The following is a 57,447-nucleotide window of genomic DNA, read 5'->3' as shown; positions in this document are numbered from 1 at the left end:
GGCACGACCTGCGGCAGCATGAACAGGAAGCGGTACGCGCCCATGCCCGGCCGCCGGTAACGGGCCAGCAGGCCCGCCGACAGCAGCCCGAGCACGATCGGCACGAGGGCGAAGAACACCACCAGCACCAGGGCGTTGAACACCGACCGGCGCAGGATCGGGTCCTGGAGGATCTCCGCGTAGTTGCCGAGCCCGACCCATTCGCCGAGCGTGACACCGTCCCACTCGAACAGCGACAGATACGCCGTGTGCAGGGCGGGCAGCACCGCGAAGGCGACGTAGAAGGCGAACGCGGGCAGTACGTACACGTACCCGCGCCACCGCCTGCGTGCCTCCCGGCTGCGGACGGGCGGCCTACTCCCCATGATGGTCCTCCCACTCGTCCTGCAGAGAGTCGAGGTAGTCGGCCGGCTTCACGCGGTCCGCGATGAGCTTCTGGACGCCGGAGCGCAGCCGGTCGAGCATCGCGGGCGCGGCGAAGTCGGGGAACGTCGTGATGCCGTCGTCGGCGACGGCCCGCTCGTGCCCCTCCGCGATGTCCGCGAGCACGCCCGTCGGCTTCTTCACGGCGTCGGGGTTGGGCGGCATGAAGCCGTTGTCGCTGATGATCTGACCCGCCTCGGGCGTGGTCAGGAAGTCGAGGAACGCGCCTGCCGCCTCGGGGTGTTCGGTCTTGGCGGACACGGCGTACGACACGCTGAACCCCGAGGCCACCGTGGGGGAGCCGGGCTGTTCGCCGGGCATCGGGAAGAACCCGACGTTGTCCCCCATGACGGTGGCGAGCTGTCCGGCCGCCCAGTTGCCGTTGATCAAAAAGACGCTGTCACCCTTGGTGAACTGGGCGGTCGAGTCGACCTGCGCGGTGCCGTTCGCGGACTCGTTGTAGTACCCCTCGCGGCCCCAGTCGATCACGAGTTCGGTGGCCTCGACCGCCGCCGGGTTCTCTATCGTGGCGCCCTTCTTGCCGTTGACCCAGTCCCAGTACTCGTCCGTGGGCATCAGCTGGTTGAGCAGGGCGGCCCACAGATGCAGTCCGCCCGAGTCGAGCGCGCCGACCCCGAGCGGGGTGAGGTCCGCTTCCTTGGCGGCGGCGAGTTGCTTCTCGAACTCGGCCAGTGTCTTCGGGGGAGCGTCGATCCCGGCCTTCTCGGCCAGCTCCTTGTTGTAGTAGATGCCGGTCATGGACAGGCCCGCCGGGACCCCGAACAGGGCCCGCCCGCCGGTCGCCGCGCTCGTCTGCCCCGCCGTGAGCTGGTCGAGGCTGACCGGGGGAATGGCCTTGTCCCAGCCGTACGCCTCCCGGTAGGGCGCCAGGTCGAGGATGTGGCCGTCCGCCGCGAGGTCGGTCATGCCCACCGCGTACTGGGCGATGTCGGGGGCGGTGTCCGAGGTCATGGTCAGCTTCAGGTTCTGCACGTAGTCCGAGAACGTCTTGTACTGCGGCTCGACGGCGATGTCCGGGTGGCCCTTCTCGAACGCGGCGATCAGCGCGTCGACCATCAACGGGGCGTCGGCGAACTGGAGACGCAAAGTGACGTCCCCGTTCGGCACCGCGGTGGACGACGGCACGCCGGTGGGGCCCGGCACCACCGTCGCGCTGCCCGGCGTGAGCGCGTCGCACGCCGCGAGCGGGAGCACGAGGGCGACGGCGCAGAGCGTCGCGGCGAGGCGGCGGCCCACCCGGTGTGTGCTGTCCATCATCGGCCTCCTGGCGTTGCCTCGTCGGTCGGATCGGTACGTCAGTCCCTCGGGCAGCGGTCCCGGTACCGCTTCAGCAGCTCGTCGTTGCGATGCCGGGCGTCGCCGTCCGTGTTCTGACTGACGATCAACGGTGGTTCCTGCCCGTGGTGTTCGACGAGCAGTTCGGCCGCCCGGCAGGTCAGCGCGTTGACGAGCGCCGCTCCCAGCACCGTCGACAGGGCTCCCACGGCCAGGCCGCCCAGCGGCACCACCGTGTCACCGGGGCTGCCGTGGGTGTCGATGACGATGTCGGCGACATCGAGCAGCCGCCGGCCGCCGGTGTGCCGCGACTCGGCCGCCAGGGAGTGCGCCCGGCTGGTGACGGCGACGACCGTCGCCCCCGACTCCCGTGCGCCGACCGCGAATTCGACGGGCACCGCGTTGATCCCGGAGTTGGAGATCACGACCACCACTTCCCCCGGCCTGATGTCGGCCGTACTCAGGACGGCCGCCGCGTAGCCGCTGACGCGTTCGGCCGCGCCGGCGTGACGGGGGGCGACGGGGGAGAGCGCCGGGTCGGCGATGACGTTGACCGGTGCGAGCCCGCCGGCCCGCTGCAGCGGTTCGACGGCGACGAGTTGCGAGTGGCCGCTGCCGAAGTAGTGGACGACTCCGCCCGCCGCGACGCTGTCCGCGACGGCCCGGGCGGCACGCTCGATCGCGGGCCGCTCGGCGGTGGCCAGCGCGGTGAGGTTCTCCTGGAGAGCGGCGAAGTAGACGAGGTCGGCGTTCATCGTGTCGAGGCCACCCGAGGTGTCGAACGGAGCCGCTGATGGTGGCTGTGGACCGTACCAGAGCGGTCCGGGGTTGCCCAGCCCCGCGACCGGGACGCCTTCTTTCCGGTCTAATTCCTTGACCGCCCCCGAGTGGCGCGGCTAGCTTCGAGAGTTCTGTGGTACGTACCACGACCGGTCCGCCGTCCATTGCACCGCCGACCCGTCAGGAGTGGTGGACGATGACACCTCCCGAGGAAGCGGGCGCGGGAACCCCGGCCGCCCGGCAACTCCTGCGGCGTCTCCTGGGGGACCGGGCCGCGGAGTTCACCGCCGAGGTCGTCCCCGGGGGCGCCGGACCCGACTGGTACGAGGTCGATGCAGGGCCGGGCGCGGTCGCCCTGCGCGGGTCCAGCGGCGTCGCGGTCGCCTCGGCGCTGCGCTGGTACCTGCGCAGCGTCTGCGGGACGCAGATCACCTGGGACGCCCCCGTGCCCCGCCTCCCCGACCGGCTGCCGCACACCGGCACGACACCCCGCACGACCTCACCCCACCAGCACCGCTACCACTTCAACGTCTGCACCTTCGGCTACACCACCGCGTACTGGGACTGGACGCGCTGGGAGCGCCACATCGACTGGATGGCCCTGCACGGCGTGAGCACCCCGCTGGCGATGACCGGCCTGGAAGCGGCCTGGCAGCAGGCCCTCCTGAGTACCGGCCTCGACGACGGCACCGCCCGCGGCTTCCTCGGCGGACCGGCCTACCTGCCGTGGAACTGGCTCGCCTCCCTCGACGGCTGGTCCGGCCCGCTCCCGCAGAGCTGGATCGACGCACACCTAGACCTCGGCCGCCGCATCCTCGACCGGGAACGCGCCCTGGGCATGCGGCCGATCCTCCAGGGCTTCTCCGGGCACGTTCCGCGGGAGCTGATCGCGAGCCGGGGTGCCCGGTCGACGACGCTTCCGTGGTGGGACTTCGAGGTCGGCATGCTGGACCCGCGCGACCCGCTCTTCGAGGAGTTCGGCACCACCCTGCTGACCGAGCAGACCCGGCTGTTCGGCACCGACCACCTCTACGCCGCCGACCCGTTCATCGAGACGACACCCCCGGTGACCGACCCCGCCGGCCTCGCCCAGGTCGCACGGGCGGTGCACGGCGTGCTGACCGCGGTGGACGAGCGGGCCACCTGGGTGCTCCAGGCCTGGCCCTTCTCCTACCGGGCCCGCTACTGGACACCGGAGCGGACCGCGGCCTTCCTGGACGCCATCCCCGACGACGGAATGCTCATCCTGGACCTGTGGGCCGAGCACCGGCCCGTCTGGCGGCGCACCGACGGCTACCGCAAGAAGCCCTGGGTGTGGTGCATGCTCCACAGCCTCGGCGGCCGACCCGGGCTCTACGGAAAACTGGACGAGATCGCCACCGGCCCCGCCGGCGCGCACGCCGACGCACGCGGCGGCTCACTGTCGGGGATCGGCGCGAGCATGGAGGCCTTCGGCAGCGACCCGGTCCTGTACGAGCTGCTGGCCGACGTCGCCTGGCAGGGCGCCGTCGACGACGTACAGGCATGGCTGGAGACGTGGACGCGGGCCCGGTACGGGCGGTCGACTCCCGGATTGCTGCGGGCCTGGGACCTGCTGCACGACAGCGTCTACGCGTCCGACGGACCCGGCCCGCCCGGCTCGGTGATCATCGGCCGGCCCACACTCGAAGGCGATCTGCGGCACGAACTGCCGGTCCACCTCGCCGACCCGCCGTCGCCCGACGTACCACCGGCCCTGGCAGAGGCCTGGGAACTGCTGGCCGACGAGGCGACACCGCAGGACAGCGCGGGACCGCTCGGCCGGGACCTGTGCGACGTCACCGCCCAGGTGCTCACCCACGCGGCCTGCGAGCGGCAGTGGCGGGCGGCGGACGCGGCCCTCGCACGGGACACCGAAGCCTTCCACCGGGCCGCCCGCGCACTGCTCACCACCATCGAGGACCTGGACGTCCTGCTCGCCACCCGCCCCGAACACCGGCTCGACACCTGGCTGGCGGACGCCCGTGGCTGGGCCACCACCCCGGCCGAGGCCGACCTGTACGAGACCGACGCGCGCCGCCTGCTCACCCTGTGGGGCCACACCCACAGCAAGCTGCACGACTACTCGGGCCGCCACTGGGCCGGCCTGGTCGGCACGTTCCATCTGCCCCGCTGGCGCAGCTGGTACGAGCACATCGCGCGGGCACTGGAGACCGGAAACCCTTACCGGGCCGAGGAGTTCGAGGCGTCCCTGCTCGCCCAGGAGGAGCGGTGGGTGACCGCCCGCAGCGGCACGACCGCACCGGAGGCGGACACCGTCCCGACGACCCTTGACGCGGTGCGTACTCTGATGCCCCGCTACCGCGTCCTTCGAGGACGGCCGAGATAGCGGACAGGCGCGAACCGCGGAGTGAATGTGACGGTCGAGGACAGGCGCTCAGACGACGGCCCGGCGACGGATCCCCACGACGAGGACTCCCGCACGACGGGCCCGACGGAGTCCTTCGAGACGGACTCCTTCAAGCACGAGGCGCTGCGACGACGGCTCCAGGCCGACATCGCCCGGATGCGCCCCGACGAGGCGCTGCCCACCGAACGGCGGCTCGCCGAGCGGTACGACGTCAGCCGGGCGACCGCCCGCCGCGCGCTCCAGGCCCTCCGCGAGGACGGCCTCATCCGCAGTGTGCGGGGGGTCGGAACGTTCGTCTCCCACCCCCACGTCACCAAGACGTCCGCACTCACCTCGTTCTCCGAGGACCTGCGCTCGCGCGGCTACCGGCCCAGCGCCGAACTCCTCGCCGCGGAGCTGGTGGAGGCCGACCTGCACCATGCCACGGCCCTCGGCGTCGACCCCGGCACCACCCTCCACCGCATCGAACGCCTGCGCCTCGGCGACGGCTTCCCCATCTGCCTGGAGACCGTCCACCTCTCCGCCGAGCGCTTCCCCGACCTCGACGAGTCACTGCTCAAGGGCTCGCTCTCGGAAGCCCTGCAGAACACCCAGGGCGTCCGGGTCGTACGGGCCACCCAGCAGATCCGCGCGGTCAACGTCACCGGCCGCCAGGCCCGGCTGCTCGGCGTCAAGGAGGGCTCCGCCGCCCTGCTCGTCCGCCGCACGGCGTTCGACGGGACCGGCCACGTCGTCGAGTACGGCGAATCGCTGTGCCGGGGCGACCTGTACGAGTTCTCGCTGGTGGTGACCAAGTAGCGGCCGTCGCACCGCAGGGTGCGGCGGCGCTCTGTGCCCGGTGGGGCGGTGCGCTCTGCCGTCGGCGAATCTGCTGAGGGCCGAGATTCCTTCCGTGCCGTGGGCGGCGGACCGAGGGTGGAGGAACCGCGGCACACCGGGCCGCGCCACCACCAGGAGGAGCGATGGCACTCAGCAGCACCGGATTCCACCCAGGGCCGCGGGCCGAGGAGGGGGACACCCCGCCGTCACGGTTCGACGACCATCTCGCCGCCCAGCTCCTCAACCAGCGCATCATCTTCCTCGGCACCCAGGTCGACGAGGTCTCCGCGAACCGGATCTGCGCGCAACTGCTCCTGCTGTCCGCCGAGGATCCCCGCACCGACATCGGCCTCTACGTCAACAGCCCCGGCGGCTCCGTCCACGCGGGCCTCGCGATCTACGACACCATGCGGCTCATCCCGAACGACGTGTCGACCCTCGCCATGGGATTCGCCGCGAGCATGGGGCAGTTCCTGCTCACCGTGGGCACCCCCGGCAAGCGCTACTCGCTCCCGAACGCGCGGATCATGATGCACCAGCCCTCGGCGGGCATCGGCGGCACCACCGCCGACATCGCCATCCAGGCCGAGAACCTCCAGTTCACCAAGGAGACCATCGAGCGCATCACCGCCGAACACACCGGCCAGAGCGTGGAGACGATCTCCCGCGACGGAGACCGCGACCGCTGGTTCACGGCCGAACAGGCCAGGGAATACGGCATGGTCGACCGGGTCGTCGAGGCGCTCGACGACGTCCGCCCGGCCTCCTCGAAGCGACGGATGGGACTCTGACATGGACCGGCACACGACGCGCATGGGCTCGTACACCATCCCGAACGTCGTAGAGCGCACCCCGCAGGGCGAGCGCGCCTACGACATCTACAGCAAGCTGCTCTCCGAGCGGATCATCTTCCTCGGCACCGAGATCGACGACGGCGTGGCCAACGTCGTCATCGCGCAGCTGCTCCACCTGGAGTCGGCGGCCCCCGAGCAGGAGATCGCGATCTACCTCAACTCACCTGGTGGCTCCTTCACTTCACTCATGGCGATCTACGACACCATGAGCTTCGTCGGCGCGCCCATCTCGACGTTCTGCGTCGGCCAGGCCGCCTCGACCGCGGCCGTGCTCCTCGCGGGCGGGGACCCCGGCCGGCGCTTCATCCTGGAGCACGCGCGGGTCCTGCTCGGCCAGCCGGCGAGCGGCGGCGCGCAGGGCACCGTCTCCGACCTGGGCCTCCGGGCCAAGGAGATGATCCGGATCCGCTCCCAGGTCGAGGAGGTCCTGTCCCTGCACACCCACCACTCCGTGGAGACCCTGCGCGCCGACATGGACCGCGACAAGGTCTTCACGGCGCGGGAGGCCGTGGCGTACGGACTCGCCGACGAGGTGCTGAGCCGGCGGCTGTCCGCGGTCGCCGCCTGAGGAGTCGTACGCCCGCCCCGGGTGTCAGGCGGCGAGACGGACCTCGCCGTACCGGGAGGTCGCCTCCGTCCGGCGGGGCGCCGTACGCGACCTGAGGGGCCGGGGCGGCTCCTGGCGCACGAGGCGGCGGTGCGACAGGGCGAGCAGATCGGCGAGGCCGAGCCCGAGCGCGTGCGCGGCGGCAGCCAGGACCTCGGACGAGGCCTCCTTGCGCCCGCGCTCCAGCTCGGAGAGGTACGGCATCGAGATACGGGCCGCCTCGGCGACCTCCTTGAGCGTCCGCTCCTGCGCGAGCCGCTCCCGCCGCAGGACCTCACCCACGACGTCCCGCCACAACGGCTCCCTCGGTGTCGGTCCGGCCGGCTCCGAGGGCTCCGACGGCTCGGCCGGAACGGGGCGCAGGGGAATGGCGCGGGCTCGGTTCGACGCGTGGCTGCTCACCCCTCCACCCTAGGAAGTCCGGCCCGTTTCGGGGACCCCGGCGCGTTCCGCCCTCGGCGAATCACCGCCTGCCCGCCCTCAGTGCAGATGCGGTTCGTCCCGGTGCACCGGACCGTGCGCGGCTTCGCAGTGCGCGTCGTCGGCGGGGCCGCCGGTGCGGACGTCCAGGACCTCCTCGGGGGCGTGGTCGACCTGGAGGGTGGTGTGGCCGACCTCGTAGTCGCACTGCAGGATCTTCTCCAGGTCCCGGCGCACGGTGTGGCAGTCCGCGACCGGTTCGACCAGGACGTGCGCGGACAGGGCGGGCGTCCCCGACGTGATGGTCCACACGTGCAGGTCGTGCACCTCGGCGACCGAGGAGTGGGCGGCCAGCCGGTCCCCGATGGCGTCCGGGTCGAGATGTGCGGGCGCCGCCTCCAGGAAGATCCGCCCCGACTCCCGTACGAGTGCGTAGCCGGCCTTGAACATGAGGGCCACCACGACCAGCGTGGCGATGCCGTCGGCGCGTGCGAAGCCGGTCAGCAGGACCACGAGGCCGGCGATCGCGGTACCGACGAACGCGAACAGGTCGTTGAGGATGTGCTGGTAGGCGCCCTCGACGTTGAGCGAGGTGCGGTTGGCCTTCGAGATGCACCAGGCCGCCGCCACGTTCACCGCGATGCCCGCGAGCGCCGTGTAGAACATCAGCCCGCCCTCCACCGCGGGCGGATCGAACAGCCGCCGCACCGCCTCGTACGCGAGCCAGGCGCCGAGCAGCAGCAGCGTCAGTCCGTTGGCCTGGGCGGAGAGGATCTCGGCCCGCTTCAGGCCGTACGTGAAACCGCCGCGGGCCGGACGCTCGGCGAGCCGCATCGCGATCAGGGCCAGCACGATGGACACGGCGTCGGTGAGCATGTGCGCGGCGTCGGAGATGAGGGCGAGCGACTGGGCGACTACGCCGATGACGACCTCGACCGCCATGAACGTCGCGATCAGCGTCAGCGCGATCGCGAGCCAGCGGCGGTCCGCGTCCACGGTGACACCGTGCGAGTGCCCGGCGTGCCCGCCCGACCCGTGCTCGTGGCCGTGGTGCGCGCTCATGGGAGTCCCCCTCGTTGCGGTGTCCGACGGGTGTCCGACACCCGCAGTGAAGCGCACCTCGCGGAGATCGGCAAAGGCTGCATCGGTGACCGTTGTCATCATCGTTAGTACGCCGCTGACCTGCGGTGATGTGGAGCGGGCAGGGGACTGCCGGGTGGCCGGGGTCAGGCGCCGAAGAGCTGTGTCCAGTACGTGCCCGCCGCGCCGCCGCCCGCGAAACCGACACCCAGGTGGGTGAAGGCGGGCTTGAGGATGTTGGCGCGGTGGCCGGGGCTGTCCATCCAGCCCCGCACGACCTCGGCGGGGGAGCGCTGGCCGCAGGCGATGTTCTCGCCGATGGTGCGACGGGCGCTGCCCGCGGCGGCTGCCCGGTCCCAGGGTTCGCTGCCGTCGGGGGCCGTGTGGGAGTAGAAGGCGCGCGCCACCATGTCCGCGCTGTGCGCCTGCGCCGCGCGGGTGAGCGGGGGGTCCTCGGCCAGTGGTGGCAGATCGGCCGCGGCCCGTTCGGCGTTGGTGAGCGCGAGGACCTCGGCGGCGGTGCGCGCCAGCCCGGCCGGGGTCAAGGGGGTCGCCCACAGCGCCGTCCAGTAGAGCGTGCCGGAGCGCCTGTCGGGCACGCAGGCCACCCCGGTCTCGGTGAAGGCCGGGTCCCGGACCGTTCGCCGGGTCCGCTCGCCCGAGAGGCAGTACTCCACGAACTCCGCCGCGTCGCGCGGCCCGGAGACGAGGTGTTCGCCGACCGCCAGATACGCGTAGCCCGTGGCGGTCACGCGCTGGTGCACGGACAGCCCGTCCGCGCCCTCCGCCCCGAGACGCCCGCGCGCCGCCATGTCCGCGGCGTGCGCCCGCGCCGCGGCGGTCAGCCGCGCGTCGAGCACGACGGCCGGCGAGCCGACGGCGGCACGGGCGGAGTTCACGAGCGCCAGGAACCGGCCCGTCCCGGTCCCGGGGTCGCTTGCCATGGGGCCGCCGGTTCCCGGATCGGTGGCGGTTCTCGTGCTGAGGCGTAGGTCCGGGGCGGCCGGACTCGGGGCGGTGTCCTCGGTCACCTCCACGCCGAAGTCCCGTGCGATCCCGGCCAGTCCGTCGGCATACCCCTGGCCCAGGGCGCGCAGCTTCCAGGTGGTGCCGCGGCGGTAGATCTCCGCGAGCAGCAGCACGGTCTCCCGCTGCGGACGCGCCGGCGTGAACCGGGCCAGGAGCCGCCCGCCGGGGCCGGTGACCCGCAAGGTCGGCGCGGGCAGCCGTCCCAGCTCGGCCCCGGGCTCGGCGGGACTGACGACCACGGTGACCCGGCTCGCCCCGGCCCGCAGCGCGGCCGGATCGACCGTGAGGGTCTGCCCGCTCAGCCGCGCGCCGGGGGCGGCCGGCTGGTTGTAGAACACGAAGTCGCCGTCCCCGCGCACCTTGCCGCTGTCGTCGGTGACGAGCGCCGACACGTCGAACGGCCCGGGCACCCCGAGGGTCAGGACACCGCCGGGCAGGGGCAGATTGCCGCCGGGTACCAAGTCGTCCATCGCGCCGCCTGTCCGGGTGCCGGATCACTGTGCGCGCCCCGTGGGGCGTCGACAGGACAACGCCCCACGGCTGCGCGCGGGTTCCCGGCCCCTGACACCGGGTGACCGGGGTCAGGGGCCGGGAACCGGTCAGTCGAGGGCGACGTCGGGAGCGATGTCCTCGTACCGCTCCACGGACGCCTGGCCGCGAGTCGCCGCGGCCTTGGCCGGCTTGCCGCAGAAGGCGGACTCCAGGGTCCGGGCCATGGTGTTGAGCACGGTCCCGTTGTTGGAGGTGTTGGCGAGCGCCGTGACACTGCGCTTGCCGTCCTTCGATGTGAAGGAGTACGTGTAGTAGCCCTGCACGGTGCCCGTGTGGCCGTACACCGAGACCCCGCACGACAGGTCACGCCGGCGCAGGCCGAGTCCGTAGCCCTGGGTGCTGTTGACGGGCGTCCACTGCTGCATCTGGTCGAGCTGCGCGGCGGAGGTCAGCCTGCCGCGCAGGACGGCCGAGAAGAAGGTGTTCAGGTCCCGGGTGCTGGAGATGACCGCGCCCGCGCTCTGCGCCCACGACACGGTCTGCTCGGTGGAGTCGACGAGGGTTCCGTCGGCCACGTCGGGCGGCAGGTAACCCTTGGCGTGCCGGCCGGCGATCGCCGTGGACGGGTGCACGTACGAGGTGTCCTTCAGGCCGAGCGGCTTGATGATGCGGCTCTGGTACGCGGACCGCACGGACTTCCCGGTGAGCTTCTCGATGAGCATGCCCCCCACCACGAAGTTGGTGTTCGAGTACGAGTAGGCGGCCCCCGGCGCGTTGCCCAGGGGCTGCTTGAGGGACAGGTCCACCAGCTCCTGGTAGCTGAACACCTTGTTGCGTACGGCCTCGAAGCCCGGGACCGTGTCGGCGAACATGTCGTTGGTGTAGTCGTACAGCCCGCTGCGGTGGCTCAGCACATGGCGCACCGTGATGCCGTCGTCGGGCAGCAGGCCCGGGAGATACGTGTTGACCGAGGTGTCCAGGGAGAGCACGCCCTCGTCGACGAGCTGCAGCAGGACGACGGCCGTGAAGCTCTTGGTGACGCTGCCGACGCGGAAGCGGTCGGCGTTGTCGATGACCCGTCCGGTGGTCCGGTCCGCGACGCCCTCGGCGACCTTGTGGACCGTGCCGTTGTCGTCGATCCGCGCCATGGCGCCGGGCGCCCCCTGCGTCAGCGCCGTCCGCAGCACCTCGCGCAGCCCCGCCACGTCGGGCGCCGCCAGGTCTTCCGTCGCCGCCGGGCTCGCGCTCATGGCGCGGTCGTCGGTGTCGGCGGGTGCCGCGGTCGCCTCGTGCGCCGGAACCGCCAGCACGGACAGCAGCACCGCCCCCAGTGCCGCCGTGCTCCTCGCCGTACCCCTGCCCATCATTCTTGCCGCCATCTGTGTGGTTCTCCCCGCGATCGGTCGTGATCTGTCGTGATCGGTCGTGCGCTGCGTGGTCGTTCGCAGAGCGGAACATGCGAGTACGGCACCGTGGATCACGGTGCCGTCATCATCTCTACGCGCGGAACCCACCCGCGGGTTGCATCGTAGAGAGTGAATTCTTGCCGATCAGCGCGACGCCCGTGCCAGCAGGCCGGACAGCAGGGCTTCCAGCGACTCGCGCAGGGTCGTCGTGAAGTCGACGCGCAGGACCGCCAGTTCGGGGTCGGACTCATACACCTCGAGCACGGCCGCCGACGGATTCGAGTGCGGCCAGGCGGCCGTGGTCATCAGGAGCGCCCCGGCGGTGAACCGTACGGCGTCCCGCTCGTCCAGTTCGGGTACGTGCACCCGGACCCGGTGCGCCAGGGCGAACGCGTGGGCGATGGAGGCGCGCTTGTAGTCGGCGGCGACCCGCGTCGACACGTTCCGCTCCAGGACGGCCGCCTGAGCGCTGATCAGGTCGCACAGCACGGGGCGTTCGGCGAGGGCGTGCGCCATGGCCGCGGCGACCCGGTCCGTGCGCTCGGAGACGGGGGCGGCGGCGTCGACGGCCGCGGGGAGCGCGGTGTCGAGGTGCTCGATCAGCTCCTGCGAGGCGGTGGAGAGCAGCTCCAGCAGGACGGCCTCGCGTGACTCGAAGTAGCGCAGCACGTTCGACTTCGCGAGCCCCACCCGGCGGCTCAGTTCGTTCAGGCTCACCTGTGCCACCGGCATCTCCCCCAGCATCGCGACCGCGGTGTCGAGGATCGCCCTGCGGCGAACGGCGCGCTGCTCCTCGCTGCGGGCGCGCTGGAAGGTGTCTGCCATGGCCGCAGTCTACCGACCGGGGGTCTGTTGCCGTACGGCCGGCAGACCCCCGGTCTCTTGTTATCGAACCGCCGGTCTGCTAGTTTCCAGCGCAACAGACCGCCGGTCTTTTGGTCTCCGGCGGGCCGCGCGTCCAGAAGGAGCAACCGTGTCCATGTCCTACGTCCTCCCTGATCGGACGGGCAGCACCGCCGTCGTGACCGGCGCCAACAGCGGCACGGGCAAAGAGGCCGCACGGCGTCTCGCGGAGGCCGGAGCGCGCGTGGTGCTGGCCGTGCGCACCGTCGGCAAGGGGGAGCGGGCGCGCGCCGAGATCCTCGCCCGGCATCCGCACGCGCAGCTGGAGGTGCGCCGCGTGGACCTCGCCGACCTGGCCTCCGTCGCAGCGTTCGCCGACGGGGTCCTCGCCGACGGCGTTCCGCTCGACCTGCTCGTGAACAACGCGGGAGTGATGGCCCCGCCCACCCGGCTGACCACCGCGGACGGCTTCGAGCTGCAGCTGGGCAGCAACTACCTCGGCCCGTTCGCCCTCACCCTGCGCCTGCTGCCCGCCCTGCTCGCCGCACCGGCGCCGCGCGTGACGACCATGAGCAGCGGTATGGCGAACCTCGGCCGCATCCACTTCGACGACCTCCAGTGGGAGAGCCGCCGCTACAGCCCCAACCTGTCGTACGCCCAGTCCAAACTCGCGGACCTGATGATGGCCGTCCACCTGGCGGACCTCGCCGCCGAGCGCGGCTGGAACCTCCTCAGCACGGCCGCCCACCCGGGCTACACCACGACCAACCTCCAGACCGCGGGCGCCACGCTCGGCCGTGACAGGCCCGAGCGCACGTTGCTGCTCCGGCTCGGCCTCCTCCTGCCCAGGCAGCAGGTCGAGGAGGGCACGGAACCGCTCCTGTACGCGGCCACCAGCCCCGAGGCGACGGCCGGCGGCTACTACGGGCCCGGCGACAGGTTCGGCCTGGTCGGCCCCACCACCGCCACCCGGGTCACCCGCCGCGCCCGGGACACGGACGCGAACCGCAGGCTGTGGGCCGTGTCCGAACGCCTCACCGGCGTAGCCCTCCCCGCGGCCGTCGCCTGAACGGCCCCGTCCTACGGGGGCGGCGTCCGGCGCGGCGCCGGCCGGGTGCCAGACTGACCTCATGGACGAGCGCGAATTCAGCAGGTCAGGACAGCACGCATCGGTCGTCGGACTCGGCACGTGGCAACTCGGTGCCGACTGGGGGGACGTGGACGACAAGGACGCTCTGGCGGTCCTGGAGGCCGCCGCGGAGTCGGGGGTGACGTTCTTCGACACGGCGGACGTGTACGGGGACGGGCGCAGCGAGGAGACCATCGCCGCGTTCCTGAGTGGCCGGCCGGACCTGCACGTGCTGGTCGCGACGAAGATGGGCCGCCGGGTCGACCAGCTCCCGGAGAACTACGTTCTTGACAACTTCCGTGCCTGGAACGACCGTTCGCGCCGCAACCTCGGCGTCGACCGGATCGACCTGGTGCAGCTGCACTGCCCGCCGACGGCGGTGTATTCGTCGGACGAGGTGTTCGACGCGCTCGACACGCTGGTCGAGGAGGAGCGTGTCGCGGCGTACGGCGTGAGTGTGGAGACCGTCGACGAGGCCCTGACGGCGATCGCCCGGCCGGGTGTGGCCAGTGTGCAGATCATCCTCAACCCCTTCCGGATGAAGCCGCTGCAGCAGGTGCTGCCGGCGGCGCGGGAGGCGGGGGTCGGCATCATCGCCCGCGTGCCGCTCGCCTCCGGGCTGCTGTCCGGCAAGTACACGAAGGACACGGTCTTCGCGGCGAACGACCACCGGACGTTCAACCGGCACGGTGAGGCGTTCGACCAGGGCGAGACCTTCTCGGGGGTCGACTACGCCACCGGTGTGGAGGCGGCGGCGGAGTTCTCCGCGCTGGCGCCGGAGGGGGTCACCCCGGCGCAGCTCGCGCTGGCGTGGATCGTGCAGCAGCCGGGCGTGACGTCGGTCATCCCCGGCGCGCGCACGCCGGAACAGGCCCGGGCGAACGCGGCGGCGGGCAAGCTCGCGCCGCTTCCGGCGGAGACGCTGTCGGCGATCTCGGACCTGTACGACCGCCGCATCAGGCCCCAGGTCGAATCCCGCTGGTAGCGGGGGCGCTTCAGGCGGGGCCGGGGCCGGGGATTCCGTACCTGGCTGCGGGCCGGTGGTGGCCGGTTGCGCAGTTCCCCGCGCCCCTGGGGGGTGGGGCCGCCGGGCTCGTGTTCGGGTGCGGGTCCGCTGTGGTTGGCCGCGCAGTTCCCGGCGCCCCTTTGAAGCACGGGGCGCGGGGAACTGCGCGGCCGGTTGCGATCGGAGCCAGTCAGGCCGCCCGTTCGCGGGCCCGCGCCGCCGCCTCCCGTATCGAGCCGTGGTGCACGGGGCCGTGCCCGGGCAGCAGGATGTCGCCCGACAGCGCCTCGAACGCGTCGAGCGAGGCCAGCGCCCCGCCCCGGTCGTGGTGGAACATGACAGGCAGCAGCTGTGGCCCCGTCACGCGCGACGTGGGGTGACCGTTGACCAGCCCGTCGCCCGAGATCACCACGCCCGCCTCGGGCAGGTGGAAGGCGCAGTGGCCCGCCGTGTGCCCCGGGGTGTGCACGGGAACGGGACGGCCGGGCAGGTCGAGCGGCCCCTGGGCGGGAAACGCGCGCGGCCGGGCGACCGGCACCTGGGCGGTGCCGCCGGACCTCAGCGCGTGCACGGCCCACGGCGCCACCCCGGGCCGCCAGGCGTTCTTCAGGACCTGTCCGATGCTCACCTGATGGAGGAAGTCCCGGCGCGCGTGCGGGACTTCGGCCTCATGGGTGTAGACGGGCGTGCCGTAGGTGCTGCTGAGGTACTCGGCCGACCCGAGGTGGTCGTTGTGGGCGTGCGTCACGAGAACGGCCGTGACGGCCTCGGGTGAACCGCCCACGGCGGAAAGGGACGCGAGCACCTTCTCGCGGTCTCCGGGATACCCGGTGTCCACGAGGGTGACGGCGTCCCCCTCGGTGAGGATCACCCAGTTGGTGTTGCTGCCGTGCACGAGATGGACGCCGTCGGCGACTTGACGGATGTCTGCCTGCATGTTCGTTCCGAACCTAGAGGTCCTTGTCTGACGGAGTCAGCCAAGCAGAGTCGCGGGTGTCCCGGCGCAGCGGGGCGGACGAAGCGCGCATCGACCGCAGCGCCAGCAGCAGTACGGCGATGTCGTCGAAGTAGGCTGGGTCGGGCATCAGATCGGTCGGCAGCACGACATAGGCGATCGCCCCCCAGAAGACCCAGCGGGGGCCCGTCGGCAGCCCGGCGCGGCGCAGGTTCCGCCGCGTGCGGACCAGACGGACGGTCAGGACGACCGCCCCCGCGAGCGCCGCCGCCAGTACCACCGCGGCGACGATGACCAGAATCCACAAGTTGGTGTCCATGAGCCCTTCCCAGACGCGTCCGGTGCTGCTGTCCGGATGCCCAGGTTCACCCTGTCATCACAGCCGGACCGTGGCGACACACGGCGCGGTGCGTCGAGGGGCCGCCCGCCGCACCCCTACTCTTTGCTGTCGACCGACGACCTTGAGTGACGCTCGACCGTCGGCAGGCAGGCGGCGACTCGACGGTGACTCGACGGCTGCTCGACCGCTACTCGACCGAAGAATGTGGGGATGCGCGCGTGAAGATCGCCTGCGTCGGCGGTGGGCCCGCCGGCCTGTACCTCTCGATCCTGCTGAAGCGCCAGGACCCGGACCACGAGATCACGGTCCATGAACGCAACCCGGCCGGATCGACCTACGGCTGGGGCGTGACGTACTGGGGGAGCCTGCTCGGCAAACTGGAGGCGGGAGACCCCGAGTCGGCGCGGGCCGTGCGGGAGAACTCGGTCCGCTGGAGCGACGGGGTCGCGCACGTCGGCGACCGCACCACCACGCACCACGGTGACGAGGGCTTCGGTATCGGCCGCGGCCGGCTGCTGGACATCCTCGCCGAGCGGGCCCGCGCCCTGGGCGTACGCGTCGAGTTCGAGGACGAGATCGCCGACGGGGCCGCACTGCCCGAGGCCGACCTGGTCGTCGCCTGCGACGGCGTGCGCAGCGGGGTGCGCGAGCGCCACGCCGCCCACTTCGGCACCGAGGTGGCACTCGGCCGCAACCGATACATCTGGCTGGGCACCACGAAGGTCTTCGAGGCGTTCACCTTCGCCTTCGTACAGACACCGCACGGCTGGATCTGGTGCTACGCCTACGGGTTCGGCGACGACCGCAGCACCTGTGTCGTCGAGTGCTCGCCCGAGACCTGGACGGGCCTCGGCCTCGACCGGGCCGACGAGGCAGAGGGGCTCGCCCGCCTCGAAGAGCTCTTCGTCAAGCTGCTGGACGGCCACCGGCTCATCGGACGGGCGAGCGCGGGCGGCAGCGCGCAGTGGCTGAACTTCCGCACCCTCACCAACCGGACCTGGTCCCACGGGAACGTCGTCCTGCTCGGCGACGCCGCCCACACCACGCACTACTCCATCGGCGCGGGCACCACCCTCGCCCTGGAGGACGCCATCGCCCTGGCCGACGCACTCGGCGAGGGGGCCGGGACGCCGGGGCAGGCCGGACTCGCCCCGGCCCTCGCCGCGTACGAGAAGGTGCGCAAGGCCGAACTGCTGTCCGTGCAGAGCGCGGCCCGCCACAGCGCCCAGTGGTACGAGAACCTGCCGCGGTACATCGACCTGCCCCCGGCGCAGATGTTCGCCCTGCTCGGCCAGCGGCACTCACCGCTGCTGCCGTACGTGCCACCGCAGCTCTACTACCGGCTCGACCGGGCGGCCGGGCGGCTCGAATCCCTGCGCAGGCTCAAGCGCTGGCTCGGCCCGAGGCTGGCACGGACCCTGCACGGGAGCGCCACCAAGGGCTGACGCCCCGTCAACACGACACCACGTTGGCGGGAATGGCGGTGTTGCCCACGGGCCGGGTGGTGCGCGAGCGTGCTGAGTCATGGACCGAGACCGGGGCGACGCCGCCCTCTCCCTCTCCCGCCGCCGGCTCCTCGCGGCCGCGGGCGCCGCCGGTGCCGTCACCGCCATCGGCCTCGCACCCGCCGCCGCGCAGCCGCGTACCGGGCACTCCCTGTCCTTCACCGGGGCCACCAACGGATCGGCGACCCTCGCGCCCGGCGGGGACCGGCTGATCGCCGAGATCCAGAACGTGCTGTGGTCGATCCCGCGCACCGGTGGCAGAGCCGTCCCGCTCACCCCGGCCGGCCTGGAACCCAACCGGCCCGTGTACGCGCCGGACGGCGGCCTCGTCGCCTTCTGCGCCTACCGGGGCGGCGGCTTCCACCTCTGGACGATGCGGCCGGACGGGTCCGACGTACGCAGGCGCACCGACGGGCCCTTCGACGACCGCGGCCCGGCCTGGTCGCCCGACGGCACCCGGATCGCCTTCGCCTCCGAGCGCGGCGGCGACCCGGTGGCCGGCAGCCCGTACCGCATCCACGTGCTGGACCTGCGCACCGGCGACCTCCGCCGCGTGACCGGTCTGCCCGGCCAGACCGGCCCCGTACAGGACGGGGCCTGGGAGGACTTCGATCCCACCTGGTCACCGGACGGGGAGCGCATCCTGTTCGTCCGCGCGAAGGGCGTCACCACCGCGAACGGAGCGGGGCTCGACGCCCGGACCGTCGCCGCCGTCCCCGCCTCCGGCACAGGACCGGTCGTCGCGGAGCACACCGACACCACGACCGCCCAGCTCATGACTCCCGCCCTCTCGCCGGACGGACGCCGGCTGGCGTACCTGCGGACCACCGCGGCCCCCAACGGCTCCTGCACGCTGGTCGTCGACGGCGAGCCCGTCGCGCTCGCCGGGGACCTCGCACCCGTACCGCCGCGCTGGACGCCCGAGGGCGACCTGCTGCTCACTGTCGACGGCGACTTCACCCTCGTACGCCCGGAGAGGCCGACGGAGACGGACACCATCCCCTTCGAGGGTGTGCTGCCCGTCGACCGGCCGCGCTACGAGGTCAAGGAGTACGACCTGGGGGAGGGGCGGGCCCGGCCGGTGCGGGGGATCCATCTGCCCGCTCTCTCTCCCGACGGGCGGCAGATCGCCTTCGCCGCGCTCAACTCGCTCTGGCTGGCGAGCAGTTCGGGCGGGAAGGCACCCAGGCGGCTGCGCCGGGCGGCGGCCACGGAGTATCTGCTCGGGCCCTCGTGGTCACGCGACGGACGTACGCTGTTGTACGCGGACGACCGGGACGGTCTGCTCGGTGTGTACCGGCTGGATCCGGCCACGGGCGAGGAGAGCGCCCTCGCGACCGGCGGACGGGTCCACCCCGCGCTCTCGCCCGACGGGACCCGCCTCGCCTGCCTGGACCTGACCGGACGGCTCGTCGTCCGCGATCTCGAAGGCGGCACGGAGAAGGTGCTCGCCACCCCGCTCGGCGCGGGAGGGCTGCCCGGGCGCCCCAGCTGGTCGCCCGACGGCCGGTATGTGGCCTTCTGCGACCGCAACCGCCTCAACCTCCGCTTCCGGGAGGGCTACAACCTCGTCCGGGTCGTCGACACCACGACCGGGCAGGACCGGCTGCACGCGGTGGCACCTCACGTGTCGATCGCCGACCGGTACGACTCGGGCCCCGTCTGGTCCCCGGACGGACGCTGGATGGCGGTGATCGTCGAATCGGCGCTCTGTCTGCTGCCCGTCGCGCCCGACGGCACCCCGCGCGGCGACCTGCGCACCCTCACCACCGAACCGGCCGACCACCCCTCCTGGTCCGGCGACTCGCGGACCCTGCTGTACCTCTCCGGAGCCGCCCTGCGGCTGATCGACGCCGGCGGCGGACCGGCCCGTACCGTCCGGGTGCCGTTGGACCGGCGAAGGCCCGCGCCCGCCGACACCGTGGTGCACGCCGGGCGGCTCTGGGACGGCACGGGCGAGTCCGTACGCGACGACGTCGACATCGTCGTACGCGGCGGACGCGTCACCGCCGTCGAACCGCACCGCGGACGACGCGCGGCGACGACCGCTGTCGACGCCTCGGACAAGACCGTCGTCCCCGGCCTGTGGGACACGCACACCCACCCGTGGCAGGCCACCTACGGAGGCCGCCAGACGGTCGGCCAGCTCACCTACGGCATCACCACCGCCGTGTCCCTCGGCGGCTTCGCCCACGAACAGGCGCGTATCCGCGAGGCGGTGACAGCGGGTCAGCTCGCCGGTCCGCGCCTGCTGACCACCGGAGAACTCCTCGACGGCTCCCGGGTCGCGTACAGCATGGGACGCGCGCACCGTACGAGGGCCGGGCTGCGGCGCTCGCTGGAGCGGGGCGCGGCACTGGACTGGGACTTCGTCAAGACCTATGTGCGCGCGCCGAGTTGGGTGATGGAGGAGGCGGCGCGGTTCGGGCACGAGCGGCTCGGCGTGCGCTCGGGCAGCCATCTTCTGTCGCCCGGTGTGCAACTGGGCCAGGACCTGACGACCCATCTGCAGGCCACCCAGCGCTACGAGGTCGGACACGCGACCACCGCGACGGGGCACGCCTACCAGGACCTGCTGGAGATCTACACGGCGCGAGGGGTCGACTTCGGGCTCATCGCCACCCTCTTCACCTCCACGCCCCTGCTCGGCGCGGACCCCGGCCTGGCGGACGATCCCAGGGTGACCGCCGTGATGCCGCCCTGGGACGGCGCCCTCGTCCGGCAGGGCGCGACCGTGCCGCCGTCCGCCGCCCAACTCGCCACCCTGCGCACGGAGACCGACATCTACCGGCGGATCCTGGCCGCGGGCGGACTCGTCGCCCTCGGCACCGACCAGCCGCTCGTCCCGGTCGGCCTCTCCCTCCACCTCGGTCTGCGCGCCCTGCACCGGGGCGGCCTGTCCCCGGTCGAGGCCCTGCGGACGGCGACCGTGCTGCCCGCCCGGCTCTTCGGCCTGGAGGGCGACCTCGGCACGGTGCGGCCGGGCAGGCTCGCCGACCTGACCGTGGTGGACGGCGACCCCTTCACCGACTTCGACACCCTCGTCCGTACGGTCGCCGTGCTGCGGGGCGGGGTCCCGTACAGGACCGACGACCTCGTGGCCGCGTACGAGCCCGTGTCCGCGCCCGCCGCCCGCCGTGCGGCACGCGAGGTGGACTGGCTGGAGGCGGGGCGGCTGATGCGGCTCGAGGGGTGCTGCGACGCGGGCCACTGACCGTCGGCCGACCACGGCAGTTCGAGTCGTTCGAACGAGTTGTGATGCCTGTTCGTGGGCCGGATCCGGCCGACCGCCTCCCTGCTCGCGTGCGCCCTCGCGGCGGTACCCGGTCACCCTGTCCGAGTGATCAGACAACGCCACGCCTGGGCAGGGCGGTTGGGTGTGGATCGTCCATAAATCGCACCGAGGGCCGATCACCTTGACACCACCGATCGTGCGCCGGCGCAACTAATGTGACGAAAGAGCGCCACAGTGACCCCACACCGGGATACGCTGCCCCGCGCACCCCACGTTCGAGTCCCCGCACGTGGGGGGCCGGTCATCCCGGCCTGCTCGTGTGCGGGTTCAGCAGAGCCCCAACGCGAGAGACATACCGTCCGGTCTGACGCTCCACCCTCACCGCGACCCGGTGAACCAAGTCCACCCCCGGAAGGCTCCACGCAGCCGGGCACCGATCAAGCTTGGCGTCCGCCGTCGGCCCGTACCCACAGTGCGGTCCTGCAGGCAGGGCGTCCCGAACCCCGTCAGGGCAGCCTCGGCTCGAACTCGGCACCGAAACGAACGCACCACGGACTCCGCAAGGAACCGTGCGCCGCGGACCGCTCCATCAGGACCTGCCGGTCCGGCCGGGATCGGACGCCCTCCGGTGCACAGCCGGCCGCCGAGTTCCGCCGACTGCCTTTCATCCAGTGAGGAACCATGAGCATGCGCGCCCGCACCACCGTAGCTGCGGCCATTTCGACGGCCCTGGCCATCTCCCTCACCGCGTGTGGTGAGGGATCCGATTCCGGGAGCGACGGAAAGGCCGCATCCGTGGGTATCGCCATGCCCACGAAGACGTCCCAGCGGTGGATCAACGACGGCCAGAACATGGTCGACGAGCTCAAGGGGTTCGGCTACACCACCACCCTCAAGTACGCCGACAACGACCCGAAGAACCAGGTCGCGCAGGTCGAAGCCATGATCGACAGCGGCGTCGACGCCCTGGTCATAGCCTCGGTCAACGGCAAGGTGTTCAACAACGTCCTGGAGAAGGCGAAAGCGGCCGACGTGGCGGTGATTTCCTACGACCGGCTGATCCTCGGCACTCCGAACGTCGACTACTACGCGACCTTCGACAACGTCAAGGTCGGCACCATCCAGGCCGACTACATCTCGGAGGGCCTCGGGCTCGTCAACGGCAGCGGCAAGGGCCCGTTCACCGTCGAACTCTTCGCGGGGTCCCCCGACGACAACAACACCAAGTACTTCTACGAGGCCGCCATGGAGGTTCTGGAACCGTACATCCAGAGCGGCGACCTGATCGTCAGATCCGGGGAGACAGAGCTCAACGAGATCACCACGCTGCGCTGGGACGGCCCCACGGCGGAGAAGCGCATGAACAAGCTGCTCGACGCCGAGTACTCCGACCAGGACATCGACGCGGTCCTCTCCCCGTACGACGGTATGTCGCTCGGCATCATCAAGGCGCTCAAGGCGCACGGCTACGGCACCGCCGCCAAGCCGCTGCCCCTCGTCACGGGCCAGGACGCCGAGGTGCCCTCGATCAAGGCGATCATGGACGGCGACCAGTCGCAGACCGTCTACAAGGACACCCGCGAGCTGGCCCTGGTCACCGCCTACATGGTCAACTCCGTGGTCCACGGCAAGAAGCCGGCACTCAACGACACCAGGACGTACGACAACGGCAAGAAGGTCGTCCCCGCGTACCTCCTGGAGCCGGTGGGCGTCGACAAGGCCAACTACGAGCAGGTGCTCGTCGACTCGGGCTACATCAAGAAGAGCGACCTGAAGTAGGCCGCGGGGGCCGCCGGGCGTACGGGTGCGGGGCAGGGAGACGAACCTCCCTGCCCCGCACCCGTACGTGGGGGCCGCCGGCCGGCGTCAGTTGACGAGGACCGCCGGGCTGCCGCTCTGCGTGGTGTCCCTCACCGGGGCGTACTTGGCGGTGAAGTAGCCGTTGCTGAAGCACAGCGACGAACCCGAGAACTTCGTGAACTGCTGGTTGGTGAACGAGATGCTGTTGTCGGCGTTGTCGGCCGTACCCGACAGGCTGGGCGCCCGGTAGACACAGGTGATGCTGCCGAGCAGCGTGCGCAGTACGACGGTCGTCTGGACGGACGATCCGGCGGCCGGGGTGATGACGAGGGAGCCTCCGGAGGTCACAGCGGTGGTGTAGGGCAGGTTGTCGACCTTGATGCTGGTGACACCGAGGACGCCCACCACGTTGCTGGTGCAACTCGCGCTGTTGAAGGTATGGCTGGTGACCGACTCGGTGGCCGTGCCGGGTGCGGCCGGGTTGTTGACGGCCGTGGCGACGAAGGCCGACGACGAGCAGGAGATGCCGCTCGTACCGGTCGCGCTGGAGTAGAGCGTGGCGTTCGTGCCGGTGGCCAGCGAGGCGCTGAGGACGTCACCGGCGGCGACCGCCGTTCCGTCGGCGGTGGTGAGGACCGAGCCGTCGGCCGCGGAGGCCGGGCCGGCCGCCGCGAGGGCGAGGGTCGTCACTGCCGCGGCCAGGGTGAGGGAAGTGCGAGTACGCATGCGGGTGCCTCGTTTTCGGGAGTGAGGGTGGAAGTGGTCGCCGTCGTCGGTCCGTCGCGCCTTCTCCGAACGCGACGGGCCGACGGCGGCTGCCGGGAGGTGGGCCGGAGGCGTCGAAGGACGACCCCCGGCACGTGACCGGCGATCAGGGCGACCGGACGCGGCCCAGGGGGGAAGTGGCCGTGCCGGTGCCGTGGAGGAGAGAACGCGGAACGCGCAGGTGGCCGGTCCGCGATGGGCGCCCCGGCGGCCGAGCGGTGGTCCGGAACGCCGTGCGGCGGGATGCGGTGCCGTGCAACGGGGTGAAACCCGGGAACGATCTGCGCCGTCGATCGGATCCGGCGCCACGGATCCATGCGCAGCCAGAGAGAGTTGTAGACCTGACGGATGTTCAACGTCAAGACACAGTAGGCAAGTTGACGTTCGATCAGCGCGCTTGGCGGGGTACGGCGAAGCCGTGTCACACCGGCTCCCGGCTGCGCCTGCGGGCTGCGCGGAGGGCGCCTTCATGGCTTCGCCACATCTTCGACTTCGTTTTTGCACAGAGTGCTTGACCCTCGCCACTTACCGCGGGTAACTTCCGTCGCGGCTACTGCTGCGTAACGTGAAAGCCCTTGCATCCGCCGGGAGTTGTGGGGAGACGTGCGCCGCATGGGCTGTCCGCGCCAGGACAGCGTGCCGTCCGAAGTCCTACCTAGCGTCGACCATGCCCCTGGGAGCAGACATATGGCCTCGTCCTCGGACGCCGGCTCGACCGCCGGTTCCACCCCCGAGTCCTCCGAAGTGCCGGAAAGCGGTTCCACGGCGGAGACGCCCGCAAGCCCCGCGAGACGTGGGCGGGTCCTTCCACGCCGCGCCGCGGTGATGGCGGTGCCCGCCACCCTGATCGCCGCGGGCCTGATGATCCTCACCGCCCAGGGAGCCCTGGGCGTGCAGTTCGCGATATCCGGCATGCCGTTCACGGTCACCGCGACCAACCTCGACGGTGAGGGCTTCGCCCAGTTCGGCGGCCTCGACCAGATGGCCGAGGGCAGCCCGAACGAGGGTGACACCGGCGGCCAGGTCCTGGTCGTGGTCTCCGCGATCAAGAAGGCGACCCTGGAGAAGCTCTGCCAGAGCGTCGACCTCGGCGGCACCAATCTGCTCATCAGGGCCGGCGAGGGCAAGGACAAGGTGTCCGCGGTCAACCTCACCACCGACTCCACCGAGCTGTCGGGCAACGCGTCCTTCGACAACATCGAGATCGGCAACGACGCCAGCACGCTCGACAAGTCCCACACGCGGGGCCCGAAGGGTGTCTTCAGCCAGCAGGCCGACACCGTCCACATCGGCAACCTGCGGCAGACCAACTACGCCACCACGGCCGCGGTGTTCAAGCTTCCCGGTCTGAAGCTGAGCTTCAGCGACAAGGGCTGCTGATGGCCGCCTTCCGGCGCTGGCGTGCGGACCGTCCGTTCCTGGGCGGGCTGCTGCTCACCCTGGGCGGGGCGGAGATCCTGCTCACGCAGAAGGCGTCGCTGAAGGTTGTCATGCACATCGGTATGCAGGGACTGGCCGGCTACCTCCTGCCGGTCCTGATGGTCATCTGCGGACTGCTGATCCTCTTCAACCCCGCGCAGCGCCTGTTCTACTCGATCCTGGGCGTCCTGTTCTCGTTGGGCTCCTGGATCACCTCGAACCTGGGCGGATTCCTCATCGGCCTCCTCCTCGGTGTCGTCGGCAGCTGCCTGGCCTTCGGCTGGCTGCCGGACCAGGAGCCGCGCCGTCCCCGTAAGTGGCTCCGCACGTGGCTCCGCCGCGATCGGGAGCCGGTGGAGCCGGTACAGCCGATGGAGTCCGCGGGTCATCCGTGACGTGCCGGGGGCGCCCGCCGAAGCGGCGCCCCCGCGGTCGCGCCGTCTTCACGGTCGCGCCATTCCCGCGTGCGCCGCATCCCCGTGTTCACTGCACGCCGTGCGGCCTGAACTGGATGCTGACGCGGGGGCCCGCCGCCCGCGTGCTCTTGGGGATCGCGTGCTCCCAGGTGCGCTGGCAGGAACCGCCCATCACGATGAGGTCGCCATGTCCGAGCGGGCGCCGGACCGTGCCGCCGCCGTGCCGGGGCCGCAGCAGCAGATCCCGCGGGGCTCCCACGGAGAGGATCGCGACCATGGTGTCCCGGTGGGCGCCGCGTCCTGTCCGGTCCCCGTGCCAGGCCACGCTGTCCCGGCCGTCCCGGTAGTAGCAGAGCCCGGCCGTCGTGAACGGTTCCCCCAGCTCGTCCGCGTAGTGCTCGGACAGGGCGTCGCGCGCCTCGTCCAGCACGGGATGCGGCAGCGGGTGCTCGGCCCGGTAGAACGCCAGCAGCCGCGGTACGTCCACCAGTTGCTCGTACATCTGACGTCGTTCCGCCCGCCAGGGGACCTCTTCGGCGAGCCGGGTGAAGAGCGGGTCGGCGCCGTGGAGCCAGCCGGGCAGCAGGTCGATCCACGCCCCGTCGCCGAGCACGGTCCGGCGCAGACCGGTGAGCGGACCGAGGCGGACGGCGTCGCTCTGGTCGAACAGTGATCCCTGGAGGTGCGTGGACATGCCTCCAGGCTACCTGCTGATTCGAATGTGTGTACTAATGAGGTGTGCTAATGCGCGGAGTGGCGGCGGTGGCTGGTGTCGCACCAGGGGAAGATGCGGCTGCGCCGGCACGTGCACAGGGCCACGCAGAAGCGGTCGGAGGACACGGTCGTACCGTCCTCCAGGACGATCTCGACCGGCCCCTCGACGAGTATCGGGCCCTCCCGGCGGGCGACGATCCGGCGCGGGCGTTCGGCGGGGCTCTCCGGCACGGCCGATCACCGCCTCTCTCTCGACGACATGCTCCAGGTGCTGTGAAGACGCTGTTCCACGGCGGTCACACGGCGACGCGCAACGAGGACCCGCCGGACCGCCAGGCCGCCAGCAGCCGGTCCGCGAGCCGGTCCTCGACCCAGCCGGTGGCGTCCACACCGAACGCGATGTCGGCGTCGAGATGCGGTTCCTCCTCCAGCAGGCCGGCCACCACCTCACGGCGTACGACCTGCTCGTGCACCGCGTCCGCCTCCACGTGCTCGGCGTAGAAGTGCTCGGCCGCCGGGCCCGCCCCGGTGCGCCGCATCGCGCTCGCGAGCCGCCGGGAGCCGGGGGAGGAGGTGGTCTCCACCGCGGCGAAATGGCCCACGAGCGCGCCACGCAGCTCGCGGTGCAGACCGAAGAGCGACATCAGGTTGACGACGGCCAGCGCCTCGGCGCCGCTCGCGTCGAGATAGCGCCCGTACGACGGGTCCAGGCCGAGGTCGGTCATGAGATCGGCGAACAGCCGGGCGTGCACGCGCTCGGCGCGCCCTGCCCCCCACTCGTCGAACTCCACCGCCGCCATGCCGGCCTTGGCGCGTCCCCACAGGCGCGGCAGGACCCAGGCGTGCGGATCGGCCTCCTTGAGGTGGTAGACCGAGCGCTGGGCGGCGTATTCGCGCAGGTGCCACAGCTCGCCCTTGTCCCGCAGGAAATGGGAGACGCCCTGTCCGTCGACGGGCTCCACCAGCAACTCGTCCAGTGCCTCGTCCGCGCGGGTGTGCCGGGTCGCCCCGGCGCGCAGGGCCGCCAGGAACGGCTTCTCCAGCGCCGCGCGGACCCGCAGCAGCTCGGGGTCCCACTCGCGGGCTCCGTCGACACCCGCGAAGCCCCGGTAGTGCAGTTCGTAGCAGAGGTAGAGCGCCAGTTGGAGGTCGTCACCGAGCGGCTCGGCGCCGGCGAGTACGGCATCGCCGGGCAGCGGTCCCGTGCCGCGGAGGTATTCGATCAGCGCCGCGGAGATCTCTCCCCGGCTCGGCGGGAGTTCCGGTTCCGCGTACGGGCGCTTGGATGCTGGTTCCATGCGTACCGGGTACCCGTGATCGAGGAGCCCTCACCTGCGAGGACTCACCCTGGGCCGGGCCCAGGTCCCTTACGGGCGTCACGGCATGGAGGGCGTCCGTCTCACTCGCGCCCCGTGTCGATGACGCAGAAGCGGTTCCCGTCCGGGTCCGCGAGTACGACGAAGTCCGGATCCTCGGGATACAGATCCCAGTCGACCCGCCGCGCGCCTAGGGACACCAGCCGCTCGACCTCGGCGGCCTGCTCGGCGGCGTCGCCGGCGTACAGGTCGAGGTGGACCCGCGGATGGTCCTGCACCGGGGTGCCGCTCAGGCCGAGGGCGAGCTGGACACCGGTGCCGTCGACGGGGACCAGCACCACCCAGTCGTCCTCGGCCGCCTCGCGCGGCTCGTACCCCAGCGCCCGCGTCCAGAACGCGGCAGCGCGCCGGACGTCCGACACACCCAGTACCACGGACCCGATCTTCACCATGGGCCGAAGTGAAGCAGATGTCCGTGGGGGCCGGGTGGCCTTTTCGTCGTCCGGCGCGTGGGCCTGCGCGCGAGCGGGGCGGGGTCGAGGGCGGGCTCGCGGCGTGAGCGAGGTCGCCGGTCAGGTGCGTCCGGGGCCACCGCTGCCGAAACCGCCGCTGTCGTTGTCGTTCCAGGTCGGGCGCTCCTGGTCGGCGGCGCGGTGCGAGGAGTCACCACCGAGCTGGTGCGGGGTGAGGCGCTCCTCGTCCTCGGTGATCCCGTCGGGCTCGCGCCGCTCGGTCACCGGGCCGACGGGCCCGGAGTCGGGCAGGCGGGGCTGCTCCTCGGGGCGGGGCGGCGCGGGCTGGCGGGCGCGCTGCCGGCGGCCCCACACCACGGCCCAGATCAGGCCGCCGACGAGAATCACGCCGATCAGGAACGGCACGATTCCGCCCACGGCGGCGCCGGAAGCGGCCAGGGGTGTCGCGTTGAAGTCCATTGCCCACGAGTACCCTGTCCCACCAGCCGAAACAGGAGTTTTTCCGGCGTGACCCCGCCGCCGGCCCGTGACGTTGTGGTGACGCGTTACTCCGTATGACAGGCAAGAATCATAAAGTCATGTTATGAAATGAAAAGTTTGGGGATGTCCGCTTCGGGGGAAATTATCCATAGTGCTTCGGACTGGAGGCACGTCCGCGGGAGCTGGTGAGCCAGGCCCCGGTTGTGTCCCGGCCGGCCCGTTGGTGCGCCCTCCCACGGTGACTGTTTCCGTGAGCACCCTCTGAGGAGATGCGACGCAGCATGCCAATCACCATCAGGACGAAGCAGCATCCGCATGACGACGCCCCCGACACGGCGGCGGCCTTCGAACGGCTGGCCGCTCTGCCCGACGGCGCCGAGCGGCAGGCCCTGCGCGACGATCTGGTGCGGGACTGGCTTCCCATGGCCAACCGCATCGCGATGCGCTACCGGGGGAGGGGAGAGTCCACCGAGGACCTCACCCAGGTGGCGGCGCTCGGCCTCGTCAAGGCGGTCGACCGTTACGACCCCGAGCGCGGCAACGCCTTCGAGAGTTACGCCATCCCGACCATCACCGGCGAGATCAAACGCCACTTCCGCGATCACATGTGGGTGCTGCACGTACCGCGACGCGTCCAGGACCTGCGCAACCGGGTCCGCGCCGCAGCGAAGGAGCTGTCGCAGACGATTCCCGGCCGCAGACCGACCGTCGCCGAGATCGCCGCGCACGCGCAGATGACCGAGGACGACGTACGGGCCGGGTTCGAGGCCCTCGACAGCTTCACCGCCCTCTCGCTCGACGCCGAACTGCCCGGCAGCGACGACGGCTACGCGCTCGGTGACGCCCTCGGCGAGGCCGACACCGGGTTCGATCTGGTCATCGACCGTGAAGCGGTCAAGCCCTGTATCGCCGCGCTTCCCGAGCGTGAGCGGACCATCCTGTATCTGCGCTTCTTCAGAGGCATGACCCAGGGGCGCATCGCCGAGCAGCTGGGCATCTCGCAGATGCATGTCTCGCGACTGCTCAGCGGCTGCTGCGCCAAGGTGCGCGACGAGGCGCTCGCCGATCGCGATCAGGATGACGGTCACGGACACGGCCGCGAGCGAGGTGGCGGTGACGACCGTGAGCATGATGGTGACCGCCACGATCGTGCTCACGATGACGTTCACGATGGTGCTCACGGTGGCGGTCACGATCGTGAGCGCGGTGATGATCATGACCGTGAGCAGGACGACGTTCATCGCCGTGGGGGCTCCGGCGAGCACGGCCGGCGGAGCGGTCGGGCCACGGGGTCCCACGGACCCAGCCGCCCGCCCCGGGTTGCCCCCGAGCCGGGCGGCTGCGTGGCGAGCTCACTGCCGAACCCTCCCGGGAGCGATTCGCCTGCGGCCTGCCACACACCGAAGTAACCAACGGGGACCCAATAAAACCCCCTTGTCACGGGGGTGGGCCGTATCCCGGCCGCAGGGCGGGTCCGTACTGGTCGAGCGTCTCCTCCAGGGCGGCCAGGACGTCGGGCGGCAGTTCCCCCCGCTGGCCCCACACGATGATCAGCTCGGCGACGTTGCGCAGCTTGAGGTTGGTGTGCTGCGACACCTCCCGCAGTACGCACCATCCCTGACGCGGTGTCACCCGGCCGAGGGCGACCATCATGCCGATCGCCTGGTCCACGACGGCGTGCGAGGTCACGGCCTCCTTGAGCTGGCCGATCTCCTCCTGCAGCTCGACGATCCGAGGCGTCTCCTCCTCGGACGTGGCGCGGTCCTGTCGGCCGCCGCCGGGCTTCTGGGTGCCCGATCCGGCGTCTGGCGTCATTCGTCCCCTCCAGGTCGCGGCTCAACACGGTCGCGGTCCATCGTCTCCACTCCACCGCACCCGTGCCAGTGCGCGCCGCCCGCCGCCGGCAGCGCGATGTCACCGAGCGTCACGAATTCTCACGGATTGCGAAGGTCGTCCGCCGGGCGCAGGGTGAAGACGGCAGTCCAACCCCCCGTACGAAGGTGGAACACCATGAGCAAGGCGAAGAACAAGGCCAAGCAGATGAAGGGCAAGATGAAGGAGGCCACCGGCAAGGCCATGGACGACAGGTCCATGGAGGGTGAGGGCCGGGGCGAGCAGATGACGGGCAAGGCCGGGGAGCTCAAGGACAGGGCCGCCGGCCAGATGAAGGGCCACATGGACAAGTCCGGCCGGTAGAAGTCCGGCCCGTAGAGCGCGCCGGTCGCTTCACGCGTACGCCCCCGAAGGGTCTCCGGTTCCCGCCGCGACCGCCGGGGGCGTTCACGCGTCCAGCACGGCGAGTCGCAACCGGCCGCCGCTGGCCATCACTGGCCATCACTGACCACCACTGGTCGCGCCCGGTCGCACCGGCCGCGACCTGCGGGGCACCCGTGGCGGAAGAGGCGCGGGGAGGTGTGGAGAGGTGATCCAGGGGCACTCGGGTGCTGAAAAGACGTGCCCGACCAGGCGTTCAGCCGCCGTGTGCACCCACCTCCCGCACCCGACAGGGGCGCCCGGACGGAGGAATTCCCTCATGGCTTTTCTCGTCGACCCGTCACGCCCGCCCGGCCCCGTGCTGGCACCTCCGGGTGTCTACGCGCCGCAGGCCGACACCTTCCTGCTGGCCCGCGCCCTCTACCGCGAGGGCCCGGCCCCCGGCATGGATGTGCTCGATCTGGGGACCGGGACCGGAACCCTGGCGATCTGTGCCGCCCGGAAGGGCGCCCGCGTCACGGCGGTCGACATCGCCTGGCGGGCCGTGCTCACCGCCCGGCTCAACGCCCTGCGCTCGCGACAGCGCCTCACGCTCCACCACGGCGACCTCCTGGAACCGGTACGGGGACGGTCCTTCGACCTGATCATCAGCAATCCGCCGTACGTCCCCACGCCGCCGTCGGAGCCGTCGGACGGCCGGGGCCGCGAGCGGGCCTGGAACGCCGGACCCGACGGGCGCGCGACCCTGGACCGCATCTGCGCCGACGCGCCGCGGGTCATGCGGCCCGGTGGTGTCCTGCTCATCGCCCAGTCGGCGCTCAGCGGCACCGACGAGACGCTGGAGCGGCTCGCCGGATCGGGTCTGACGGGCACGGTCGGCGACCGGGCGTACATCCCGTTCGGGCCCGTCCTGCGCTCACGGCTGCCCTGGCTGAGGGAGTCCGGCCGGATCGCGGCCCGCGAGGAGACCGAGGAGCTGGTGATCATCCGGGCCGAACGGCCCCGCTGATCGCAGGGGACCCATCAGGCCCCACCTGATCCATCCAAGCTCCAAGCTCCAAGCTCCAAGCTCCCAGGTCCCCGGGTCCCCGGGTGTCCCTTCAGGGTCTATCGCGGTCTCTCGCGGACGACGTCCTGTGCCGGCTTGTCGTAGCGCAGTCCGAGAAAGCGCGGGTGGCGGAGCATGCCGTCCCGAGTCCACTCGGTGAACGCGATCTGCGCGACCAGTACCGGCTCGGCCCAGTGGGCCCCCGGCTCGCGTACCCGGTCGGTGAACGGCGAGGCGGGCAGGGCGAGTTCGTCGAGGGCGCCGCGCAGCGCGAGGAGCGTACGGCGGTCGAATCCCGTGCCCACCTTGCCCGCGTACCGCAGGTCCTCGCCCTCGAAGTGACCCACCAGCAGGGCACCGAACCCGGCGCGGCTGCCGCCCGGTTCGGTGAACCCGACGATCACGAACTCCTGCTCCAGGGAACACTTCAGCTTGAGCCAGTCCGGTGAACGACGGGGCACATAGGGGCTGTTGCCGCGCTTGGCGATGAGACCCTCCCACCCCCTGGTGCAGGCGTGGGCCAGGAGATCGGCGCCTCCCTCGTTGCGGTGGGTGGTCAGACGCAGCGGCGCCCGGTAGGTCAGGGCGCGCCGGAGCAGCGACTTGCGGGCGCGCAGCGGCAGCCGCGTCGTGTCCGCGCCCTCCAGCCTGAGCAGATCGAACAGGCAGTACGTCACGGCGACCGCGCTCGCCTCGACGTCACGGCGGCGGGTGAGTCCCATGCGCTGCTGGAGCAGGCCGAAGTCGGTACGGCCCCGGGCGAACGCCACGATCTCCCCGTCCACGGTGAAGTCGGCGCAGGACTGGGCGGCGAGCGCGTCCACGATCTCCGGGTACGTCTCGTCGAGGCGGTTGCCGGTGCGAGAGAGCAGCCGGACCCGTCCGGCCTCGCGTACCGCCAGCACGCGGACGCCGTCGAGCTTCCGCTCGAAGATCCAGTCGTCGGGGAAGTCGCGCCGGTCGCTCAGCGTGGCGAGCATCGGCCGGGAGGCCAGCTCGACGCCTGGGGCCGCGGCACGGAGCAGCCGTGCCTGAGCCTCGGGCAGGGAACCGAGAAGGTCGGTCATCGCCGCTCACTCCTTCGTCCGGCTCCTTCCCCAGTCCTGTACGCATCGTCGCGCAGGCCCCCGGAGCCCGCGACCGGACGGCCGCACCGGTGCGCGGGCGGCGGGCGGTCGGCCGGCGGGTGGACGCGCCGATGACCGGCAACCCCTTCCTGTCCGGGCGGATCTCACCATCATGTGAGGAGAACCGCGCCCCGCCCCGGCACGGGGGAGGGCAGGCCACATGGGGGAGGATCCGTGGACAGAACAGGAACCACCGGCCACATACCCGACGGCGAAGCCCGCGCGCTGAACGCCCAGGAACGCGCGGAACCGGCGGAACGCGCGGAACCGGCGGAACGCGCGGAACCGGCGGAACGCGCGGATGCGGCGACACGCGCCGAACCGGCGGACCGCGCGGATCCGGCAGACCCGGTGAATCCCGCGAGACCCGCCGCTCCCGCGGAGCCCAGGGATCTGGCGGATTTCGCGGAACTGCGGAGTCAGGAATTCGGCTATCTCGACGCCGACGGCCACACGTACCTCGACCACACGGGAGCCGGCCTCGCGCCGGTCTCACTCGTCCGGGGGAGCGCCGCACGGATCACCGGCGGTGTCTTCGGCAACCCGCACTCCGAGAGCCCGGCCTCCCGCGCTTCGGGCCTCCTGCTGGCCCGGGCCCGCCGGGCGGTGCTCCGCCACTTCCACGCCGACCCTGCCGAGTACGTCGTGATCTTCACCCCGAACGCGACGGGTGCCCTGCGCCTGGTCGGCGAGGCGTACCCCTTCGGGCGCCGCAGCAGACTGGTGCTCCCGCTCGACAACCACAACTCGGTCAACGGCCTGCGCGAGTACGCGCGTTCACGCGGCGCGCGCACGGCCTACGTACCCGTGGTCGGCCCCGATCTCCGCGTGGACGAACAACGGCTGCGGGCCGCCCTGCCCGCACGCGGACGCGGCGTCGCCCGACGCCCGGCACGACCCGGCGAGCGCGGACAGGGACTGCTCGCCTACCCGGCGCAGAGCAACTTCACCGGCGTCCAGCATCCACTCGACTGGATCGCGACCGCCCAGGCGCGCGGGTACGACGTCCTGCTCGACGCGGCGGCCTTCGTCCCCGCCAACTCCCTCGACCTGAGCCGGTACCACCCCGACTTCACCGTCGTCAGCTGGTACAAGGTCTTCGGCCACCCCACCGGCGTCGGCAGTCTGATCGCCCGCCGGGACGCGCTCGCCCGGCTGCGCAGACCCTGGTTCTCCGGCGGCACGATCTACGCGGTCAGCGCACAGGCGCAGTGGCACGTCCTCGCCGACGACGAGGCGGCCTTCGAGGACGGCACGGTCAACTTCCTCTCCATCCCCGACGTGACGGCCGGGCTGGAGTGGATCGACGCCATCGGCATGGACCGGGTGCACGCGCACGTGACCACGCTGACGGCCCGGCTGCTCGCGGGTCTCGCGGTGTTGCGGCACAGCGACGGGTCCCCGATGGCCAGGGTGTACGGCCCGCGCGACCTCGTGGCCCGCGGCGGGACCGTCGCGCTCAACCTGCTGGACGCCGACGGCGGGGTCGTCGACGAACGGGTCGTCACCCGCGACAGCGCCGCACGGGGCATCTCGCTGCGCACGGGCTGCTTCTGCAATCCGGGCGCGGGCGAGGCGGCCTTCGCCCTGCCGCTCCGCCTGCTGCGCTCGGCCGCCCGCCGCCGGCTCACGTCCCTGGAGGAGTACCTGGAGCTGTTGCGTCTGCCGTCGGCGGGCGCGGTCCGTGTCTCACTCGGTCTGTCGTCACAGCCCAGGGACATCGACACGTTCCTGCGGTTCGTACGGGAGACCTACCGGGACCGGGTGCCGGGCGCGACCGGGTTGGAGGCGAGGGCCGGCTGCTGACGGTCGGGCGGCGCCTCAGCCTCCCGACCGGGCGCGCACCACACCGCCGCGGCACTTGCGCACCAGCACCGCCCAGGTCGCGGCCAGGAACGCCAGCGTGAACCCCGTCAGGATCAGCCAGTCGTGGCCGGCGGGACCGGCGAACGAGTCCCTGTACGCATCGAGCAGGGGCGGGCCCAGCCGGGAGGAGCCGTCGCGCCACAGCGCTTCGAGGCCGACGCCGGCGCCGAGCGCCTCGAACGCCCAGCGGTTGGTCATCGCCCAGCTGATCGCCTCCCCGGCCGCCGTCATCCGGGGAACCGGCACGAAGGCCCCGGAGAAGAGCACCTGCGGGAAGCACAGCAGCGGCAGCATCAGCGTGGCCTGCCCCGGATCGGTCACCGCGGCCGAGGCGAGCAGGCCCAGCGCGAGCGCGGCGGCGGAGGCCAGCACGCTCGACACGAACAGGGAGAGGCAGGTGTCCCAGCCCGCCGCGGGCAGCCGGTCCAGGGCACGCAGCACGGCGAGCAGCAGGGCGTCCGCGGCGGCGAGCACCGGCAGCATGATCGTGAGCTTCGAGGCGACGTACGGGCCGATCCGCAGGCCCGCCAGCCACTCGCGGCGCAGCACGGGCAACTCCGTGCAGATCTGCAGCAGCCCGTAGGTCAGCCCGAAGAAGAAGGCGCCGAAGGCTATCCAGAACATGATCATCGCGGTCGACCCCGGATCCGGGTCCGCCGGCTCGAAGGCGCCCGCGCGGAACAGCACCGCGAACATCGCCACGATCATCACGGGCGAGCCCGCCAGCACGGCGACCGAGAGCCGGTTGTGCAGCAGCAGGGCGGTGCCGCGCCGGGTGAGAAGGGACCACTGCCGTACGGCGCCGACGCGCTGCCGGGGGACGGGCCGCGCCGCCGCACCGGCACGGGGGACGACCGGTTCCTCCGGCACCGGTTCGTCCGGTACTGATTCGTCCCGCGTCCCCTCGGGGACGGCCCCCTGGGACACGGCCCTCTCAAACACGGCCCTCTCAGACACGGCCGCCTCGGACACGGCCCCGGCCGGCACGGCCCCTTCGGCCACCGCGCCGTACACGTCCTCCACCGTGTCCACCCCGAACGCCCCGCACAGGTCGCCCGGTTCACCCGCGTACGCGACCTCCCCCTCGGGCGAGAGGAACACGACGTGGTCGCCGCGGAGCAGATCGGCGAGGACGTGGGTGGTGAGCACGACCGTGGTGCCGTCCTCGGCCAGCGAGCGCAGGGTCCGCAGCAGGGCCGCGCCGGTGACCGGATCGAGCCCCGAGGTCGGTTCGTCGAGAAAGAGCGCCCGCGGGCCGGTGAGCAACTCGGCGGCGACGGCGGCCCGTTTGCGCTCCCCGCCGCTGAGCGCACGCACCGGAGTACCGGCCCGGTGGGAGAGACCCAAGGAGGTCAGGACCCGGTCCACGGCCGCGGTGACCGCCGCGGCGGAGGTTCCCACCGGCATGCGCAGCCCGGCGGCGTACACCAGGGTCCGGTGCAGTGGCAGGTCCCGGTGCAGGATGTCCTCCTGCGGGACGAACCCGAACTCCGGTCCCGGTGCGCCCGGTCGGCCGCCGTCGTGCAGTACCGCCCCTTCGTCGGCGGCGCGCAGTCCGGCCAGTGATTCCAGCAGGACCGTCTTGCCCGCCCCGCTGCTGCCCGCGATCACGACGAGCTGCCCAGGGGCGATGTCGACCGTCACCTCGCGCAGTACCCGTCCCGCTCCGCGCACCCGCTGGGTGAGCCGACGTACGTGGATACGCAGTCCTGGCGGTCGCAGTCCTGTCGGTGTCGGCATGGGGGCAGCATGCCAGGAGGACGCCGACCATGGACCCACTTCACGGAGCGGAGGAATCTTCCCCTTCGTTCAGCGGTCAGATGGCCAGCAGATGAGCGTAATCGCAGGTTCAGGAAGCCGTTGAGCCTTGTTTGAAACGATCTTTGTTTCTTTCATTGACGGCGGAAAATAATCACCCTAGGTTCCGGACATGCGCTCGACTCCTCCCACCGAGGCGTTCCCGGCCCACACGCCGGCCGCTGCCCAGATCTTCACCACCGTCCTGTCCCACGGCCCGCTCACCCGGTCCGACATGGCCGGCCGGGCGGGACTGTCGGCAGCCGCCGTCACCAAGGCGGTCCGCCCCCTGATCGAGGCCGGATACCTGGTGGAGGAGGCCGGTGACGAGGCGCGCCCCGCGCCGGGGCGGCCCGCCAACTCCGTGCGGGTGGACGGCGGCCGGGCCCTGTTCATCGGTGTCAAGGTGACCGGCGACGAGATCATCGCCGTACTGACGGACCTGTGCTGCCGGATCCGGGTCGCCCGCCATGTGCCCCTGCGGGCCCGTGAGCCGCGGCCCGTACTCACCGCCGTCGCCGACCTCGTCCACGAACTCCGCGCGGAGGCAGACGGGTTCGGCGTCCAGGTGCAGGGGATCGGGGTCGCCGTCTCCGGTGATGTGGACGGCACCGCGGGCGAGGTGCGGCTGTCGCCCTTCCTGGGATGGCGCGAGCTGCCCCTCGCCGAGTTGGTGAGGGCGGAGACCGGGCTGCCGGTCACCGTCGACAACGACGTCCGGGCGCTGACCGTCGCCGAGCAGTGGTTCGGCGCGGGCGTCGGCCTGTCGGACTTCGCCGTGGTCACGGTGGGAGCGGGCATCGGCTGCGGTCTGGTCGTGCACGGTAAGGTCGTCTCGGGGGCCCACGGCGTCGCCGGTGAGATCGGGCACGTGGTCATCGACCCCATGGGCCCGCTCTGCCACTGCGGCAACCGGGGCTGCGCGGAGGCGATCGCCGCCGACCCCGCGATCGTCGCCGCGGTACGGGACGCGACCGGCCTCCCGGTGGCCGACGCGGCGCAGGCCGTCGGTCTGGCCCGCAAGGGTGACCCCGGGGCACGGGAGGTCTACGCGCGGGCCGGGGACGCGATCGGCCGGGCCATCGCGACCGTGGCCAATCTCCTGGGCCCCGAACGCGTGATCATCTCGGGCGAGGGTCTGGCGGCCTACGACCTGTTCGCCGAGCAGATCCGCGACGCCTTCGCCGCCTCCGCCTTCGGCACGGCCGCCCGCTGCGACCTGCTGACCCGGCCGCTGCCGTTCGACGAGTGGGCCCGCGCCGCGGCCACCGCGATCCAGTCCTTCATCGGCGGCCCGTCCCACGGCACGGATAGGCCGGTCATCCGGACGGGGCCCAACCGCACACGCCGTACACCCCGACGTGACCGCCGAGCCCCGACATCCAACCCCCGCACAGCACCCGACCCCCGGCACACCACCACACTCCCCGGCCCAGCACCCCCGCACAGCCCGACCCCTCACAGGAGGTTCCGACCCATGCGGTCATCCTCGTACGCGCCCACACCCCCCGCCCGCCGTTCTCTCGGAGCCCTCCTGGTCCTGACGCTGACCGCCGCGACGGCCGCCGCCCTCCCGTCGGCCCAGGCGGCCACGCCGACCCCCACCGCCACCCCGGCCACCGCCACCCCGGCCACCGCCACCCCGGCCACGGCCACCCCGGCCACGGCCACCCCGGCCGCCGCTACGTCGGCCCTCGCGGCCAAGCCGTACATGGGCTGGTCGAGCTGGAGCATGCAGTCCTCGAAGTACCCGGGGCTCAACCCCGACGGTGACTACAGCTACCTCACCGAGAAGAACGTCCTCAAGCAGGCGGACGCGCTGGCGGCCAAGCTCAAGCCGTACGGCTACGAGTACGTCAACCTCGACGCCGGCTGGTGGATGGACCAGGCCTGGAAGCCCGGCTTCGACCAGTACGGGCGCCAGAAGGCGGACCCGGGACGCTTTCCGCGCGGCATGAAGGCCGTCGCCGACCACATCCACGGCAAGGGCCTCAAGGCGGGCATCTACCTGCCGGTCGGTCTGCAGAAGGAGGCGTACGGCCGGGGCGAGGTCCCGATCTGGAACGCCGGCGACTGCACGACCGCCGACGTCGTGTACGGCGACCTGCGCACCACCAACGGCTGGGACAGCGCCTACAAGCTCGACTTCTCCGACCCCTGCGCGCAGAAGTACGTCGACTCGCAGGCGCGGCTCTTCGCCGACTGGGGCTACGACTTCCTCAAGCTGGACGGCGTCGGGCCGGGTTCCGGCAAGAACGGCGACCAGTACGACAACGTTGCCGACGTCGCCGCGTGGAACAAGGCCATCGCCGCCACCGGCCGGTCCATCCACCTTGAGGTCTCCTGGTCGCTGGACATGGGCCGGATCGCCGACTGGAAGAAGTACTCCAACGGCTGGCGCATCGACACCGATGTCGAGTGCTACTGCAACACCCTCGTCAGCTGGGAGAACTCGGTCGACGACCGCTGGGACGACCTCCCCGGCTGGACCCGCCACGCAGGTCCCGGCGGCTGGAACGACCTCGACTCCCTGGACGTCGGCAACGGCGAGATGGACGGCCTCACCAAGGCGGAGCGCCAGAGTTACGCGACCCTGTGGGCCATCGCCAAGTCCCCGCTCTACACCGGTGACGACCTGACCGAGCTGGACTCGTACGGTGTGTCGCTGCTGACCAACCGCGAGGTCATCGCCCTCAACCAGGGCAGCATGCCGCCCGCCCGGCCGATCACGCCCTCCGACCCGCAGCAGGTGTGGGCCGCGAAGAACGCCGACGGCAGCTACACCGTGGCCCTGTTCAACCTCGCCGACCGGCCGGCCGCCGTCTCCGCCGACTGGGCCGCACTCGGCTTCACCGGCAAGGCAGCCGTACGGGACCTGTGGAACCGCGAGAACCTCGGCACCTACAAGGACAAGGTGACCCAGGCCCTGCCCGCCCACGGCTCCCGGCTGTTCACCGTGACCCCGCGCGGCACCGCGCTCGCCACGACCGGTTACGAGGCCGAGGCCGCCGCCAACACGCTCGGCGGAAACGCCTCCGTGGCCGACTGCCCGGCCTGCTCGGGCGGCAAGAAGGTCGGCAACCTCTACGTCGGCGGCAAGCTCCGCTTCAACGACGTCGTCGTCGCCAAGGCCGGCACGTACCAGGTGCGGGTCGCCTACGTCAGCGGTGACCCCCGCTCGGTCGAGGTCTCCGCCAACGGCAACGGCTCGACCGGTCACAAGTTCCCCTCCACCGGGGACTGGGGGACCGCCGAGACCGTCAGCGTGCCCGTCTCCCTCAAGGCGGGCGTCAACACCATCACCTTCGACAGCGGTTCCGGATACGCACCGGACATCGACCGCATCGACGTACCGAAGTCGTCCTGACCGCCGTTCTCTTCCCCACAGGAGCCGCACCATGGACAAGAGCCGCCCGACCGAGCCCAGCAGACGAGGGCTTCTCTCCCTCGCCGCGGCGACCGGCGTCGCCACCGCCCTCGGCGGCCTGCCCGCCTTCACCGCGACCGCGGCACCGCGGCGGCCCACCGACTCGGCCGTCCCGAAGGGGAGTTCGCGTAACCGGTTGTGGTGGCAGGCCCCCGCCGACGAGCACTCGATGATCGAGCAGGGCCTTCCCGTCGGCAACGGCCGGCTCGGCGCCCTGGCGAGCAACGACCCCGGCCGTGAGCTGCTGCTCATCACCGACGCCACGATGTGGACCGGCGGCCTCAACGACACCCTCGACTCCGACGGCCAATTCCCCTACGACCGCGACAACTTCGGCTCCTTCACCCTGCTGGGCCGACTCACCGTCGACATCCCGGACCACGATCTGTCCGCCGTCTCCGGCTACCGCCGCATCCTGGACCTGGCCCAGGGCGTGGTCGGCACGTCGTACATCCGCTCCGGAGTCACCTACGAGCGGCAGATCTTCGCCAGCCGTCCCGACGACGCGATCGTGCTGCACTTCACCCAGAGCGGCGGCGGCCGTTACACCGGCACCGTGACCCTGGACGGGACACACGGGGAGGCCGTCGCGGGCACCTCCTTCGCTGCCGCCTTCCCGAACGGGCTGCGCTACGGGGCGGCCGTGCAGGCGTACGTGACCGGTGGCAGCGTCCGGGTGAAGGGCGCGCTGATCGAGTTCGCCGGGTGCAAGGACCTCACCGTGGTGGTGAGCGGTGGCACCAACTACGCGCCGGACGCCGCCGCCCACTACCGCGATCCGTCCCTCGACCCGCAGAAACTGGCCCGTAGCAAGGTCGCCACCGCGGCGGCCCACTCGGCGGACACGCTCCTGCGCACCCATGTGGCCGACCACCGCGCCCTGTTCGAACAGCTGGACCTCTCGCTCGGCACCTCGTCGGCCGAGCAGCGTTCCCTCGACACCTGGGAGCGGATCAGGGCGCGTGCCCGCGACGATGTGCCCGATCCCGAACTGGAGGCCGCATACCTGCAGTTCGGCCGCTATCTGATGATCTCCGGCTCCCGGGGCAGTCTGCCGCTGAACCTCCAGGGGCTGTGGCTGGACGGCAACGATCCGGACTGGATGGGCGACTACCACACCGACATCAACATCCAGATGAACTACTGGATGGCCGACCGGGCGGGCCTGTCACAGAGCTTCGACGCGCTCACCGACTACTGCCTCGCCCAGTTCCCGTCGTGGAAGAAACTCACCCACGACCTCTTCAACGACCCGCGCAACCGCTACCGCAACTCCACCGGGAAGGTCGCCGGCTGGGCCGTCGCGTTCTCCACCAACATCCATGGCGGCAGCGGCTGGTGGTGGCATCCGGCGGGCAACGCCTGGCTGTGCGCGAGCCTGTGGGAGCACTACGAGTTCACCAGGTCGCGCTCCCATCTGACCAGGATCTACCCGCTCCTGAAGAGCGCGTGTGAGTTCTGGGAGGCTCGGCTGATCACCACCACACTCCCAGGCACGTCGAAGGAAGTGCTCATCGACGACAGCGACTGGTCGCCCGAGCACGGCCCGCAGGACGCCAAGGGCATCACCTACGCGCAGGAACTGGTGTGGGCACTCTTCGACAACTACCGCACCGCAGCACGGGAGTTGAAGAAGGACACCACCTACGCGAAGACGATCGGCGGACTCCAGGAACGGCTGTACCTGCCGAAGGTGAGTGAGAGGACGGGCTGGCTGGAGGAGTGGATGTCGCCCGACAACCTGGGCGAGACCACCCACCGGCATCTGTCCCCGCTCATCGGGCTCTTCCCCGGCGACCGCATCCGGCCCGACGACTCCACCCCGCCCGAGATCGTCGAGGGCGCGACGGCCCTGCTGACCGCGCGCGGCATGGAGAGCTTCGGCTGGGCGAACGCCTGGCGCAGCCTGTGCTGGGCCCGGCTCAAGAACGCGGAGAACGCCTATCAGTTGATCGTCAACAACCTGCGGCCCTCGACCGGCGGCGGCAACGGTTCCGCGCCGAACCTCTTCGACATCTACGAAGTCGAGAAGGGGCGCGGCATCTTCCAGATCGACGCCAACTTCGGCACCCCCGCGGCGATGATCGAGATGCTCCTGTACTCCCGTCCCGGGCATCTGGAACTGCTTCCGGCCCTGCCCGACGCCTGGGCGCGGTCCGGTTCCGTCACGGGGGTCGGCGCCCGGGGCGGCTTCGTCGTCGACCTGCGCTGGCGTGACGGCAGCCCCACCGAGGCGCGCATCCGCAGTGTCGGCGGCCGGACGACCACGGTCGCGTACGGCCGCTCGGCCCGCACGGTGACCCTGAAGCCCGGCGCCTCCGTCACGCTGCGGGACTTCACCCGATGAGGGCCCGCGCCGCCCGAACGGGCCGTCTCGTGGCTCCGGCCGTGCTGCTGGTGATCGCCACCGCCGTCCAGGTCACCCCCGCGAACGCCGCCCCGGCCGCCCCCGCCCGCCGGCACGACGTGGTCACCTGGGGGGCGAGCGCGGACCGGGTGGGGGACGCCGTCGCCGACCGCAGCTACCGCCTGATCGTGCGTACCAGCGTGGCCGGGGACAACCCGCGCATCCGGCTCTCCAATGCCTTCGGGGACCGGCCGCTGACCTTCGACAGCGCCTACGCCGGCCTCCGCGAGATGGGTGCGGAACTGGTCCCGGGCACCAACAGGCCGCTCACCTTCGGCGGTTCGCGCTCCGTCACCATCCCGGCGGGCGCCACCGCGTACAGCGATCTGCTGCCCGGCGGACTGGCCGCCGCGGCCGACCTCGTCGTCAGCGTCCACACGCGGACGGGGGGCGGCCCCGCGACCGGCCACGGCATGGCCATGCAGACGTCGTACGCCGCCACCGGCGACCACACCGGGGAGGAGGGGGCGGCCGGCTGGACCGAGCGCACCGGCTCCTGGTTCTACCTCGACGCGGTCACCGTCCGTACGAGTGCCGCCGTCGGCGCGGTCGTCGCGCTGGGGGACTCCATCACGGACGGCTGGCAGTCCAGCGGCGACCTGAACCGCCGCTGGCCCGACTATCTCGCCCGGCGGCTGGCGGCAACCGACACCCCGGTCAAGGGAGTTGCCAATGAGGGGATCTCCGGGAACAAGGTCGTGGCGGACGGCGCCGGGCAGAGCGCGCTCAACCGGCTGGACCGTGACGTCCTGTCCCACCCGGGCGTCCGTACGGTGTTCCTCTTCGAGGGCGTCAACGACATCAAGGCGCACACCGGCGTGACGGGGGCCGACATGATCGCGGGCTACCGCGAGATCATCGCCCGCGCCCACCGGGCGGGGAAGTGTGTCGTGGGCGCCACCGTCGCGCCCTTCAAGGGCTGGTCCGAGTGGGACACGGCCGCCGAGTCCGTACGACAGGAGGTCAATCGGTTCATCAGGAGCAGCGGGGAGTTCGACGCCGTCACCGACTTCGACCGCATCCTGCGCAGCCCCTACGACCACGAGCGGATCATGCCGGTCTTCGACGGCGGCGACCGCCTGCATCCCAACGACAAGGGGATGCAGGCGATGGCCGACTCGGTCGACCTGGACAGCCTGCGCTGCGACCGGACGTCCACGGTGGACGTCCCCTGATGTGCACTTCGGCCGGCCCGTCACCCACGACCTGGCGGGCTGACGGGAACCACCCGGCGGACCCTGGGTAGCGTGGGCACCTCGACCGACGCTACGGAGGCCAACACATGACCCGCCCGATCACCGTGGGAGCAGACGGTACCGCCGAATCCCTGGCCGCCGTGCACTGGGCGGCCAGGGAAGCGGTACGCCGTGACCTCCCGCTGCGCATCGTGCACGCCCGGCCGAAGGCCGACAGCGACGAGCGGACGGCGGACGCCCGGGAGGCGGACGTCCAGGAGGCGCTGACGCGCACCGCGGGCGAGGTCACCGGGCACCACCCCGGCCTGACGGTGACCACCGAACTCGCCGACGGCGTCCCGGTCCAGGCGCTCCTCGTCGCCGCCGCCGAGGCCGAGACGCTGGTGCTCGGCTCCCGCGGCCACGGGGCGATCGTCGGCTTCCTGCTCGGCTCCGTCGGCCAGCAGGTCATCGCCGAGTCGACCCGGCCGGTCGTCCTCGTACGCGCCGCCGACCGGCCCGAGTCGGAGGCGGCGGGCCGTGAGATCGTCGTCGGCCAGCAGGGCGGCCCCGACGACAGCGCCGCCGCGCTGGGCTTCGCCTTCGAGGCGGCGGCGACCCGCGGCGCCGATCTGCGGGTCGTGCGGGCCTGGGCGCTGCCCACCGTCTTCACCTACAGCCCCGCCTCGATGGCACTCGCCGACGAGGCCGGCGGCCTGGAACAGTACGAGAGGACGGCCCTCGCGGAAGCACTGCGGCCGTGGCTGGAACGGTTCCCCGACGTGAAGGTGACCCAGCACGTCGAGATGGGCAGCGCGGGCGAGGTACTGCTCTCCGCGGCGGCCCATGCCCAGCTCACGGTGGTCGGCCGGCGGGCACACCGCTCGGCCGTGGGCTCACGGATCGGTTCGGTGGCCCACGCCGTCGTCCATCACGCGCCCTCTCCGGTCGCGGTCGTCCCGCCGGCCTGAGCGTCCGCCCCGCCGCCCGCCGCGGGTGACAGCGTGTTCCGCATCCCGGGCAGGATGTTCGTGACGTAGTCCCGGACGACCGTGTCCAGGTCGATGTCGTGCTGCGCCCGCTCGGACAGGTACCAGCGGTGTTCGAGCAGTTCGTGGTAGATCTCGGCGGGATCCATGGAGCCGCGCAGGTCGAGCGGTATGGCCCGCACGGTGGGCCGGAAGACGTCCCGGACCCACCGGTGGGCCAGTACCTCGGGCCGAGCCGCCAGGGGGTCGCCCGGCGCGTAGTCGTCCTGGGTGGCCATCCAGCTCTCCAGGTCGTTCAGCAGCCGCCGGGCCTGGTTCTCCTCGGTGTCGAGCCCGGTCAGGCGCAGCAGCTGGCGCTGATGGTGGCCGGCGTCGACGACCTTCGGTACGAAGGTGACGGTGTCGCCGTTCGAGGAGTGCGCGATCTGCATCTCGGCGACGTCGAAGCCGAGTTCGTTCAGGCGCCGGATCCGGCGGTCGATGTAGTGGTGCTTGCCCGCCGGGTAGACGGACGTGCGGGTGAGCTCCCGCCACAGCCCCTCGTAGCGCTTGCAGATCTCCATGCCGAACTCGATCGGGTCCACCGAAGGGTGCAGTGCCCCCGAGGCCTCCAGGTCCAGCAGCTCCCCGCTGATGTTGACACGTGCCAGATCGAGGTCGTACTCCCGCTGGCCCGGGCTCAGTTGCGGATGCACCTCGCCGGTCTCCGCGTCGACGAGATAGGCGGCGTACGCTCCCGCGTCCCGCCGGAACAGCGTGTTGGACAGCGAGCAGTCCCCCCAGGCGAACCCCGCGAGATGCAGCCGGACCAGCAGGACGGCCAGCGCGTCCATGAGGCGGTGCATGGTGGCGGGCCGCATGGTCGTCTCGAACATCGACCGGTAGGGCATCGAGCCGCCCAGATGCCGGGTGATGAGGACGGACTCCAGCGGACCGCCCGCCGTGTCGGTGCGGCCGGTGACCACGGCGAGGGGGTCCACCGACGGGATGTTCAGCCGGTCGAGGCCGCGCAGCAGCTCGTACTCGCGCAGCGCGGGCCGTTCGGCCAGTTCCTTGACCGCCACGACCTCGGCGCCGGCGCGCGCGTACCGCACGACGTGCCGTGAGATGCCTCGCGGCAACGGCACCAGATGGTGCTCGGGCCACTCCTCCAGCGGGATGTCCCACGGCAGGTCGAGCAGGAGCGCGGGATGCTCCGGGTTGGTGGCGCTGATCTGCAATGCCATCGCTCGCTTGCCCTGCCTCACGGTCGGCGTCATGTCGCAGGAGCATCTCCGCACCCGGACGTTCTCCCAGTCAACACGACGGCCCGAGGTGTCAGCAGGTGGGAGGGCCCGGCCGGTCGGCGTCCCGGGCCGGCGGCGCCGTGCGGCCCGGGGCAGCGGGACGTGATGTGCAGCACGTCGGGAGGGCGCCCGGGACCCCTGGGGCGCGGGTTCTGGCTGGGCACGGCTTGATCGGTGATCAAGTGGGGTGAAATCCCTGGCCAATGCTCATTCCGCTCATTTGACACCCCGTCGCCCGTCCGGATAGGAAGCAGCCCTGCGGGGTCGAGAGGTGGAGCGTGTACGAACCGAATGTGGTCGGGGACTGGCAGGAGTACGACGACGGGCATGCCGGCCTGCGCGTTCGCGTTCATGGCCTGGAGAAGGCCGAGCCGCCGCGGGGGCGTGACGACGCGGCCGAGGGCCTGGTCTACTTCCGGTTCCGGGTGACCGTCGAGAACCGTACGACCGTGTACTTCGGCATCCACCTGGAGGACGGCCAACTCGACGTGCGGGTCGGGAGCGAGGGCGAGAGCGCGTTCCTGGACTGGCGCAACTCCCAGTTCATCGAGGGCTTCGACGTCTACCCGCTGCGCCGGGTCACCTCGGTCCTGTACGCCGCCGCCCCGGAGAGCTGCCTCTCCCTGGTCGACATCCAGGTGCAGTTGAAGGTCGACGACGAATGGACCGAGCGGTATCTGTGGTCGGGCGGCATCGGCCCGCAGGAGCCGTCCGTGGCCGTGTGCGCCCGCGCCGACTCCGCGCAGGACAGCCTCGCCGCCCAGGTGATCAGTTACCTGGAGCGGGAGACGGGATCCGGCCCGGCGGTCTGAGCCTCTTCGGCCGGTCCCGGCTCGCGGGTGTTCAGACCCTCGGGCCGCCGTCCAGGGCCTCGGCGGCCTCCGCCGAGACGGCCTCGGCGACCGCCGCCAGCGCCGGGAAGTCGAGTTTCCACTGCTGCCAGAACAGCGGAACGTCGATGTGCCGGTCCGCCGAGAGCCGTACGAGCCGCCCCGCGCCGAGCAGGGGCGCGGCCTGCACCTCGGGGACCATCCCCCAGCCCATTCCGACGGCCACGGCCTCGACGAAGCCCTCGGAGGTCGGCACAAGATGCCGCACCGCACTGGCGCCCCGCGGCCCCTGGGCGCCCCGCGGTCCGCGCGCGCCGCGTACGAGCTCGCGGACGAACGCGTCCTGGATGTCGTCCCGCCGGTCGAAGGTGACCACCGGCGCGTCGGCGTAGACCTCCCACGAAGCGCCGCCCGCCCGGCCCGCGAACCACCGCGTGGCGAAGGCGGGGCTCGCCACCGGCACGTACCGCATACGGCCCAGACCGCGGACCGAACAGCCCGTCACGGCGTCAGGGGACGAGGTGACGGCCGCCATCACCAGCCCCTCCCGCAGCAGCGCGGCCGTGTGGTCCTGGTCCTCGCGGCGCAGTTCGTAGCAGACGGGCAGTCCCTCGGGCACGCGGGAGAGCGCGGGCAGGAACCAGGTCGCCAGCGAGTCGGCGTTCACCGCGATCGACAGCCGGGTCGGCTCCTCGGTGCCGGACATGCCCAGTTCGGCACGGGTGTCGCGCTCCAGCCGGGCCAGTTGCCGTGCGAAGCGCACGACGGCCTCGCCGGACTCGGTCGGCCGGACCGGCTTCGTACGCATCAACAGCACACGGCCCGTGCGCTGTTCGAGTGCCTTGACCCGCTGGCTCACCGCCGACGGAGTTACGTGGAGCACGGCTGCCGCGGCGTCGAAGGTGCCCTCGTCCACCACGGTCAGCAGGGTCCGCACCTGGTCCAGGGGAAGGTCTGTCATCACGAATGCTAAGGATACGTAAGAATCTTTAGCTGTACTTTTCCCGGCCGGGCTTCCTAGCGTGGACGGTGTGAACAGCGCACTGACCGCCACGGCCGCCGGGTTCGGCACCGGCCTCTCCCTGATCGTCGCCATCGGCGCCCAGAACGCCTTCGTCCTGCGCCAGGGCGTCCGCCGGGACGCGGTACTCCCCGTGGTGGCCATCTGCGCCCTCTCCGACGCGGCGCTCATCGCGCTGGGCGTCGGCGGGGTGGGCGCGGTCGTGGTGGCCTGGCCCTCGGTGCTCACCGCGGTCGGGCTGATCGGCGGCCTCTTCCTGATCGGGTACGGCTGCCTCGCCGCACGCCGGGTCCTGAAACCGTCGGCGCTGACCGTGGAGGCGGGGGCGGCGGGGGCGGCGGGTGTGCCGGGCGGGGCGGGCTCGCGGCGCCGTGCCGTGCTCACCTGTCTGGCGATGACCTGGCTGAATCCGCATGTCTACCTGGACACCGTGTTCCTGCTCGGCTCCATCGCGGCCGACCGCGGGCCCTGGCGCTGGACCTTCGGCCTCGGTGCGGTGATCGCCAGCCTGGTCTGGTTCGCGGCCCTCGGGTTCGGCGCCCGGCTGCTCAGCCCCCTTCTGGCCCGGCCGTCCGCGTGGCGGGTACTGGACGCTCTGATCGCCGCGACGATGATCGTGCTCGGGGCCACGCTGATCGCCGGGGTGTGAGGAGGCCGGTCGCGGCGGGCCGCCTCCGCCTGAGCCGCCCGCCCCGGTCGTGCCGGCCGCCTCGTTCGCCCCGGTGGACGACGGCGACGGCCAGCAGACCGAGCCCGAGCCCCGCCGCCGTCTGCACCCCGAAGGGCTCACCGAACATCAGCGCGCCCCACACGGCCGTCACGGGCGCCATCAGGAACATGAGCGTGTTGACCGCGGTCACCCCGGAGCGCCGCAGGATCAGCCAGTACAGGCCGTACCCGCCGAACGTGGAGAGCGTCACCAGCCACACCACCGCCGTCCAGAAGGACGCGTCGGCCGGGGGCGTCAGGCCGCCGCCGACGGCGGCGAGGGCCGTGAACACGACGGCGCTGGTGACGGCGTGCACCGTCATCGACACCATCGGGCGGACGTCCGCACGGGACCTGCGGTCCAGGAACGTCGCCGCGACCAGGCTGAGCATGCCGAGGAACGGCACGAGGTACGCCCACCACGCGACGCCCGTCGCGGCGCCCGCGTCGGCCGTCGTGACGACGGCGACCCCGGCCACGCCCAGCCCGAGCCCGAGCCACTGCGTGCGCGACACCGCCACGCCCAGCAGCGGGCCGGCCAGCGCCCCGGCCACCAGCGGCTGCGTACCGTCGATGAGAGCCGTGGTCCCGCTGGAGACGCCCAGCTCTATCGCGTAGTAGACGGTCAGCAGGTAGCCGCTCTGTGAGAGCAGCCCGACGCCGGCCTGCCGGAGCAGGTCACGGGGGCCGAGGCCGCGCCAGGAGGACCGGGCGGCGGTCAGGGCGACGACGCCGAGGACCAGGGCCAGCGGAACGAAGCGCCACATGAGGAGCGTGACCGTGGGGGCGCTGCCCGCCCCGAGCTTCGCCCCGATGAAACCGGAGCTCCAGGCTCCCACGAACGCGATCGACAGAAGGATGTTCACGGCGCCACGCACCTCCAAAACTAAACCGATCTGTATACCTCTTGGCGCCGAGTATACAGATCGGTCTACAATGGGTGGATGAGCAGCACGGACACCCCCCGCCGCGTACCGCTGACCCCTGCGGCCCGCCGCGCCCTGGCCGCGGCCGGGCGACTGTTCTACGAGCGCGGCATCCACGCCGTCGGCGTCGATCTGATCGCCGCCGAGGCCGGTGTCACGAAGAAGACGCTCTACGACCGGTTCGGCTCCAAGGAGCAGATCGTCGTCGAGTACCTCGCCGACCGGGACGAGCGCTGGCGCGCCTGCCTCGCCGCCCGCCTCGACGCCTGCGCGGCACCGCTGGACAGCGTTCTGACCGTCTTCGACGTGTCGCGCGAGTGGATGGACGCGAACAGCCCCAGGGGCTGCAGCATGGTCAACGCCCACGCGGAGATCGACGACCCGTCGCACCCCGCGTACGCGATCATCACCGGCCAGAAGCGGTGGATGCTCACCCTGTTCACCGATCTCGTACGCCCGCTCGCGCCCGACGCGGCCGACTCGCTGGGCCGGAGCCTGATGCTGCTCCACGAGGGCGCGCTCGTCGCCTTCGGCCTGCGCATCTTCCCCGGGGCGCTGGAGCACGCCCGCGAGCAGGCGGCGGCCCTCCTGGCGCGCTGACCGGACACCCTCCGGCCGTCTCCGTCTCCGTCTCCGTCTCCGTCTCCGTCTCCGTCCCCGTCCACGGACCGACCCACCGCGCGAAGATCGCACCGCATCGGCGATAGTGAACCCCTGATCGAAAGATGTATCTAGCAATCAGGATGGGTGTGGACACCAGCAGGGGCAGTGCGGACGACAGTGCGGAACCCCGGACCGAGACCGGAACCGAGGCCGGGACCGGGACCGGGACCGGGGGACCCTCCCGCCCCGCGGATCCCGGCGACGGGGAGAGGGACGGGAACGGACCGCGCAACGGGTGGCGCCGCTGGGCCATGGACACCCGGCCGCTGCGCCGCCCCGCGTACCGCCGCCTGTGGTCCTCGACCATCGTCACCGCCGTGGGCAGCCAGCTCACCGCCGTCGCCGTACCCAAGCAGATCTACGACATCACCGGATCCTCCGCCTGGGTCGGCTACGCCAGCTTCGCGGGACTGCTGCCCCTCGTGGTCTTCGCGCTCTGGGGCGGGGCGATCGCGGACACCGTGGACCGGCGCAAGCTCCTCCTCGTCACCAACACCGGCATCGCCGTCACCTCCCTGCTCTTCTGGATCCAGGCCGTCACCGGACTCGGCTCGGTGGCCGTCCTGATGGTGCTCCTCGCCGTCCAGCAGGCGTTCTTCGGCCTCAACTCCCCGGCCCGGCAGGCGTCCATCGCCCGGCTCGTACCGAAGGAGGAGCTGGCCGCGGCGAACGCGCTCGGCTCGACCGTCATGCAGACCGGCCTGGTAGCGGGACCGCTGCTCGCCGGAGCGCTCATACCCGTCGTGGGCCTGCCCGAGCTCTACCTGATCGACGCCGTGGCCCTGTGCGCCACGGTGTGGGCCGTCTACCGGCTGCCCGCGCTGCCGCCCCTGGCCACCGCCACGGCGGCGGCCGGCCGGGCGGGGCTGAAGGGCATCGCGGAGGGCTTCCGCTACATCTCGCTCAACCAGGTGCTGCTGCTGTCCTTCCTCGCCGACATCATCGCGATGGTGTTCGGCATGCCCCGCGCGCTCTTCCCCCAGCTCGCCGCACAGACGTACGCGCCGTACGGCGAGGGCCTGGCGCTCGGCCTGCTCTTCGCTGCGGTCCCCATCGGCGCGGTGCTCGGCGGACTCATGTCGGGCACCTTCTCGCGGGCGCGCCGGCACGGCCTCATGGTCATCGTCGCGGTGGTCGCGTGGGGACTGGCCATCACCGGGTTCGGGCTGAGCGCCAACCTCTGGGTGGCCGTGGCGTTCCTCGCCGCCGCCGGAGTCGCCGACATGGTCTCCATGGTCTTCCGCGGCGCCATCCTCCTCTCGGCCGTCACCGACGAACTCCGGGGCCGGATGCAGGGCGTCTTCACGGTCGTCGTCGCGGGCGGCCCACGACTGGCCGACGTGCTGCACGGCACGGCCGGATCGGCGCTGGGTGCCCGTACGGCGGTCGCGGGCGGCGGCCTGCTAGTCGTCGTCTCCATGCTGGTCCTGGCGGCGACCATGCCCGCGCTGCGCCGCTACAGCGCCAGCACCTGAGGCACCGCCAACGAATTACGTCGCTTCCGTGCGCGCGGCGAACTAGCCTCACCGTTCATGAACGCCTTGCGGACGATCCATGACGTGCCCCTCTTCTTCTGCGCCGCCGAGGGCGAGCCCATCGGTAGCGAGAGGGACGCCCTGGACGTCATCGGTGAGGCCTCCTACCAGGGCGCGCGGTGGGCCGTCGTCCCGGCCGAGCGGCTGGACGAGACGTTCTTCCGGCTCAGCACGCGCGTCGCCGGGGACATCGTCCAGAAGTTCGCGAACTACCGCCTCGGACTCGTGGTCGTGGGGGACATCTCCCCTCACACGGCCGACAGTTCCGCGCTGCGCGACTTCGTGCGGGAGTGCAACCGGGGGCGGCAGACGTGGTTCGTCGCCGACGCGGACGAGCTGGACGAGCGGCTGAAGGGCTGAGGGGCTGAGGCCCCCGGGGGGGGACCCTAGCCCTGGACGCCCGCCGCGGCCTGCGCGATCAGTTCCTGGAGGTACAGGCCGCGGCGGGCGTCCAGCTCGCCGGACACCCCCGTGCGCACCGCCGAGGCGAAGGCCTGGCGCAGGACCGGCCAGCACTCGTCGTGGTCGAGGTCCGCGTTGTCGTACACAAGGCCGGAGCGGGGGCCGAACAGCTCGACCCGCATGATCCCGGGGTCCACGGCGACCGAACCGGACAGTGAGGCCTGGCTGACCGCGCCGCTCTCGTGCTCGCAGGTGAGCTCCACCCACCGACGCGGATCGCCGGTGCCGCGGACCCGCACGACGGGGCCGACGGCGGCGTCCAGCAGGTCGAGGATGTGGGGCCCGATATCCAGCAGCGCACCGTGCTCAAGACGCCAGGGGGTCGCGAAGTCACCGCCGAGGAAGGCGCCGCTCAGCCCGGCCGAGCGGGCGCCCGACACCTCGATGTCCCGCGCGGCCCGTATGAACTCCTGCGCGACGGGGTGATAGCGGTTGGTCAGGACCACCTGCGAGACGACACCCGCCTCGTCGATCGCGTCGACGAGCCGCCGCGCGGACGGTACGTCGAGGCCGATCGGCTTCTCCAGCAGCAGGGCCTTGCCCGCCTTGGCCGCCCGCGCGGCGAGGTCCGCCTGAATGTCCGGCGGCACCGCGAAGGCCACCGCCTCGCACCGGTCGAGCAGCTCCTCGAAACGCGCCACGGCGACGGCTCCGTACGGCTCGGCGGTCTCCTGCGCCGCTACGGGACGCCGCGCCCACACCGCCGTCAGCTCCGTCTCGGGCCCGGCGGCGAGTACGGGCGCGTGCACGCCACGCGCCCAGGGACCGGCGCCGACCAGGCCGACCTTGACGGGGGAGTGGGGCCAGGAGGAGACGTTGTCGGCCACGGGAGTCCAATCTGCGCGGGTTCATTGCCGGAAGCGGCGACCGTAGCAACGACCTGAGCCCGCGGGCGCGGTGGGGCTGGTCGCGCAGTTCCCCGCGCCCCTGGGTGATTCAGCCCCTCCGGCGTTTGAGGAGCGGGGGTTCGGGGGCGGAGCCCCTGAGCCGTTGTCGGGAACGGGTAGGGGCGGCGGGGGCGAAGGAATCGGGGCCTACGCCGGACGCAGCCAGATCGTCGCGAGCGGCGGGAGGGTCAGACGGATGCTGGCCGCGCGACCGTGCCACGCCACCGCCTCCGGCTTCACGGGACCGGCGTTGGAGACACCACCCCCGCCATACCGCCCCGCGTCCGTATTCAGAACCTCCCCCCAGACAGGCACGTCATCAGGCACCCCGAGCCGATACTCGTCCCGCACCACCGGCGAGAAGTTGGAGACCGCGAGCAGCGGCGCCCCGTCCGCCGCGAAGCGCAGGAACGCGAAGACGTTGTCCTCCGCCGCACCACCGTCGACCCACGCGAACCCGGCGGGATCGGTGTCCCGCTCCCAGAGCGCACCGGCCGCCAGGTACTGACGGTTCAGCTCGCGCACGAGGTCACGTACGCCCCGGTGGTCGGCCTCCGCCCCGTACCCGGGATCCAGCAGGCCCCAGTCGGGCCCGTGCGCCTCGGACCACTCGGCGCCCTGGGCGAACTCCTGCCCCATGAAGAGCAGTTGCTTGCCGGGATGGGCCCACATGAAGCCCAGGTAGGCGCGGTGGGTGGCGCGCCGCTGCCACCAGTCGCCGGGCATCTTCGACACCAGCGCCTGCTTGCCGTGCACGACCTCGTCGTGCGAGATCGGCAGGACGTAGTTCTCGCTGTACGCGTACACCATCGAGAACGTCATCTCGTCGTGGTGGTACTTGCGGTGCACGGGCTCGTGCTTGATGTACTCCAGCGAGTCGTGCATCCAGCCCATGTTCCACTTCAGCCCGAAGCCGAGGCCGCCGTCGCTGGTCGGCCGGGTCACGCCGTTCCAGGCGGTCGACTCCTCCGCGATGGTCACGATCCCCGGCACCCGCCGGTACAGCGTCGCGTTCATCTCCTGGAGGAAGGCCATCGCGTCGAGGTCCTCCCGGCCGCCGAAGACGTTCGGCGTCCACTGACCGGAGTCACGGGAGTAGTCGAGGTAGAGCATGGAGGCCACCGCGTCGACGCGCAGCCCGTCGATGTGGAACTCCTCGCACCAGTACACGGCGTTGGCGACGAGGAAGTTGCGCACCTCCACACGGCCGTAGTCGAACTCGTACGTGCCCCAGTCCGGGTGCTCGGCCCGCCGGTCGTCCCCGGGCTCGTACAGCGGCTCCCCGTCGAAGCGGCCGAGCGCCCAGTCGTCCTTCGGGAAGTGCGCGGGCACCCAGTCCATGATCACGCCGATACCGGCCCGGTGCAGCGCGTCGACGAGGTACCTGAAGTCGTCCGGGGTGCCGAGCCGTGAGGTGGGCGCGTAGAAACCGGTGACCTGGTAGCCCCACGAGCCGCCGAAGGGATGCTCGGCGACCGGCATCAGCTCGACATGGGTGAAACCGAGGTCGTTGACGTACGCGGGCAGCTCCTCCGCCAGCTGACGATACGTCAGGCCCGGTCGCCAGGAAGCGAGATGGACCTCGTACACGGAGAACGGCGCCTCGTGCACCGGAGTGTCACCGCGCTGCTCCATCCACCGCCCGTCGTTCCACTCGTAGTGCGAGGCGGTGACGACGGACGCCGTGTCCGGCGGTACCTCGGCGCGGCGGGCCATCGGGTCCGCCTTCAGGAACCGGTCGCCGTGCCGGGACGTGATCTCGAACTTGTACCGCGCACCCTCACCGACACCGGGCAGGAACAGCTCCCACACCCCGGCCGCGCCCAGCGAGCGCATCGGGAACTGCGTGCCGTCCCAGAACGTGAAGTCACCGGCGACCCGCACCCCTTGCGCGTTCGGCGCCCACACCGTGAAGCGGGTCCCCGCCACACCCTGGTGCTCCATCGGCTCGGCGCCGAGGGCCCGCCACAGCTGCTCGTGCCGGCCCTCGCGCACGAGATGCAGATCCAGCTCACCGAGCGCGGGCAGGAAGCGGTACGGATCCTCCACCTCCAGCTCGACACCGCCCGCGTATCTGACCACCAACGTGTACTCGGGAACCGCGTCGAGGGGCAGCACCCCGGAGAACAGACCACCGCCCTCGCTGTCCAGCAGCATCCGCAGCCCGTCCGGCAGCGCCACCGCCACGGACTCGGCGAACGGCCGCAGCGCGCGGACCATGACACCCTCCGCCACCGGATGCGCCCCGAGCAGCGCGTGCGGATCGTGATGGGTCCCCGACAGCAGCCGCTCCCGGTCCGCCACCTCCATCGAGGACACCGGCGGTCGCCCGCCGGGTCCCCCCGGCCCCGGTTCGCACGGACCGGCCTCGACGGGCCGGACGTCCTCGGACTGCGGCGGGGTCAGGGGTACGGAGATATCGCGGGCTGCCACGGTTTTCAGCCTCCTTGAGCGCTGTGGAAGGAATGGAAGGAAGGGACCGGCGTGTGCGGACCGCCGGACGGGGACGGGGCGTGCTCGGCGAGCCGGGCGATCGCCGCCATCGGCACGGGCAGCCAGTCGGGCCGGTGCCGTGCCTCGTACAGGGCCTCGTACACGGCCCGGTCGGTCTCGTGCGCCCGCAGCAGCTCGCGCTGCGCACGCGGATCCCACCGCGCCTGTACGGCGTAACCGGCGCAGTAGGCGTCACGGCAGCGGAGTGCCCACTCCGGACGCCACGGACGGCGGCTGCGGGCGGCGTAGTCGAAGGACCGCAGCATGCCCGCGACATCGCGTACGGGGGACTGCGGCTGCCGGCGTTCGGCGATGGGCCGGGCCGGCTCGCCCTCGAAGTCGATGACGGACCAGCGTTCCTTGGACCACAGCACCTGACCGAGGTGCAGATCGCCGTGGATCCGCTGCACCGGACGACCCGAGTCGAGGGCGGCCAGCTCGTCGAAGGCGCCCCGCAGCCCGGCCACGTACGGCAGCAGCTGCGGCACCGAACGGCTCGTCGTGTCCAGGCGCTCGATCATGGCCGCCGCGAGTCGTCCGTTCCCGTCCGCGGTCGGCGCGCCGAGGGCGAACGCGGCGGCCAGCGCGAGGTGCACCTCGGCGGTCGCGCGCCCCAGCTCGTACGCCTCGTCCCGGAAGTCCCGGCCCGCGGTGAGCGCTCCGAGTGCCAGGGTCCAGCCGTCGACGGCGTCCGGCAGGAACGGCTGGAGCACGCCGAGCGTCGCGGGCTGCGGCTCCGAGGTACGGAACCACGCCACGGGGGCCGGTACCCGCGTGCAGCCCTGGCGGGCCAGGGCCCAGGGCACCTCCAGGTCCGGGTTGATGCCGGGCCGGACCCGCCGGAAGATCTTGAGGATGTACGCGTCCCCGTACACCAGGCTGGTGTTGGACTGCTCGGCGTCGAGGAGACGCGGTGTCAGACCGGCGGGGATCGCCACCTTCGCGTCCCGCTCGAACCGCAGCGGGCCCGCCGTGCCCGGCGTGCGCAGCCGCTCCAGGAGCAGGTCCGCCGACCGCGGTTCCTGGAGGGCGTCGTACACGGTCAGACCGGCCAGCGGCCCGCGGCTCGCGCGTCCGATGCGCGCGTGCTCCAGCCGGGGAGGCAGGACCTCCCCGACCCCGAGGAGCAGTTGGTAGCAGTCCCCGGGCCGGGACGGCGAGGAACCGTCCCCGGTGCCGACCAGGAGGTGCAGGCACGCCGGATGCAGCTCGGTCACCGAGAGCAGGGAGAGGTCCGTGACCCGTCTGCCCCTGCCCGCGAACCAGCGTTGCTCGGGCAGCCACGCCTGGAGCAGGTCGGCGAGCGATGTCAGCAGGTGGGCAGGACTGTGGCCGCTGGGGCGGGGTGCTACGACCTTGCGCATGTCGACCCGTCCTTTCAGGAGCACACCGTCAATCGGCGACCGGTGAGTGGAGTGGCGTCCTTGCGGAGGCGGAACCAGTAGAAGCCGTGGCCGGCGAGGGTGAGGAGGTAGGGGAGTTCGCCGATGGCGGGGAAGCGGACGCCGCCGATGAGTTCGACGGGGTGGCGTCCGTTGAAGGTCTGGAGGTCGAGTTCGGTGGGCTGGGCGAAGCGGGAGAAGTTGTGGACGCACAGGACGAGGTCGTCCTTGTATTCGCGCAGGAAGGCGATGACGGCGGGGTTGGAGGAGGGGAGTTCGGTGTAGGTGCCCAGGCCGAAGGCGGGGTTCTGTTTGCGGATTTCGATCATGCGGCGGGTCCAGTGGAGCAGGCTGGAGGGGTTGCTCATGGAGGCTTCGACGTTGGTGACCTGGTAGCCGTGGACGGGGTCCATGATCGTGGGGAGGTAGAGGCGTCCGGGGTCGCAGGAGGAGAAGCCGGCGTTGCGGTCGGGGGTCCACTGCATGGGGGTGCGTACGGCGTCGCGGTCGCCGAGCCAGATGTTGTCGCCCATGCCGATCTCGTCGCCGTAGTAGAGGATCGGTGAGCCGGGCAGGGAGAGCAGGAGTGCGGTGAAGAGTTCGATCTGGTTGCGGTCGTTGTCGAGGAGGGTGGCCAGGCGGCGGCGGATGCCGATGTTGGCGCGCATGCGGGGGTCTTTGGCGTATTCGGCGTACATGTAGTCGCGTTCTTCGTCGGTGACCATTTCGAGGGTGAGCTCGTCGTGGTTGCGGAGGAAGATGCCCCATTGGCAGCCGGAGGGGATGGCGGGGGTTTTCGCGAGGATTTCTGATACGGGGTAGCGGGATTCGCGGCGGACGGCCATGAAGATGCGGGGCATGACGGGGAAGTGGAATGCCATGTGGCATTCGTCGCCGCCGGCGGTGTAGTCGCCGAAGTAGTCGACGACGTCTTCGGGCCATTGGTTGGCTTCGGCGAGGAGGACGGTGTCGGGGTAGTGGGCGTCGATTTCGGCGCGGACTTGTTTGAGGATCTGGTGGGTGGCGGGGAGGTTTTCGCAGTCGGTGCCCTCTTCGGCGAAGAGGTAGGGGACGGCGTCGAGGCGGAAGCCGTCGATGCCGAGGTCGAGCCAGAAGCGGAGGGCGGAGATGATTTCTTCGACGACGGCGGGGTTTTCGAAGTTGAGGTCGGGTTGGTGGGAGAAGAAGCGGTGGAAGTAGTACTGCTTGCGGA

General features: G+C 71.6%; 49 protein-coding genes and 2 pseudogenes (2 of these 51 cut by a window edge). 25 read left to right on the top strand and 26 right to left on the bottom strand.

The genetic code is table 11. The features are described 5' to 3' along the window. The 3 genes in view from K3769_RS20645 to K3769_RS20635 are tightly spaced (at most 41 nt apart) and all read right to left on the bottom strand, a layout consistent with a single transcriptional unit that may run on beyond the window. Positions 1-365 carry the beginning of a carbohydrate ABC transporter permease gene (locus tag K3769_RS20645; protein ID WP_267027876.1) on the bottom strand. The gene continues 529 nt to the left of window position 1, outside the view, so 365 of the gene's 894 nt are visible here — the first part of the coding sequence; the start codon lies at positions 363-365; its stop codon lies beyond the left edge, outside the window. Continuing rightward, positions 355-1,698: an ABC transporter substrate-binding protein gene (locus K3769_RS20640; protein WP_267027875.1), complete on the bottom strand. Its 1,344-nt coding sequence runs from the start codon at positions 1,696-1,698 to the stop codon at positions 355-357. Before K3769_RS20640 ends, K3769_RS20645 begins: the two co-directional genes overlap by 11 nt. 41 nt (positions 1,699-1,739) lie before the next feature. Further along, entirely contained in the window at positions 1,740-2,474 is a 735-nt protein-coding gene (locus tag K3769_RS20635; RefSeq protein ID WP_267027874.1) for an SIS domain-containing protein, read from the bottom strand. 221 nt (positions 2,475-2,695) lie between these two features. Here K3769_RS20635 and K3769_RS20630 point away from each other — a divergent pair, with 221 nt between their 5' ends. The 4 genes from K3769_RS20630 to K3769_RS20615 all read left to right on the top strand — a co-directional run bounded on the left by K3769_RS20630 (position 2,696) and on the right by K3769_RS20615 (position 7,129). Next, positions 2,696-4,867: an alpha-N-acetylglucosaminidase gene (locus K3769_RS20630; RefSeq protein ID WP_267027873.1), complete on the top strand. Its 2,172-nt coding sequence runs from the start codon at positions 2,696-2,698 to the stop codon at positions 4,865-4,867. Between the two features lie 27 nt (positions 4,868-4,894). Then, the gene (locus K3769_RS20625; protein ID WP_267027872.1) at positions 4,895-5,686 is read left to right on the top strand and encodes a GntR family transcriptional regulator; all 792 of its coding nucleotides are present in this window, start codon (positions 4,895-4,897) and stop codon (positions 5,684-5,686) included. A 164-nt stretch (positions 5,687-5,850) separates the two neighbouring features. Continuing rightward, on the top strand, positions 5,851-6,498 hold the full coding sequence (locus K3769_RS20620; protein WP_267027871.1) for an ATP-dependent Clp protease proteolytic subunit: 648 nt from the start codon (positions 5,851-5,853) through the stop codon (positions 6,496-6,498). A gap of 22 nt (positions 6,499-6,520) precedes the next feature. Next, positions 6,521-7,129 (top strand): ClpP family protease, encoded by a 609-nt coding sequence (locus K3769_RS20615; RefSeq protein WP_267031472.1) that lies wholly within the window; start codon positions 6,521-6,523, stop codon positions 7,127-7,129. Positions 7,130-7,153: 24 nt separating this feature from the next. Here the strand turns inward: K3769_RS20615 and K3769_RS20610 are convergent, their stop codons facing one another. From K3769_RS20610 to K3769_RS20590, 5 genes are all read right to left on the bottom strand, one after another. Continuing rightward, positions 7,154-7,570: a helix-turn-helix domain-containing protein gene (locus K3769_RS20610; protein ID WP_267027870.1), complete on the bottom strand. Its 417-nt coding sequence runs from the start codon at positions 7,568-7,570 to the stop codon at positions 7,154-7,156. Positions 7,571-7,648: 78 nt separating this feature from the next. Further along, on the bottom strand, positions 7,649-8,650 hold the full coding sequence (locus K3769_RS20605; protein ID WP_267027869.1) for a cation diffusion facilitator family transporter: 1,002 nt from the start codon (positions 8,648-8,650) through the stop codon (positions 7,649-7,651). Between the two features lie 164 nt (positions 8,651-8,814). Continuing rightward, on the bottom strand, positions 8,815-10,167 hold the full coding sequence (locus tag K3769_RS20600; RefSeq protein WP_267027868.1) for a CAP domain-containing protein: 1,353 nt from the start codon (positions 10,165-10,167) through the stop codon (positions 8,815-8,817). 129 nt (positions 10,168-10,296) lie between these two features. After that, positions 10,297-11,568: a serine hydrolase domain-containing protein gene (locus tag K3769_RS20595; RefSeq protein ID WP_267027867.1), complete on the bottom strand. Its 1,272-nt coding sequence runs from the start codon at positions 11,566-11,568 to the stop codon at positions 10,297-10,299. Positions 11,569-11,739: 171 nt separating this feature from the next. Further along, on the bottom strand, positions 11,740-12,420 hold the full coding sequence (locus tag K3769_RS20590; RefSeq protein WP_267027866.1) for a TetR/AcrR family transcriptional regulator: 681 nt from the start codon (positions 12,418-12,420) through the stop codon (positions 11,740-11,742). Positions 12,421-12,574: 154 nt separating this feature from the next. Here K3769_RS20590 and K3769_RS20585 point away from each other — a divergent pair, with 154 nt between their 5' ends. Together K3769_RS20585 and K3769_RS20580 are read left to right on the top strand one after the other, a co-directional pair. Then, complete coding sequence (locus tag K3769_RS20585; RefSeq protein ID WP_267031471.1) at positions 12,575-13,507, top strand: SDR family oxidoreductase; 933 nt, start codon at positions 12,575-12,577, stop codon at positions 13,505-13,507. A 61-nt stretch (positions 13,508-13,568) separates the two neighbouring features. After that, positions 13,569-14,552 carry an aldo/keto reductase gene (locus tag K3769_RS20580; RefSeq protein ID WP_267027865.1) on the top strand — a complete coding sequence of 328 codons (984 nt, stop codon included), beginning with the start codon at positions 13,569-13,571 and terminating at the stop codon, positions 14,550-14,552. A 211-nt stretch (positions 14,553-14,763) separates the two neighbouring features. Here K3769_RS20580 and K3769_RS20575 read toward each other — a convergent pair whose 3' ends face one another. Beyond that, positions 14,764-15,510 (bottom strand): MBL fold metallo-hydrolase, encoded by a 747-nt coding sequence (locus K3769_RS20575; protein ID WP_267027864.1) that lies wholly within the window; start codon positions 15,508-15,510, stop codon positions 14,764-14,766. Positions 15,511-15,523: 13 nt separating this feature from the next. Further along, complete coding sequence (locus K3769_RS20570; RefSeq protein ID WP_267027863.1) at positions 15,524-15,847, bottom strand: YkvA family protein; 324 nt, start codon at positions 15,845-15,847, stop codon at positions 15,524-15,526. Between the two features lie 239 nt (positions 15,848-16,086). Here K3769_RS20570 and K3769_RS20565 point away from each other — a divergent pair, with 239 nt between their 5' ends. The 3 genes from K3769_RS20565 (at position 16,087) to chvE (ending at position 22,387) form a co-directional block, all read left to right on the top strand. After that, positions 16,087-17,313 (top strand): FAD-dependent monooxygenase, encoded by a 1,227-nt coding sequence (locus tag K3769_RS20565; RefSeq protein WP_267027862.1) that lies wholly within the window; start codon positions 16,087-16,089, stop codon positions 17,311-17,313. Positions 17,314-17,392: 79 nt separating this feature from the next. Then, positions 17,393-20,587 carry an amidohydrolase family protein gene (locus K3769_RS20560; RefSeq protein WP_267027861.1) on the top strand — a complete coding sequence of 1,065 codons (3,195 nt, stop codon included), beginning with the start codon at positions 17,393-17,395 and terminating at the stop codon, positions 20,585-20,587. A 702-nt stretch (positions 20,588-21,289) separates the two neighbouring features. After that, positions 21,290-22,387 (top strand): multiple monosaccharide ABC transporter substrate-binding protein, encoded by a 1,098-nt coding sequence (chvE, locus tag K3769_RS20555; RefSeq protein WP_493660837.1) that lies wholly within the window; start codon positions 21,290-21,292, stop codon positions 22,385-22,387. Between the two features lie 87 nt (positions 22,388-22,474). Here chvE and K3769_RS20550 read toward each other — a convergent pair whose 3' ends face one another. After that, the gene (locus K3769_RS20550; protein WP_267027859.1) at positions 22,475-23,134 is read right to left on the bottom strand and encodes a Tat pathway signal sequence domain protein; all 660 of its coding nucleotides are present in this window, start codon (positions 23,132-23,134) and stop codon (positions 22,475-22,477) included. Positions 23,135-23,860: 726 nt separating this feature from the next. Here K3769_RS20550 and K3769_RS20545 point away from each other — a divergent pair. Continuing rightward, positions 23,861-24,553 (top strand): DUF6230 family protein, encoded by a 693-nt coding sequence (locus K3769_RS20545; protein WP_267027858.1) that lies wholly within the window; start codon positions 23,861-23,863, stop codon positions 24,551-24,553. Further along, entirely contained in the window at positions 24,553-24,987 is a 435-nt protein-coding gene (locus K3769_RS20540) for a DUF6114 domain-containing protein (RefSeq protein ID WP_267027857.1), read from the top strand. The genes K3769_RS20545 and K3769_RS20540 overlap by 1 nt, the downstream gene beginning before the upstream one ends. Before the next feature lie 88 nt (positions 24,988-25,075). Here the strand turns inward: K3769_RS20540 and K3769_RS20535 are convergent, their stop codons facing one another. The 5 genes from K3769_RS20535 to K3769_RS20515 all read right to left on the bottom strand — a co-directional run bounded on the left by K3769_RS20535 (position 25,076) and on the right by K3769_RS20515 (position 27,970). Then, on the bottom strand, positions 25,076-25,702 hold the full coding sequence (locus tag K3769_RS20535; protein ID WP_267027856.1) for an alpha-ketoglutarate-dependent dioxygenase AlkB: 627 nt from the start codon (positions 25,700-25,702) through the stop codon (positions 25,076-25,078). A gap of 47 nt (positions 25,703-25,749) precedes the next feature. Then, entirely contained in the window at positions 25,750-25,953 is a 204-nt protein-coding gene (locus K3769_RS20530) for a CDGSH iron-sulfur domain-containing protein (RefSeq protein ID WP_267027855.1), read from the bottom strand. A gap of 65 nt (positions 25,954-26,018) precedes the next feature. Beyond that, positions 26,019-27,020: an iron-containing redox enzyme family protein gene (locus K3769_RS20525; RefSeq protein WP_267027854.1), complete on the bottom strand. Its 1,002-nt coding sequence runs from the start codon at positions 27,018-27,020 to the stop codon at positions 26,019-26,021. A 101-nt stretch (positions 27,021-27,121) separates the two neighbouring features. Further along, a complete protein-coding gene (locus K3769_RS20520) occupies positions 27,122-27,490 on the bottom strand; it encodes a VOC family protein (protein WP_267027853.1) in 369 nt (122 codons plus the stop codon). Positions 27,491-27,610: 120 nt separating this feature from the next. Further along, positions 27,611-27,970: a DUF6479 family protein gene (locus K3769_RS20515; protein ID WP_267027852.1), complete on the bottom strand. Its 360-nt coding sequence runs from the start codon at positions 27,968-27,970 to the stop codon at positions 27,611-27,613. A 302-nt stretch (positions 27,971-28,272) separates the two neighbouring features. On the opposite strand from K3769_RS20515, the pseudogene K3769_RS20510 reads away from it, so the two are divergent. Further along, positions 28,273-29,058 (top strand): annotated as a pseudogene (locus K3769_RS20510) (RNA polymerase sigma factor SigF); the annotation flags it as partial. Positions 29,059-29,428: 370 nt separating this feature from the next. On the opposite strand, the gene K3769_RS20505 reads toward K3769_RS20510, so the two are convergent. Beyond that, complete coding sequence (locus tag K3769_RS20505) at positions 29,429-29,806, bottom strand: ANTAR domain-containing protein (RefSeq protein ID WP_267027851.1); 378 nt, start codon at positions 29,804-29,806, stop codon at positions 29,429-29,431. Between the two features lie 195 nt (positions 29,807-30,001). On the opposite strand from K3769_RS20505, the gene K3769_RS20500 reads away from it, so the two are divergent. Then, positions 30,002-30,187: a CsbD family protein gene (locus K3769_RS20500; RefSeq protein WP_267027850.1), complete on the top strand. Its 186-nt coding sequence runs from the start codon at positions 30,002-30,004 to the stop codon at positions 30,185-30,187. Positions 30,188-30,524: 337 nt separating this feature from the next. Then, positions 30,525-31,214: a HemK2/MTQ2 family protein methyltransferase gene (locus tag K3769_RS20495; RefSeq protein WP_267027849.1), complete on the top strand. Its 690-nt coding sequence runs from the start codon at positions 30,525-30,527 to the stop codon at positions 31,212-31,214. Positions 31,215-31,312: 98 nt separating this feature from the next. On the opposite strand, the gene ligD is transcribed toward K3769_RS20495, so the two are convergent. Continuing rightward, positions 31,313-32,320 (bottom strand): non-homologous end-joining DNA ligase, encoded by a 1,008-nt coding sequence (ligD, locus tag K3769_RS20490; protein ID WP_267027848.1) that lies wholly within the window; start codon positions 32,318-32,320, stop codon positions 31,313-31,315. A gap of 411 nt (positions 32,321-32,731) precedes the next feature. Between ligD and K3769_RS20485 the strand changes: the two genes are divergently transcribed. Then, a complete protein-coding gene (locus tag K3769_RS20485) occupies positions 32,732-34,186 on the top strand; it encodes an aminotransferase class V-fold PLP-dependent enzyme (RefSeq protein WP_267031470.1) in 1,455 nt (484 codons plus the stop codon). Between the two features lie 15 nt (positions 34,187-34,201). Here the strand turns inward: K3769_RS20485 and K3769_RS20480 are convergent, their stop codons facing one another. Next, positions 34,202-35,986 carry an ATP-binding cassette domain-containing protein gene (locus K3769_RS20480; protein WP_267027847.1) on the bottom strand — a complete coding sequence of 595 codons (1,785 nt, stop codon included), beginning with the start codon at positions 35,984-35,986 and terminating at the stop codon, positions 34,202-34,204. A 190-nt stretch (positions 35,987-36,176) separates the two neighbouring features. On the opposite strand from K3769_RS20480, the pseudogene K3769_RS20475 reads away from it, so the two are divergent. The 5 genes and pseudogenes from K3769_RS20475 to K3769_RS20455 all read left to right on the top strand — a co-directional run. Beyond that, positions 36,177-37,337: pseudogene (locus K3769_RS20475) on the top strand (ROK family protein); the annotation flags it as partial. Between the two features lie 183 nt (positions 37,338-37,520). Beyond that, positions 37,521-39,410: an alpha-galactosidase D gene (locus K3769_RS20470; protein ID WP_267031469.1), complete on the top strand. Its 1,890-nt coding sequence runs from the start codon at positions 37,521-37,523 to the stop codon at positions 39,408-39,410. Between the two features lie 31 nt (positions 39,411-39,441). Beyond that, complete coding sequence (locus K3769_RS20465) at positions 39,442-41,817, top strand: glycosyl hydrolase family 95 catalytic domain-containing protein (protein WP_267027846.1); 2,376 nt, start codon at positions 39,442-39,444, stop codon at positions 41,815-41,817. Continuing rightward, positions 41,814-43,052, top strand: a complete 1,239-nt coding sequence (locus K3769_RS20460) for an SGNH/GDSL hydrolase family protein (RefSeq protein WP_267027845.1) — start codon at positions 41,814-41,816, stop codon at positions 43,050-43,052. The genes K3769_RS20465 and K3769_RS20460 overlap by 4 nt, the downstream gene beginning before the upstream one ends. Before the next feature lie 107 nt (positions 43,053-43,159). Next, positions 43,160-44,023, top strand: coding sequence for a universal stress protein (locus K3769_RS20455; protein WP_267027844.1), 864 nt, complete (start codon positions 43,160-43,162; stop codon positions 44,021-44,023). Here K3769_RS20455 and K3769_RS20450 read toward each other — a convergent pair. Continuing rightward, positions 43,984-45,267 carry a DUF4032 domain-containing protein gene (locus tag K3769_RS20450; protein WP_267031468.1) on the bottom strand — a complete coding sequence of 428 codons (1,284 nt, stop codon included), beginning with the start codon at positions 45,265-45,267 and terminating at the stop codon, positions 43,984-43,986. The genes K3769_RS20455 and K3769_RS20450 overlap by 40 nt on opposite strands. 338 nt (positions 45,268-45,605) lie before the next feature. Here K3769_RS20450 and K3769_RS20445 point away from each other — a divergent pair, with 338 nt between their 5' ends. After that, positions 45,606-46,139: a hypothetical protein gene (locus K3769_RS20445; RefSeq protein WP_267027843.1), complete on the top strand. Its 534-nt coding sequence runs from the start codon at positions 45,606-45,608 to the stop codon at positions 46,137-46,139. Positions 46,140-46,170: 31 nt separating this feature from the next. Here the strand turns inward: K3769_RS20445 and K3769_RS20440 are convergent, their stop codons facing one another. After that, the gene (locus K3769_RS20440; protein ID WP_267027842.1) at positions 46,171-47,121 is read right to left on the bottom strand and encodes a LysR family transcriptional regulator ArgP; all 951 of its coding nucleotides are present in this window, start codon (positions 47,119-47,121) and stop codon (positions 46,171-46,173) included. A 67-nt stretch (positions 47,122-47,188) separates the two neighbouring features. Between K3769_RS20440 and K3769_RS20435 the strand changes: the two genes are divergently transcribed. Beyond that, positions 47,189-47,827 (top strand): LysE/ArgO family amino acid transporter, encoded by a 639-nt coding sequence (locus K3769_RS20435; RefSeq protein ID WP_267027841.1) that lies wholly within the window; start codon positions 47,189-47,191, stop codon positions 47,825-47,827. Here K3769_RS20435 and K3769_RS20430 read toward each other — a convergent pair. Continuing rightward, positions 47,727-48,752 (bottom strand): DMT family transporter, encoded by a 1,026-nt coding sequence (locus tag K3769_RS20430; RefSeq protein ID WP_267027840.1) that lies wholly within the window; start codon positions 48,750-48,752, stop codon positions 47,727-47,729. The two genes, K3769_RS20435 and K3769_RS20430, sit on opposite strands and share 101 nt — an antisense overlap. Positions 48,753-48,830: 78 nt before the next feature. Between K3769_RS20430 and K3769_RS20425 the strand changes: the two genes are divergently transcribed. The 3 genes from K3769_RS20425 to K3769_RS20415 all read left to right on the top strand — a co-directional run bounded on the left by K3769_RS20425 (position 48,831) and on the right by K3769_RS20415 (position 51,370). Beyond that, positions 48,831-49,412: a TetR/AcrR family transcriptional regulator gene (locus K3769_RS20425; RefSeq protein WP_267027839.1), complete on the top strand. Its 582-nt coding sequence runs from the start codon at positions 48,831-48,833 to the stop codon at positions 49,410-49,412. A gap of 125 nt (positions 49,413-49,537) precedes the next feature. Next, complete coding sequence (locus K3769_RS20420) at positions 49,538-50,950, top strand: MFS transporter (protein WP_267027838.1); 1,413 nt, start codon at positions 49,538-49,540, stop codon at positions 50,948-50,950. 57 nt (positions 50,951-51,007) lie between these two features. Further along, positions 51,008-51,370, top strand: a complete 363-nt coding sequence (locus K3769_RS20415) for a DUF4180 domain-containing protein (RefSeq protein WP_267027837.1) — start codon at positions 51,008-51,010, stop codon at positions 51,368-51,370. A gap of 26 nt (positions 51,371-51,396) precedes the next feature. Here the strand turns inward: K3769_RS20415 and K3769_RS20410 are convergent, their stop codons facing one another. The 4 genes from K3769_RS20410 to treS all read right to left on the bottom strand — a co-directional run. Next, a complete protein-coding gene (locus K3769_RS20410; protein WP_267027836.1) occupies positions 51,397-52,299 on the bottom strand; it encodes a Gfo/Idh/MocA family protein in 903 nt (300 codons plus the stop codon). 207 nt (positions 52,300-52,506) lie between these two features. Next, a complete protein-coding gene (glgB, locus tag K3769_RS20405) occupies positions 52,507-54,669 on the bottom strand; it encodes a 1,4-alpha-glucan branching enzyme (protein WP_267031467.1) in 2,163 nt (720 codons plus the stop codon). A gap of 128 nt (positions 54,670-54,797) precedes the next feature. Further along, entirely contained in the window at positions 54,798-56,216 is a 1,419-nt protein-coding gene (locus K3769_RS20400; RefSeq protein ID WP_267027835.1) for a maltokinase N-terminal cap-like domain-containing protein, read from the bottom strand. Between the two features lie 14 nt (positions 56,217-56,230). Then, positions 56,231-57,447, bottom strand: the 3' portion of a protein-coding gene (treS, locus tag K3769_RS20395; protein WP_267027834.1) for a maltose alpha-D-glucosyltransferase. Its footprint extends 517 nt past the window's final position; the window shows 1,217 of its 1,734 coding nt (coding positions 518-1,734); its start codon lies beyond the right edge, outside the window; it ends in the stop codon at positions 56,231-56,233.

It is taken from the genome of Streptomyces ortus, assembly GCF_026341275.1.
Taxonomy (GTDB): domain Bacteria; phylum Actinomycetota; class Actinomycetes; order Streptomycetales; family Streptomycetaceae; genus Streptomyces; species Streptomyces ortus.
Note: the sequence above shows the minus strand (reverse complement) of the source record. Positions and strands in the feature narration are given on the sequence as shown.

Coding starts and splice junctions, on each gene's coding strand:
- K3769_RS20640 (WP_267027875.1), bottom strand. CDS start 1,698: ATGGACAGCACACACCGGGTGGGCCGCCGCCTCGCCGCGACGCTCTGC.
- K3769_RS20635 (WP_267027874.1), bottom strand. CDS start 2,474: ATGAACGCCGACCTCGTCTACTTCGCCGCTCTCCAGGAGAACCTCACC.
- K3769_RS20630 (WP_267027873.1), top strand. CDS start 2,696: ATGACACCTCCCGAGGAAGCGGGCGCGGGAACCCCGGCCGCCCGGCAA.
- K3769_RS20620 (WP_267027871.1), top strand. CDS start 5,851: ATGGCACTCAGCAGCACCGGATTCCACCCAGGGCCGCGGGCCGAGGAG.
- K3769_RS20615 (WP_267031472.1), top strand. CDS start 6,521: ATGGGCTCGTACACCATCCCGAACGTCGTAGAGCGCACCCCGCAGGGC.
- K3769_RS20605 (WP_267027869.1), bottom strand. CDS start 8,650: ATGAGCGCGCACCACGGCCACGAGCACGGGTCGGGCGGGCACGCCGGG.
- K3769_RS20600 (WP_267027868.1), bottom strand. CDS start 10,167: ATGGACGACTTGGTACCCGGCGGCAATCTGCCCCTGCCCGGCGGTGTC.
- K3769_RS20595 (WP_267027867.1), bottom strand. CDS start 11,568: ATGGCGGCAAGAATGATGGGCAGGGGTACGGCGAGGAGCACGGCGGCA.
- K3769_RS20590 (WP_267027866.1), bottom strand. CDS start 12,420: ATGGCAGACACCTTCCAGCGCGCCCGCAGCGAGGAGCAGCGCGCCGTT.
- K3769_RS20585 (WP_267031471.1), top strand. CDS start 12,575: ATGTCCTACGTCCTCCCTGATCGGACGGGCAGCACCGCCGTCGTGACC.
- K3769_RS20580 (WP_267027865.1), top strand. CDS start 13,569: ATGGACGAGCGCGAATTCAGCAGGTCAGGACAGCACGCATCGGTCGTC.
- K3769_RS20575 (WP_267027864.1), bottom strand. CDS start 15,510: ATGCAGGCAGACATCCGTCAAGTCGCCGACGGCGTCCATCTCGTGCAC.
- K3769_RS20570 (WP_267027863.1), bottom strand. CDS start 15,847: ATGGACACCAACTTGTGGATTCTGGTCATCGTCGCCGCGGTGGTACTG.
- K3769_RS20560 (WP_267027861.1), top strand. CDS start 17,393: ATGGACCGAGACCGGGGCGACGCCGCCCTCTCCCTCTCCCGCCGCCGG.
- chvE (WP_493660837.1), top strand. CDS start 21,290: ATGAGCATGCGCGCCCGCACCACCGTAGCTGCGGCCATTTCGACGGCC.
- K3769_RS20550 (WP_267027859.1), bottom strand. CDS start 23,134: ATGCGTACTCGCACTTCCCTCACCCTGGCCGCGGCAGTGACGACCCTC.
- K3769_RS20545 (WP_267027858.1), top strand. CDS start 23,861: ATGGCCTCGTCCTCGGACGCCGGCTCGACCGCCGGTTCCACCCCCGAG.
- K3769_RS20540 (WP_267027857.1), top strand. CDS start 24,553: ATGGCCGCCTTCCGGCGCTGGCGTGCGGACCGTCCGTTCCTGGGCGGG.
- K3769_RS20535 (WP_267027856.1), bottom strand. CDS start 25,702: ATGTCCACGCACCTCCAGGGATCACTGTTCGACCAGAGCGACGCCGTC.
- K3769_RS20525 (WP_267027854.1), bottom strand. CDS start 27,020: ATGGAACCAGCATCCAAGCGCCCGTACGCGGAACCGGAACTCCCGCCG.
- K3769_RS20520 (WP_267027853.1), bottom strand. CDS start 27,490: ATGGTGAAGATCGGGTCCGTGGTACTGGGTGTGTCGGACGTCCGGCGC.
- K3769_RS20515 (WP_267027852.1), bottom strand. CDS start 27,970: ATGGACTTCAACGCGACACCCCTGGCCGCTTCCGGCGCCGCCGTGGGC.
- K3769_RS20505 (WP_267027851.1), bottom strand. CDS start 29,806: ATGACGCCAGACGCCGGATCGGGCACCCAGAAGCCCGGCGGCGGCCGA.
- K3769_RS20500 (WP_267027850.1), top strand. CDS start 30,002: ATGAGCAAGGCGAAGAACAAGGCCAAGCAGATGAAGGGCAAGATGAAG.
- K3769_RS20495 (WP_267027849.1), top strand. CDS start 30,525: ATGGCTTTTCTCGTCGACCCGTCACGCCCGCCCGGCCCCGTGCTGGCA.
- ligD (WP_267027848.1), bottom strand. CDS start 32,320: ATGACCGACCTTCTCGGTTCCCTGCCCGAGGCTCAGGCACGGCTGCTC.
- K3769_RS20480 (WP_267027847.1), bottom strand. CDS start 35,986: ATGCCGACACCGACAGGACTGCGACCGCCAGGACTGCGTATCCACGTA.
- K3769_RS20470 (WP_267031469.1), top strand. CDS start 37,521: ATGCGGTCATCCTCGTACGCGCCCACACCCCCCGCCCGCCGTTCTCTC.
- K3769_RS20465 (WP_267027846.1), top strand. CDS start 39,442: ATGGACAAGAGCCGCCCGACCGAGCCCAGCAGACGAGGGCTTCTCTCC.
- K3769_RS20460 (WP_267027845.1), top strand. CDS start 41,814: ATGAGGGCCCGCGCCGCCCGAACGGGCCGTCTCGTGGCTCCGGCCGTG.
- K3769_RS20455 (WP_267027844.1), top strand. CDS start 43,160: ATGACCCGCCCGATCACCGTGGGAGCAGACGGTACCGCCGAATCCCTG.
- K3769_RS20450 (WP_267031468.1), bottom strand. CDS start 45,267: ATGGCATTGCAGATCAGCGCCACCAACCCGGAGCATCCCGCGCTCCTG.
- K3769_RS20425 (WP_267027839.1), top strand. CDS start 48,831: ATGAGCAGCACGGACACCCCCCGCCGCGTACCGCTGACCCCTGCGGCC.
- K3769_RS20420 (WP_267027838.1), top strand. CDS start 49,538: ATGTATCTAGCAATCAGGATGGGTGTGGACACCAGCAGGGGCAGTGCG.
- K3769_RS20415 (WP_267027837.1), top strand. CDS start 51,008: ATGAACGCCTTGCGGACGATCCATGACGTGCCCCTCTTCTTCTGCGCC.
- glgB (WP_267031467.1), bottom strand. CDS start 54,669: ATGGAGGTGGCGGACCGGGAGCGGCTGCTGTCGGGGACCCATCACGAT.
- K3769_RS20400 (WP_267027835.1), bottom strand. CDS start 56,216: ATGCGCAAGGTCGTAGCACCCCGCCCCAGCGGCCACAGTCCTGCCCAC.